The sequence below is a fragment of the Tenacibaculum agarivorans genome (assembly GCF_001936575.1).
Classification (GTDB): Bacteria; Bacteroidota; Bacteroidia; order Flavobacteriales; family Flavobacteriaceae; genus Polaribacter; species Polaribacter agarivorans.
In genome coordinates this window covers 1-57,671 of sequence record NZ_MSMP01000029.1, presented here as the reverse complement: position 1 = coordinate 57,671, position 57,671 = coordinate 1, and the positions used below count along the sequence as shown (strand labels likewise).

The following is a 57,671-nucleotide window of genomic DNA, read 5'->3' as shown; positions in this document are numbered from 1 at the left end:
TTATTTGAAAAATATCCTACTGAATCTCCTGTGATTACTTTTGAAAACTGAGTCCAGTTATTCGTTCCATCATCTTTAAAAATATATACTGCATCTGAGTTTGGTTCACCAGAATCACCTCGAGCTCCAACATACAGATATCCATTCTCTAAAGCGACTGCTGAACCAAAACGTTGATCGGTAAAGCTATCTTTATCCGAATTTTGAATCATGACTCTGTTGGTGTCTAAATAGTCACCGTTACTATCAGCTTTGTAAACAAATACCCTTCCTTGATCAGCTTCAGGAGTAACACTATTTTCATAGTTTAAAGCACCAATAACTAAATAATCGCCTTCTACACTTAAACTACAACCAAAAAACTCAGTTGATTCTGTTCCTCTTAATCGGTGAGTACGTGTCCAAGTTCCATCATTGGCTTGATCCCAAATTTGTACACTACCTGAATGAGCATTACCTACGGAAGAATAATCTCTAGCACCACCCACATAAGCGCGACCGTCTTTAACCAAGGCAGCATATCCAAAGCGGGCTCCTGAATAATTAGATTGAACTTGAGGTTCTAGTTTAGTTTCTGAATACGTAAATGTATTTGTTCCGTCATTTTCATATAAATAGGCACACCCTCCTACACATCCATCTCTAGAACCAATTAAAATTAAATTCCCTTCTATAGAAACTGATTCTCCAAATCGATCACCAGAACTTCCATCACTCGGTTCAAAAACAGCAACTTCTGTCCAGGTATCAACACCGTTATATTCAAATAAATAAGCCGCTCCTGTATCGACTGCCGAAACATTAGTTTGAGAACGAGCTCCAACAATTAAATAATTACCTTCAATAGCAACAGAAGATCCAAAATTATCACCAGCAAAGCCATCGCTAGCTTTTAAAATTGTCTGTTGTGTCCAGTTACCAGATCCATCGTTAATAAAAACATAGACTTTACCTTCAGCAGCTTCATTACTTCTAGAACTTGCTACAGCAATATTTCCATCTATAGCCACACGTTCTCCAAATTCATGTTGGGCAGTTGCATCACTTGCTTTAATTTTTGTACCACCAACTGTGGTTGTGGTAAATGTTCCTGTTAATTTAGTTTCGTCTAGTGTACAAGAGTTTTGACTATACGCTAAAAACGAAAATATGGTAAGTACTAAAAGTATTTTTTTCTTCATCCTTATTAAAGAGATTTACATTAAACACGATGCAATACTATTTCATTTTTGAGTTTTTAAAAAGAAATTGCAGGATGCAGAAAAGGGTGCAAAAACTATAAAAAATTGAAAATCAATATTTTAAATTTAGTTTTTGAGCCCCCTGTCTCTATTTTTAGAATAAAAAAATGTAGTAAAATAGACGTTTATAGAGAACGTATGTATTGATCTAAAGAATCTTCAGTATTAAGATTTAATTTCTTTTTTAATCGATATCGGGTAGATTTAATAGCATATAAACTTGTCTTTCTCATATTAGCAACTTCAGCTCTAGAAAGTCCAATTTTGATAAAAGAACATATTTCAATATCAGTTTTGGTTAATTTAGGATGTTTAGCTTTTAATGTTTTTAAAAACTCATAGTTTAAAGTTTCAATATTTTTTTTAAGAACTAATATTTTTGAATCTTCTAATTTGTCTGCTTTTAAATCGGCTATAATACTTGTAAGTGTAACACCTTCCTCTTCATGAGACAGTTTTGCTAAATTTTCAGCTAATTTTTCTTTAGAGCGGAGATGAGTTATAGTTTCCGTTAACAATTCATTTACTTCTTCTTTTTTAGTCGTAACTTCAGTATTTAGATCTACTATTTCTTTAGTTAAGGCTCTTCTCTTTCGTTTTGCTTTTTTCCAGAATACGTAAAAAATCATGAATGCAATTAAAAGAACAATGAGTAAAACAGCTACGATTACTCTCCTTTTATATTTTTCAATTTGTTTATCTTTTTCTAACAGTTCTATTTCTGTTTTCTTTTTGAAAATTTCTTGATCCTTACGTTCGGTTTCAAATTTAGATTGATAGTATAAAAAGGTATTGTCTTTTATCAGTTTATTATTGGCTTCTTCTAATTGCAAGTAGGTATTTAAATGTTCAAAAGCCTTTTTATATTGGCCTGTAGCTCCATAAACTTTAGCAATTTCTTTTTCTGCTTTTTTTACGGTTTCTTCCTGTCCTTCTTGTCCTTTAAGTGTAAGTACTTTTTTAAATGCGTTTTCTGCCTTAGCATAATCTTTCTTTTGACTATAAACTTTACCTTGATATTCATAGTTCATTCTTTGGAAAAAATCTGGTGCACTTGTTTTTTTAACCCAACCTTTTGCTTCTTCTAGATACTTTTCGGCTAGAGTTACATTATCTAAGTCTAAATTGTAATCAATATTTAAATTAGCGAGAAACAATTTAGATAATACTTTTTGCTGTTTGTTCTGTATACTATCTGCATAAACTGTTGTTGAGTCTATGTATTTTTTTACATCGTCATAGTTTTTAACTTTTTGGCTAATTTTAGCTAAATTTCCATAAGCATAATATAAAGATGCGTAATCTTTAATTTCTTTAGCATTAGCTAAAACTCGTTTACGTTCAGCGATAGCTTTTTCAAGAAAACCATTTTTAGAGTAAATACCAGCTAATTCTGCAAGAGTGAAGTTTTTATAGAAATCATCTTTTAGTTCATCGTATAATTTATAAGCTTCTTCATAATTGGTAACAGCATTTAAAAAATCATTTAGATCATTATAAACTTGTGCAGCAAAGAAACGGGCATCTGCAGCATTAATTAAACCTTTATTTTCTTCAATAAATATATCTCCAGAGCGTTTATAATCTGTTATCGCTTTTTCATATTGATCCGTATTATAATAATAACTAGCTCTTTTTAATAATAAATGAGCTTCTGTAGTTGGATCTTTAAATAGAGGTAAATATTCCAACATTTTATCAGTATAGTATTTTGTGGAATCTAGTTGAGATGTATTCGTATAATATTGAATTAAAAAACGAGATTTATTAGCTAGTAAATCATATTCTTTTAAATCTTTGGCTATGGAAATATATTCTTTTAGAAATTTTACTTTTCTATCAGAGTTTTCATTGACTGTTTTTTTTGTCAGTTCATCTAGAATTTCAAATCGAGCTTTTTTATCTGTAGTATTTTGTAATTTTTGTGATAAGTCTTCTATTGAATTTTGCGAGAAAACTTGAGTGAAAAACACTAAAAAGAAGATTGATAATACAAATTGTTTGCTCGTTTTTAGATTGTTAAAATTCATCTTGAGGGTTATATATGATGTAAATAATATTAATGACTAAATTTAGAATAGTTTTTGATTTTGCTTTTGTAGTAAACTACAATAAGATTCCTAACTTAAAAATAGAAAACCTATTGAGAAAGTCAAAAAATGAATAGATGAACTTTAATTTTAAGTTAGGAAATAGTGAGAATAATATCAAAATAGGAATAAATTTTCAATTTTAATTTAAAGAGATTTAATATATTGATCTAGAGAGTCATTAGAATTAAGGTTTAGTTTCTTTTTTAATCGATATCGAGTAGATTTAATAGCATACAAGCTGGTCTTTCTCAAATTAGCAACTTCAGCTCTAGAAAGTCCAATTTTTATAAAGGAACATATTTCAATATCAGTTTTTGTTAATGTAGGATGTTGAGTTTTTAATGTTTTTAAAAACTCGTAATTTAAAGTCTCGATATTTTTTTTCAGTACTATAATTTTAGAGTCTCCTAATTTTTCAGCTTTTAAGTCTGCTATAATCCCCTTTAGTGTTACACCTTCTTCATTATGAGATAACTTTGCCAAATTGTCTGCTAGTTTTTCTTTAGTACGTAAATGAACCAGAGTTTCAGTTAAGAGATCATTCACTTCTTCCTTTTTTGTGGTAACTTCTGTATTTAAATTAGATATTTTTTCAGATAATTGAGCTTCTCTAATTTTATTTTTTTTCTGAGTTGTTAAATATAAACGGTACCCGTAATATAAAATACCAATACTTACAATAGTAATAATTATAAGTATAGCAATGTACAGTTGCTTTTTTGTTTTTTGGCCTTCAGCTTGCAATTCAATTCTTTTTTTCTCTTCAGTATGAATTATACTATCTTTAATTCGTTCTTTTTCGAAAGAATAAGCCATTTCTAACTCTGTAAATTTCTTCGCATTTTTTACAATATTAATCTCGTTCTGAATTTCATTATGTTTTTGTAAATCATCAAAAGCAAGGTCATATTTGCCCATGCTCTTATAAATATCACTTCTAATTTTATAAGCTATATCAAGTCGATTAGTCATTTTAATTTTAGTTGCTAAATCAATTGCTTCTCTGGTATGAAATAATGCTTTTTTGTGTTCTTTTAATCCAAAATATGTCCTAGCTAGATTAGTATTTGTAACTATGATAGATAAGTTTTTGCGAATACTTTTAGCATATGCTAAATAGTTTAATTGTAATGGAAGGGCTTCTTCATATCTTTTATGTTCAGAAAGCAAATAAGCTTTTTTTCCGTAAATGCCTTGTAAAATTTCTTCAGCCCCATGAAGCTTAGCGTAATAAATACCTTTATCAAAATAATAATAAGCAGAGTCTGTTTGATTAATTTTAGAATAACATCTTGCTATATTACCGTAATTTCTACCTACTAACTTGTAATTTTTATTTAATGTATTAATTGCAATTGCCTTTTTAAAATTCACAATGGATTTTTCACACTCACCCTTATATTTATAGAGCATTGCAATATTTCCATAGTTTATTCCAAGATTCAAAGAATCATTTGTTTCTATGATAATTTTTTGAGCTGCTAAATAGTCTTTTAATGCTCCTGAAAAATCTGAAGCTCTTCTTTTATATACTCCTGATTGAATTAGTAATATTTTTTTTTGGTATTTGTAATTGTACTTCGCATGTTTAAAAATCTCTCGAACTTGTTTGTGGTAAATAGGAAGTTGATTCGGGTCTCTGTTTTTTTGATAAGTTCCTAATTTTAAAAGGTAACTTACTTTTAATGAGTCGTTCTGAGCATTCTTGATATTGTTTTTATAATTAACAATGGTTGAATCTGAATCTTGAGAGAAAGTAACCAAGAAAGAAAAAAAGAGTAAAAAACAGATGATTTTCTGCATGTATTGAGGGAATAATTTAATGCTTCAAAATTAAATGAATTATACTAAAATAAAAAGTCTTGCTTGACAGCCATATTTTAGTAATTTTAATAATCAAGTTTGTAAGATCTATATAGGCGCAGAATTTAAAGAATAGATAGAAAAACTGTAGATAAAAATATGAAATAGTATGAAACAGAGTTTAACGTTCTATATGACACTTTGGGTAATAAAATTTAAGGGTATAAAGAAAAAGTTTAGTCAAGATCCTATAGATTTCATAGCAATTCGAAAAGAAGATGTTTTTCAACCTAAAGGATTGTTTTTTAAAAAACATATAACTCAGCAATTTCAAATAGCAAAGACTTTAATTACTGAAGTTAGTTGCAAAGGTAATCCGAAAAAACTACTTCTGTTTATCCATGGAGGTGCTTTTATTTCTGGACCAGCGCAACATCATTGGGATACGATTAAAACAATTGCAAAAAAGACTGATTACACTATTTGGATGTGTAATTATCCAAAAGCTCCAGAACATAAAATAGAAGAAATATCTAAAAATATAGATGCAGTTTATAGTAAGGCATTAGAGCAATTCACCTCTGATAATGTGATCTTAATTGGTGATTCAGTAGGAGGGACTTTAGCTATATCTCTAATACAACGATTAATTGTAGAAAAGAAACCATTACCTCTAAAAACAATATTGATTTCACCAGTTATGGATGCTTCAATGTCAAACATAGAAATTGATACATTAGATATTATAGATCCAATGTTATCTAAAACAGGCATTTTAAGTGCTAAAAAAATGTGTGCTGGTAGTATCTCATTACAAAATGAAATCATTTCTCCATTGTATGGAAGTTTTGAGGAATTTCCAGAAACGATTTTATTTTTATCAGAAAATGATATTATGTATCCTGATCAAAAATTAGCAGTTGAAAAATTCATACAAGCGGGTGTTCATCCTAAAGTAATTTTAGGAGAAAACATGCCACACATTTGGCCATTATTACCAGTTATGAAAGAAGCCAAAATTGCACTACATCAACTTATAAAACTACTAGTATGAACTTAAATCAAATCACAGTACCTTCATTAGATTTAACAAAGTCAATTCCTTTTTATGAAAAATTAGGATTGCGACTCATAGTTGAAGCATTACCACATTATGCTAGATTTGAATGTCCTGATGGTGATGCTACTTTTTCTATTCACCAAACTAAAGAATTACCTAAAGGAGATGGAGTTTATGTATATTTTGAATGTGAAAACCTTGATGAACAAGTTGAACAACTTAAAAAATCAGGGGTTAAGTTTGAGCAAGAACCCGTAGATCAAAGTTGGTTGTGGAGAGAAGCAAGATTAAAAGATCTAGATGGAAACCAAATTATATTATTCTATGGAGGAAAAAATAGAAAAGATCCACCATGGCGAGTAGATAAGTAAAATTTTTAATATTGAAATTTTCCATTGCTTGTCTTCAATCGACAACTATTCTAAATCTATAATCAAAATAGTTTTTTGAGGTAGGATATAGTTTGTCCTTTAACTAACCAAGAAACAGCAAAAGGAATTATAGCTATCGTTTCGAAGATGAATACATCATATTTTGTGAGTGAAAAAGTAGTATTGAATATAAATTCTATACTGAAGAATAGCAGTAATATCCCTGCTGCAATAAAAGTAATCAATCCAGAAGTACGATACAATTTATGATACGAAGTGTCACTGCCTCTAGTAAATTTATATCGAGACATCCAGCCCATACTGACAATAAATATACCTGCACTTACTAAATGAATAGTATTTGATGTGGGATCATCATGTCCTAATAAAGGAAAATTGTCAATGCCGCATAAACTGTCTATAAAATCACTTTCACTTCCAGCGCATCGTGTAGGTATAAATACAACAAGCAATGCAGCTAATCCACCAATATTAGTAATAAGATCATCACTTAACTTCTCTGTAGCTTTATCAATCTTGTAGCCTTTATAAGAAATTAAAAATAAAGCAAAACAGGAAAGAATAATAATGAATACAATAGAAGGTAGAGGTTTATAATAGTAATGACTAATTGAAGATAAAAGCTCTTTTCCAGTTAGAGGTAAAAGAATTGGGAGTAATAAACCTAAAATACCAATAAGCTTTCTAATTCTATAATCCGAGTGTTGTAATTCTTGTTTTTTCATTTGAAAAAAATGTTTAAGACGAATTCGAGTTAAGTTTTTTTGAAGTACTGTTCTAGTAAGATCAATTCACTACAGTTTTACTTAAAGATAAATCAGGGTTATATACTGTAATGATTTATAAATTTCTTATATCGAAATCACGTTATTAGAGATAATAAATAACAAAGGGATTATGATTACCTTAATTTAATACTTTTTTATGAAAATAAAAAACGAGTTAACTTCCTGTGGGTTTAACATTTTGTGCGTATTAAAAATTGACAGTATTTTATTTTAAATATAAAATATGCATATAAATTTTTACCATAATGTTTTACCCTGTTTTCAGGGGTGTTTTTATGATTTTACCTTTCTAGTTTTGTACCAAGTTTTAAAGCGTAACTAATTCTTAGAATCAACCTACTTGTGAGTGGTTTGATATAAACACGCAGCGAAAATTATAACTATATAAAAAGGTGAAATCTAAAAAGAATTATTACTAAACAGTGTATGAATATGAAAAAGCTATCATTGTTTTTAACCAATGCTAATCATATTAATTTTCGTTCTCAACTTATCAATATTGTTCTTATTATAGGAGTTTTAGCTAGTTTAACATCTGCGATTATAAACGTAATTGCGGATGTAGATATTGAAGTACATATTTTAAACATATTAGTTGGATTGGTATACAGTATTTGTTATTACCATGCTCGTTTTAAAAACAGATACGAGCAAGTTTCAATTGTAATTGTTGTATTTACAATAGGGATTATTGATGTTCTTTGGTTTCAATCTGGTGGACTTAAGGGAGCGATGTTATTATATGTACTTGTTAGTACAGCTAGCTTTATCATTTTTATTGAAAAAAAGTATTTACGGTTTTTTATAGCTTTTGCTTTAATAAATACAATTAGTTTACTTCTTCTAGAACGATTTACAACCTGGGTTACCCCTTATTCTAGTGATTCTATACGATTTTTAGATGTTTCTTTAAGTTTTGTTATTGTATTATGCTTATTTGTACTACTCATTCGTTGGTTAGTAAATCAATATGAATTCCAAAGAAAAAGATCAGAAGAAAAAACAGAACGAATTGAATTTCTTCTAAAAGAATTAAATCACAGAGTAAAAAATAACTTACAGTTGATTTCAAGTTTAATCGGATTACAAGTGAGTAGATTAGAAGATCAAACAGCTATAGATGCTTTGAATACAGGAAAAGACAGGATTATGGCCATGGGGAAAATTCATACATTATTGTACCAAAATAATTCTAATGAAACTATTAATTTTCAAAAATATCTCGAAGATATTGTCTCTGGATTAATCTTTAAATACACTAGCGAAACTGAAATTGATTATGAATTAATTATTGAAGAAAAACAGTTAAGCTCAAATGAAGCGTTATATCTTGGTTTAATTATTAATGAAGCTATAACCAATGCAATGAAGTATGCTTTTGAAGGAATTAAAGACCCTAAAATTTTTATTGATTTTCGATCAAATGCATATCAAATAAAAAAACTTACAATTCGTGATAATGGAGTTGGTATTATTGATTCACAAAAGAATTATAAAGGTTTAGGTTCAAAAATTATAGCACTTTTAACAGAACAAATAAACGGGAAATTAGAAATACAAAGTGAAAACGGAGTGATGTATCAATTAACCTATAGTTATGAAAATTAATTTATATGAATAAGATTCAAAGTATGACTACATTTATTGTTGAAGATCAACTCATAGTATCGGAAGAAATTAAGGAGGTTATGGAAGACCTTGAATACAAAGTTATCGGTTCTTCCAAAAGCTGGAAAATAGCCTTTAAAGAAATCAACCACTTAAGACCAGATATTTTATTGTTAGATATTATGCTTAATGATGAAAAAGATGGTATTGCTTTAGCTAAAGAAATACGTAAAATCTACACCCCATATATTTTCTTTCTTACGGCTTATGCTGATAAAAAGACAATTAAAAGAGCTCAAGAAGTGCAACCCAATGGATATATAGTAAAACCTATACATCAAAAATCATTATTTGCAGCACTAGAAATGGGAATTGATTCAGAAAATCTTAATGCTGATATTAATGAAGCTAAAAATCTTTTTTCAGCAAGAGAAATTGAGGTTATCAATTACATTTCTAAAGGGTTAACAGAAGATCAAATTGGAGAAAAGTTATTCATTTCTAATCATACTGTTAAGAGTCATAAAAAAAATATTTTTAAAAAATCAAATGTGTCGAGTGTAGTTGAATTAACAGTTTTCGCTTTTAAAAACCAATTGATTTAACGTAAATCTCAAGTATACTTTTCTGAAAATTCTATTGATTTTACAGGAGATTGAGTTTATCGAAATCAAAAGTAAAATTGTACTAAGCGATAGTCGAAGCGCAAAATTATTTTTCATTGTATTACAAATAACTTCACTCGTAGTAACAGCTTTAACTTAAAACAAAGTTCACATTAATTCAATTCAATAAAAAAAGCTACATAAAACCCCCTAATCGGGTTATTGACGTAAGAGTTTTCTTTCAATAAAATTGCACCCTAAATTTAATTTTAAAAAAATGAAAAGAAATCTACTAACTCTTATTACACTCACCATCTGTTTTATCGGATTTGCTCAAACCTTTACGGTTAATAATATAGAATATGACGTTCTTTGCTGTAGCAATAATGAAGTAAAAATAACAGCTAATACTAATACAGGAGATATAGTAATACCAACACAGGTTGTGAACAATGGAAGAGCTTATAAAGTTACGATAATTGGAGATGATGCTTTTAAAAATAATCAATTAACCAGTGTAACTATTCCAACTAGTATTATCAGTATTGGAAATAGTGCTTTTAGCAATAACGAATTAACCAACGTAACCATCCCAAATAGTGTTACATATATTGGAGTTAGTGCTTTTGATAACAATAAATTAACCAATGTAATCATCTCAAATAGTCTTACAATTATTAGAGAGTCTGCCTTTAGAGATAATGAATTAACTAACGTGATCATTCCAAATGGTGTCACTGATATTCGACATAATGCATTTAGAAATAATAAATTAACTAGTGTAACTATTCCAAATAGTGTTATTAATATTCGAAAAAGAGTATTTAAAGATAATAAATTAATCAATGTAACTATTCCAAATAGTGTTACAACTATTGGAGAATCTGCTTTTGAAAATAATGCATTAACCAGTGTAATTATAGGTAATGGTGTTACAACTATTGGAAAATCTGCTTTTCAAATAAATGAATTAACTAATGTGATCATTCCAAATGGCGTTACTGATATAGAGGATAGTGTTTTCAAACGAAACCAATTAATTAGTGTGACCATTCCAAATACGATAAAAACTATTGGAAATGAGTCTTTTGCAGATAATCAGTTACAAGTTTTAACTATTCCTAATAGTGTTACAACTATTGGGGAATCTGCTTTTTTTAAAAATCAATTAATTAATGTTAGTATTCCTAATAGTGTTATATCTATTGGAAATCAATCTTTTAGAGATAATAGATTAACTGATATCATTATTCCTAATAGTGTTACAACTATCGGAAATATTGTTTTTTATAATAATCAATTAACTAGTGTCATTATTCCAAATAGTGTTACAAGTATTGGGGGTGCAGCTTTTGAGTTAAATCAGTTAACCGATATAACTATTCCAAATAGCGTTACAACTATTGGGGTATCTGCTTTTGCACGTAATCAATTAGCTAATATCACTATTCCTAATAGTGTTACAACTATTGGGATAGCTGCTTTTAGAGATAATAAATTAACTGATATCACTATTCCTAATAGTATTACAACAATTGGTAATCGTGCTTTTGAGTTAAATCAATTAACTAGTGTAACCATCGGGAATAGTATTACCAATATTGAAGAGGATGTTTTTGCTAATAATAAACTAACTAGTGTCACTATTCCAAATAGTGTTACTGCTATTGGTGAACGTGCTTTTCATAATAATCTATTAGAAAGAGTAACCATCCCTGAAGGTATTACAAGTATTGGAAGAGGAGCTTTTTCTTTTAACCCTATATCCAATTTTACAACAAAAGCTAAAACTCCACCAGTAATAACAAACAACATATTAATAGATGTTTTTTCTAACCGTAGCAGTATTAACTTGGAGATTCCTGCAGGAACAACAACTGCATATATAACTGCTGGTTGGACTGGGTTTAAATCTCTAACTGAATTTACAATTTGGTCTGGTTCTAATGGAACAGGTTGGACAGATACTGGAAACTGGAATGAAAACTTAATCGCCTCAACTTCACAAAATGTTGTTATCCCTAATGTTGTTAATTTTCCAGTTATTAGTTCAGGAGTTACTGCAGAAATGAATGATTTGTCAATTGAAGAATTCTCTTCATTTTCTATAGAAGATAACGGAGCAGCTATTGTTAATGGCGATTTAAATAGTGCGGAAACAATTACTATTAACTCTTCTGCAACTACAAGTGGAACTTTTATAGTAAAAGGAACGGCTAACGGAACAGTTAGTTTTGAAAAATCAGGTTTATTAGCAAACGAATGGAATTTAATCACCGTACCCGTTTCTGGACAAAGCATTAAAGATTTTGTAGAAAATACAGCAAATGAGATTCGAGTAAATACAACAGTTACACCTAATAGATATGCTGTTGCTTATTATGATGACAGCAAAGCTGAAGGATCTAAATGGGTATATTATACAACTGATGATTTAGCTTCCAACATCATTTCTTTTGAGAAAGGAAGAAGTTATATTATTTCTAGAGCTACTGATGGGAGTATTGGTTTTTCAGGAAGTTTAGAAACTAATGATGTTATCGTAAATGTAAATGCAGATCAATGGAATGCAATCGGAAGTCCGTATACTGCTTATTTACCAATAAATGCTAATTCAAACAATAACTTTATTCAAGAAAACTTAAGTAAACTAGATCCCCTTTATCAAAGTGTTTATACCTGGGATGCAAATCAGAACAAATATGTGACTACATCGTTGCTAGATACTGATACTTCATTAAATGTAGGTCAAGGTTTCATGGTTAAAACAAACACAGGTGTTTCATCAATTACATTTAAAGAAAGTCATCGTTTAGCAAATGCTACAGGATCTACAACTTTCTCGAGAAGTCGTAACCATCGTTCTAATATACACGTAATGGCAACTCAAGATGGTGTTCAGGTTACTACGAAAATTAATTATATCAGTAACACTACAAAAGGTTTAGATGCTGGTTATGATATTGGAAATTTTAAAGGAGCTTCTTTTGATGTATTTACCCATTTAGTTGAAGGTACTGAAAATACAGATTTCACCATTCAATCGTTACCAGATTCAGATTACGAAACCATGGTAATTCCTATCGGATTACAATCTGAAGCAGGGCAAGAAATTAGTTTATCTGTACAAACAGATAATATTCCTGCTAATCTTACAGTATATTTAGAAGATTCAGCAACTAGAAAATTTATCAATTTAACTAAAGAAAAGTCATACACATTTACAACAACAAGTACATTAGAAGGAATAGGAAGATTTTATCTACACACTACTTCTAAAGTTTTACATTTTGAAGATAGAAATGCCTTAAGACAAGACGTGAAAATATTAAAATCTGGTAAGCAAGAAATTACTATTCAAGGTTTAGCTAGTGATAAACAAGTTACTGTAAGTTTATATTCTGTCTTAGGAAATGAAGTGTATAAAAAAGTAGCTGTTTCTCAAGGAATGTTAACAATAGAACCGAATCTTTTAGATACTGGAGTTTACATTGTAAAAGTAGAGAGCTTACAAGGAACAAAAACAAAAAAAGTAATATTTAAGTAGTTAATATAGAAGTATGAAAACATCGAAAAATATAAATAGAAAAGAAGCTTTAGAAAAAATAGGAAAATATGGAAAGTACACAGCATTAACAGCATTGGGAACCTATCTTATTTTAAACCCTAAAAAAGCACAAGCTGCTAGTCCAGAACCACCAGGAAGTGGATTTTAATACTATATACAACTAACTAAAAAAGCGAGATAGAAAATATAATCTATCTCGCTTTTTATTTTTCAACTTCATTTTTAATAAAAAAAACTACATAAAACCCCCTAATCGGGTTATTGACGCAAAATGTTTCTTTCAGTAAAATTGTTCTCCAAATCTATTTTAAAAAATGAAAAGAAAACTACTTGTAATCTTTACTTTACTGATAACTTTTGTTGGATTCTCTCAAGTCTTTACAGTTAATAATATAGAATATGAAGTTATTTCAGGTAGTAGTAAGGAAGTCGTAATAACAGCTAACACGAATAAAGGGAACGTAATAATACCAGTACAGGTTGAACATAGTGGAGTAGTGTATACCGTAACAAGTATTGGAAATGGTGCTTTTTATTTTGATGAGCTTACTGGTATAACTATCCCAAATAGTATTGTAAGTATCGGAGATTTTGCTTTTAGTCGTAATAAATTAACTAGTATACTTATTCCTGATAGTGTTACTAGTATAGGAGAAAGCGCTTTTGCAAATAATCAATTAAGTAGTGTAAGTATTCCAAATAATGTTACTACTATTGAAAACAGTACTTTTTTAAACAACCAATTAACTAGTATAAGTATTTTAAATAGTGTTACTAGTATAGGTAATTATGCTTTTACAGGTAATCAGTTAACTAGTTTAATAATTCCGGATAGTGTCACAAGTATAGGTGATGCAGCTTTTGATGATAATAAATTACAAACAGTAACAATACCGGAAAGTGTTACCCATATAGGAAGTTATGCATTTGTACATAATATATTGACAAGTATAACTATTTCTGAAGGAGTCACTAGTATTGGAGAGGGAGCATTTAAAGGTAGTTTGCTAACGGATATAACTATTCCAAGTAGTGTTGTTACTATTGGAGATGCTGCTTTTTCAGGTAATAAATTAACTAATGTAATTATTTCCGAAGGTGTAACTAGTATTGGAGTAGGTGCTTTTTATTTTAATCAATTAACTAGTATAACCATTCCTGATAGTGTTGCACATATTGGAGGTGAAGCTTTTGCAAGTAATCCTCTAACCAAGGTTATAGCACTAGGAGATACTCCAGCGATAACAAATGGGAGTATGTCAGGAGGTCTAGCTGATACTATTTTTTCAAATCGTCCTACTATTGACTTAGTTATTCCTGAAGGTACAAAAGCTGCATATACAGCTGTAGGATGGATAAATTTTAAATCTGTAACTGAAGGGTTTTCTCTAATTTTTGTAGTTAATAATATACAATATGAAGTGATCTCTGGTACTACTAATGTCATAATAAAAGACAACACCAATACAGGAGATCTCGTTATCTCTACTCAAGTTGAAAATAGTGGAATAACGTATACTGTTACTGGTATTGGAGAAAAAGCTTTTGAAAATGATGGGTTAACTAGTGTAAACATTCCAGATAGTGTTATCAGTATTGGAAATGCTGCTTTTAGAGGTAATAAATTAACTAGTATAACCATACCAGACGGTGTTACTAATATTGGAGACGCTGCTTTTAGAAGTAATCAATTAATCAGTGTAAATATACCAGATGGTGTTACAAGTATTAGTAAAAGAACTTTCTTTAATAATAAATTAACTAACATAACAATACCCAGTAATGTAGTCAGTATAGAAAGTTCTGCTTTTGAAGCTAATGAATTGATTAGTGTAATTATTCCAAGTAGTATTACCAACATTGGAATTGCAGCTTTTGCACAAAATGAATTAACAAGTATAAATATTCCGAATAGTATTACCAATATTACAAGTTTTATTTTTAGCCGTAATCAATTAAAAAGTATAACTATTCCTGATAGTGTTACTAGTATTGGGGATGATGCCTTTAGTCATAATCAATTAACTGAAGTTGACATTCCACATGGTGTTATCAGTATTGGAAATGCTGCTTTTGAGGCTAATAAATTGACTAATGTAACTCTTCCAAACAGTATAGTCAGCATTGGTGATGCTGTTTTTGTAGATAATGAATTGAAGAGTGTAGATATTCCTGATAGTGTTGTCAGTATTGGAGATGTAGCTTTTAAAAGTAACCAGTTAACGAATGTTAGCATACCAAATAGTGTAACGAGTATCGGAATAGCAGCATTCAGAGGCAATCAGTTAACGACTATAGTCATTCCTAATAAAATAACGAGTATTGAAGGTTCAACTTTTAGAGATAATCAATTAGTGAATATATCTATTCCTGACAGTGTAACAAGCATTAAACAAAGTGCTTTTGAGGAAAACAAATTAACTAATGTGGAGATTCCAGATAGTGTTAGAGATATTGGTTTTTTTGCTTTTCAAAACAATCTATTAGAAACGATAACCATTCCTAGTAATGTTGAAATCATTGGAAATTTTGCTTTTAGAGATAATCTATTAACTAATGTAATTATTTCCGAAGGTGTAACTAGTATTGGAGTAGGTGCTTTTTATTTTAATCAATTAACTAGTATAACCATTCCTGATAGTGTTGCACATATTGGAAGTGAAGCTTTTGCAAGTAATCCTCTAACTAAGGTTATAGCTCTAGGAGATACTCCAGCAATAACAAATGGGAGTATATCAGGAGGTTTAGCTGATACTGTTTTTTCTGACCGTCTTACCATTGATTTGGTAATTCCTGCTGGAACAACAGCTGTATATACTGCTGCAGATTGGGGAAACTTTAAAACGATTGCTGAAGATGCTACATTAAGTGTTGTAGATTTCAATTTAAACACTTCTGTCTATGTATTTACACAACAAAATAAATTAAAAATAGTATACCCCAGCACACTTCAATTTGAAAACTATAAAATTTATAACATGTCAGGAGCTATTGCGTTGAGTGGAATAAAACAGGATGTGATTATAGATATTTTGTCTAAAGGATTATATATTGTTGAATTGGAATTCGATAAAGGTAAAGTACGTAAAAGATTTATTAAGTAGATATAAAATTAGTGTTAATAGAAGTGTGTTTAGAGATCTATTTTAAGTAGTAAAATTTAACAGTAAAACCCCCTGTTTAGGGGGTTGATGTCAGTGACAACTTTTAGTAAAATTGCGGTGTAAATCTAACTTTGAAAAAAATGAAAAACAAAAGAATTCTAACAGCTTTAATCGTCTCTTTTTTTACTGTATTTTTTAACAGTTGTAGTAATGAGGAAGACACGACGACTTCAAGTACAATTAACTTAGAAGAAGCAAAATTGACTGGATTTCCTTTATTAGGAATTACACCAGTTTCTATAGAAATCGTTCAACCGACAATTGAAAATAATACGGAAACTGAATATGGTAAAATAAACATTGTTATATCTGATCCTAGCTTTTTATCGAATATAAAAGCAGATATTACTTCAAATGAATTAAATCTAAGTAAGTTTGATGTTATTCCTGGTGGTAATACAGCTCTTTCTTACGAATCACAAAGTCATACACATGCCATTGTAAATGTATTGGATAAAAGCGAAGAGTTATTACATTATATAGTAACTATTGAAGCAGAAGCGCCTCCAACTCCATCAACATTAACGATCACAGATTTTAAGTTTGAGGCAAGCAAAAATTCACAATTATCAGAAGATGTAATTGTTGAAAAAACATTTACAGATCCTAATAACCCGAATAAACAAACCATATATTTATTTGTGCCAGAAGGTACAGATTTTTCTGACTTAACTCCAACGGCTACATTTGATGCAGAAAAAGTGTATTACACACAAGATACTTCTACTCCTATAGTAGATGTAGATACACCTTTTCCGTCTACTGAAACTAGTTTTGATTTTGCATATCCAAAAAGTTTCATCATTGTTTTAAAAGACGATATAAATAATAGAATAAAATGGGTAGACGTTTTTGTAGACATAAAAAACCCCGTTCAATTAGAAAATACTGATGTTAGTCCTCCAGATGTTGGTCAAAGCACTACTACCAAGACTCTTCTTGGCGTTACCAAATGGAAAAATGTTGGAAATCATCCAGTAGAATATCAAGCACCAAATACATATGAAAATAAAATACCTGATACATCAACGAATTTCATTACGGCTCAGAGAATGTTTCCTGCATTTGGTTTGAAACCAGGTGAAAATGCTGATATACATTTGCAGATAGCTGCCAATTTACCTGATATGGAATATAAAACGACAGCTGTTTTTTATTCAAAATTTGTAGACGAGGCAATAATAATTGATGATATTCAAGAGCCTGCGAAATTGAATATAACAGTTAAGATTATAGATTAAATTGAAAGTTAATTAGTAGAGGAGCAGAGGAGTTATAATTAAGAGTGAGTATACTTTATGCTATATCTAACAAAAATAATATACCTCTGCTCATTTTTTAAAAACATATTAAGTACCCATGCTATGAAGAGTAGAAAATTATAGTAGGTGATTAATAATTAAAAAAATAAAAAACGTATTATGAAAAAGATATCAATCAATAGCCCATGGCTAGTGTTATTACCTGTTATAGGTGTGTTTTTCTTTGTAGTATTTCCAGAATTACAAAAGATTGCGATAAACTTTGATAAACAAATCGCTGAACATGAAGCAAACGTTCAAAAATTAGAATCGTTAAAAGAAATTGTTTCTCCCAGTGTAACTATCAAAAATGAAATTAAAAATTTAGAATTTTTGGTTAGTGCACACGGATCAGCAATAGCAAGAAGGAAATACAGTTATTATAAGCATGGAGGTACTGTGATTATAGTGTTATGCATTTTAGTAGTTCTTTTTGGCTCTAGTTATATCATAAAACGAAAAAAAACATCTCCAAATAACAAACAAGTAAACTTTACTTTTTCAAATCCTAATACAGATAATATTGGACAACAAATTTCTTGGGGAGCTGTAAAAAATTCAGGAAGTAACTTTGCGACCCGATTCCTTAAAAAAGTCAGTTTTGGATATAAAATAGTGTCAAGTAATTATATGAAATATATTGCTTGGGGATTTATCATTGTAGGAATAAATCCAGTAATATGGTCGTTTGCTGAAGCTATTCAGCTTAACCAAGAAACTATTGGTTTTAGTAAAGCAGGGAACTTATTTTTTACGTCAGGAGGAGCTATAATGCTACCAGGCTTATTTCTATTATTCAAATCTACATCCACTAAAGTTAGTATTTATAAAAATGAACAAACAATTCATGTAGAAGGAAAGGTGTTGAAATTTAAAGATTTACATGCATTACAACTCATACAGAAATTTGTACAAGGAAACAGAGGAGGCGGCTACACTTGTTATGAACTTATTTTGGTTACAAAACAAGCCAAGCGTTATAGTTTATTAAACCATGGCGATAAAACTTTCATCTTAAGTGATATGGTAAAAATTAGCCAAATATTAAATCTTCCTGTTTGGAATAGCGGTGTAGTTTAATTACGTCGCTTCTGATTTTAGAAGAAATAGTTTATTATATCCTACTGATGAATTTAGTTACAATTAAAAAGAAATACGAAATAAAAAGTTAGGAGTAATGCCTAATCCCACTATAGTCTGTTGTGTAATTTCATTTTGAGAAGCATTGTCCTCTATATCAAAAAAACGATCAAGTTCATTCCTACGATTGTAAATGTTTAAAAGAGAAACACCAACACGAGAGTCTATTGATTTAGAGCGTCCAATTTTAAAATCATAGGTAATACTTGTGTCTAATTTATGATATGTTGGTAATCTATTGTTATTTAAACTTTCAAATTCTAACAAATTTTCAATTTCGTTGTCATCATTTGTAAAAGAGTTTATATCGTCAGGTTTAGAAAAAGGCTTACCTGTAGCTAAGTACCACCCTAAAGAGAACTGTAATTTTCGAAGTTTATAAGAGCCAGCAAAAGTAATTACATGACGTTGATCAAAATTGCCGGGAAATGTAGCTGACTGTAGGTTTTCAAAACTAAAATCGGTTTTACTTAAAGAATAGCTTACCCAACTTCTAAATCGGTTGATTCTTTTCTTAATTAATACATCTAATCCATACGTTTCACTATTTCCAGACGTATAATTATCTTGAACAGATGAAGAACTAAATCCTCTAGTAAATGATGTCAATCCTTTATTTTGTTTGTAATAACTTTCAATATCAATTTTCCATCCATTTTTATTGAAATTATATCCAGCATTCAATTGATAATTCCTTAAGATTGGAATATCATCATTGTCAGTCAACGTCCAAATATTATTGTCTAAACCAAGCTCATTAAATTCAAAAGTAACCAACTGACTTAAGGTTTGATTTTTTACTTCTACAGAAAAATTAATCTTATTGAAATCATTGAGTTGGTATCCAACATATAATCGAGGTTCTAAATAGGGCTTGTTTATTATGGAATAGAAGTTAGCTCTTACTCCCGCTCTTAAGTTCCATAGTTTTGATTCTAATGCATACTCTGAAAAAATACTCGTAGTTTTTAGTGTGTTGTTTTCTGATTCATTTTCTGAAGAATCTTGAGGGAAATTAATATTGAAGTTGACTTTATGATCAGAAAAATCAGCGCCCAATGTTACATTAGATTTTTGATTGATGTGATACTGAGTTTGTACTAAAGCACCAAAATCGTGTATTGTGTTGATTTTATTATAACTATCATCTCCATTATTAAAAATAGTTAAGTTATAATCCGAGTTATAATCAGAATATTGAAGAGTACTAGCGATTTTCCACTGCTCATTCAATGTATTTTCATAAGTTAAACTAAAACCGTTGTTTTTAAGATTTAACTTGTCATTTGAACCTTCATTTTCAAGATCAACACTGGTGTAGTCTAAAGTATTATTCACAAACAAACTACTAAAACTTATTTTTTGACGATCAGAAATTTTCCACAATAGTTTCGCATTAATATCAGTAAAATAAAAGAGATCTTTCAAAACTCTTAGATCTTCTTCTTGTACTAAGACATTGTTCTGTTCAATTTTTGTGTTTTGAAACACTTTGTCTTTTAATTTTGAATAGGTAGGCGAATCAAAAACATCAGTTAAAGCACGTCTAGCAGAAAATAATACACCTAACTTATCATTAATCAAAGGCACTTTAAGAAAAGCGTCTGCTGTGGTTAAATTAGCGCCAATTCCTACATTGGTCGTTTGCAAAATATTGTCTGCTGAATACATGTCAATTACACCAGATATATGTTCACTATATTTAACACTAGTTCCGCTTTTGTATACCTGTACACGATCTGTTATATTAGGATTAAAAGCAGAGATCATACCAAATAAATGACCTTGATGATACATTTTAATACCATCCCAAAGCACTAGATTTTGATCTGGTGTATTTCCTCTAATATGAATATTTGTTGCAGACTCGGTAGGACTAGAAATTCCAGGAACTAATTGTAAGCTTTGTAATACATCTGCTTCCGTTAAACCTGGTAAAACGCCTTGCTTTTTAGGGTTCAAGGTAATGGAGCCATCATTTTGATTTTGATCAAACCCAAAAGTTAAGTACTCCGATGTTACCGTAACTTCATCTAAATCTTCATAATAAAGTACATCTTTTTCGAGAGTTACTATGATATTTTTAGGATCTATAAATTCAAAATTAATGAGACATTGTTGTTGTATTTCTTCTAAGATACGACTCAAGTCACTGGTACCTGTGTAGCTGAAGTTTTTTTCTCGTAATACACTATTATTATACGAGAAGCGGACATCAAACTGGTTTTCTAATTGTTGTAAAACAGTTTGTATGGATTGATTTTCAAACCTAACTTTTTGCTGCCCTTTTACTTGAAGTGATATTGATACTATAAAAATGATAAAAAGAAATCTCATTAATAGTTTTGTATTACTACATTTTTATTTTTGTCTAAGTTATAAGGAATCCCCATAGCTGTGAATACTGTTTTTAATGCAGTATCTAAATTAGTATGTGAAAATCGTCCTGTAAAATAAGCTTGCTTTAAGTTTTGTTTCCCAGAAATTGTAATGTTGTATTGACGTTCAATTTCTTGTACAACTTCAAAAATTGAAACGTTATAAAATGAACTTTGGTCAGATAGCCACTCAGGAGTAGTATGCTGAATAGTATAATTTTCTGTCTGATCTTTCTGTAAACTAAAAGCTTTTCCTTTTGTTAAAATAATAGGTTCATTATTAGTTGTTATTACTTTAACTTTACCATGATAACACATCACATTAAAATAATTGTCACGAGCATTTACGGTAAATGATGTACCCAATACAGTAACTTTACCATAAGTTGTATTTACAGTAAAGGTTTGTCCTTTTTTTACGTTAAAATACGCTTCTCCTTGTAAAGATAATTCTCGGTTTTTCTTCCAGTTTAACGCTGCAAATTCAATATTTGAAGCGGAGTTAAGCGTTACTTCTGATCCGTCTGGTAATTCAAATTGTAATTGTTCAGCTAGTTGTGTGCTATAGTTTTTAGTATTGAAAAAAGTATAGATACCTAAGCAAAGTACCAGACTAGCGGCAATACCAATAGCCCAATATGGGATTAATCTTTTTACTTTTTTTTGCTCTTGTGAATCAATCTTGTGAAAAGTAGCATTTAAATTTGCTTCAACATCATAATCAGGAAGTTCAGCATGTTCAAGAGCTTTGGTTATTTCAAGGTACTCCTGATATTCTGAAGACGACTCAAATTCTTTTAACTCACTATCAGATAATTCACCTGAGAGCCATTTAGCGAGAAAAGTAGTATCGTTATTTTGTTTCATATAATCAGTTGTGTTACAAAAGTATAACCTGTTACAGGTAAAAAACCCTGTTAAATTTTATAATTTTTAATTTCTTTTCGCATCGTAACTAAGGCGGAATGCATTCTCATTTCTACAGTTTTAACAGCTATTCCTAGTAATTCTGCGATTTCTCTATACTTCTTTTTTTCAATTCTGTTCAATAAAAAAACTTCACGTTCTTTAGGTTTAAGTCGATTTATGGCGTTATCTAACTTTTGTTGAAATTCTTTTTGTTGCAATTGAAATTCAGGATCTTCAATATTTACCTTATCCCTTTGTATGTCTCTATATTTTAGAACCACTTTTTGATGTTCATATTCGTTAAAAAAAGCATTTTTAGTAATGGTAAATAAATACGATTTCACTTTTTGGACAGGTACTTTAGCACAATTTTTCCAAAGTTTTATAAATGCGTCTTGAGTAAGGTCTTCAGCCTGAGATAAATTACCACATTTCATATAAATGAAATTTCGAATAGTTTTAGAATGTTCTCTAAAAATAGTTTCAAAAACAGCTTTTTCGCAAACAGAATTCTTGATAGGGTTCATTAGAAACAAATATAAAAAATACAGGGTATTTTTTTGGCTTCCTGTTATGAATAGGAAAACCATAAATGTGAGTCATATGAATAAGAGTTTTAAAATTGTAGTATTAGCCGTATTGGTAGTAGCTATAGTATCAATGTCTTTTAAGATAATCCCTTTTAGTAAATCGCTCGATCGCTTTATGCCAAGTAAAGTTTACGAAGTAGATTATAATTTTTTTATGAAAGGAGGTGATAAAGAAATGTTTATTAAAACATATGTACCCCAAGATAATGAACGACAGAAAATTCTAAGGAAGCATACGGTAGCAGACAAAGTAAACTTTAAAATAGAAAATGAAAAAGAAAACAAAAGAGCAATTTGGAAACTGACAAAGGGAAGTAATATTAACAATATTAATTATAGTTTTACCTTTAAAGGTAAAGCAATACAGTATAATATTGCAGATAATTTACCGATAACAAAAAGCTTTTCAAGTCAATTTTTAAACGAAGAGAAGTATATAGAAGTTCATCATTCAAAAATAGATTCTTTGGCAAAATCTCTTGCTTTAGGTAAAACGAATTTAAAAAGTGTATTAACCAGTCTTTATAATTTTGTGTATCATATACCTTCTGCACCAATACGAGATGTAACTAGCGCCGTAACTGCTTTTGAGCAAAATCAAGCTTCCTGTAATGGAAAAGCTCGTTTGTTTGTGGCATTATGTAGGAATAGAGGAATACCAGCTAAATTAAAAGGTGGATTAATATTAGAGAACACAAAAAAGAGAATTTCTCATTTATGGGCAGAAGTATTAGTGAATGATAAATGGATTCCTTTTGACGTACTTAACGGACATTTTGCATATTTACCTTCTAACTACTTAGAAATTTACTCAGGAGATCATTTTTTAATTACACATACTCCTAATGTTTTATTTGATTATAGTTATGAAATCAAAAACATAAGCTTTGTTCCTTTTATTAATGTAACAGCTAAAAAAAGTATCATTAATCACCCTGTATCGTTAGTGAAGCTTTTACAAAGTAAAATAATGCCCAAAAGTGTATTAAATTTTTTAGTTCTTTTGCCTTTAGGAGGCTTACTTATAGCATTAATAAAAAATGTAATTGGCTTAAAAACCTATGGTGTTTTTTTACCAATTTTAATTGCTTTTGCATTAACATATACAGGGTACTTTACTGGAGTTTTTCTCTTCATGTTAATTACACTTTTAGTGACAATAATTTCAATTCCTCTCAATAATTGGGGATTGTTGTATGCACCAAAAATGGTGGTTATACTTTCATGTACCGTAGTTTCAATGTTGATAGCAATTTTAGTAGGTATACAATACAAAATTACTTGGTTAACATCTTTCTCTTTTTTTCCTGTGATTATAGTTTCCATTATGGCTGAGCGTTTTGCAAGAGCTATAGAGGAAGATGGATATCAAAAAGCAATCAATACAATAGTACAAACACTGTTAACCACAACATTGTGTTATGTTGTGTTTTCTTCAGTAGTAATCCATAGCATGTTGTTAATTTTTCCAGAGCTCTTGTTGATTATGATAGTTATGTCTCTAATGCTAGGAAAATGGATTGGTTTAAGAGTTTTTGAATACTCAAGATTTAGTACAATACTATAAAAGAAATTTACATATGATAGTTATAAAGTTTAAAGACTGGTTGAGAAGAAGTTTTACCAATGATTTTGACGTATTGGGAATTAACGAACGTAATGTCTCTTTGATATATACCAACAACAAACGAAAATACTACAAGTTTGCAGATGATAAAGTTCTCGCAAAAAAAAAACTGGATACTCATAATATTCCTAATGCTACAACTTATGCGGTTGTTGAATTAATGGGAGATATTCAAAAAACATGGAAGAAAATAAAACATCATCAAGCAATGGCAATAAAACCAGCCAATGGAAGTGGAGGAGGAGGTATAAAAATTTTAAAAAAGAATGCTTTAGGAGCATGGATGAGTAGTGGAAAACAAATTTCTGAAAAGGAAATTTTTTTACACATGGGATCGATAATTATGGGAAGATATTCGTTAGGGTCAAATGATCGAGTTTTAATTGAAGAATGCATAACCCCGCATCGTTTCTTTGCTGAAATTTATCCTGCTGGAGTTCCAGATTTTAGAGTGATTTTACTTAAAGGAAAACCCATAATGTCAATGTTAAGGGTACCAACAGATCGTTCAGATGGTAAAGCGAACTTACATCAAGGAGGGTTAGGAATTGGTGTTGATATGGAGCAAGGAAAATTAACTCATGCTTATGATGGGAAAGCGTATTATGATGTACATCCTGATAATTCCAAGCCTATTAAAGGGAAAGATATTCCTTATTGGAAAGAGATTTTAGAGATATCGATAAAAGTAGCCGAGTGTTTCCCTTTACATTATATAGGGGTAGATATAGTAATAGATAAGGTTCAAGGTCCTTTAATAATGGAAGTAAATGTTAGGCCAGGATTAGGAATTCAAATGGCTAATAAAAATGGAATGAAAAAAATACTAAAAAAAGTACAGGGTTTTATGGAGTGATCCTGTTATCCTAGTAAAACAATTATATATGAAGTACCAAAAATCTCCATTTCCGTATCTAGCAATTTTATTTGTTATCATGGCAGTATCAGTATGTTTAAAATTAACGGTTGATCAAAAAATGAAACAGCCTATTGTTCACGAAATAAAGTTTGAAGAAAAGAAAAATAGTAGAGAAAATTTTCCAAGAACAGAAGTTACTTTTTTAATAACCTCATCAAATTACTACTGCGAAGAGTAGCACAATCCTAAACTTTAAAATATTAAATTATTATGAATAAAAATGCCTGTGTCTTATTGGTATTTAGTACCTTTTTTTGCCTTATTGTAAATGGACAATTCGATGTGTCAGTATCTTCTTTAAGTGGTTATGAGAAAAATATAAATCGAATAACTGATCGATTTTTGAATGATGAGAACGAATTATTAACTTCTGAAAGTTTACATCAGAATAGTTTTTATCAAGATGTTGGAATCGAAGTTAAGTACACTAAAAGATTTAGAAGAAGTAAATTCAAAGTAGTGTTTAGCCCTGAAAATAGGTTTTATGTTATGGAGTCTTCTTCAAATAGACTATTGATAAATTCTAAACTGTTTTATACGTATGATTTTTCAAGAAAAACCCAATGGAAAAATAATATACAATATAAAATCAGAGATCAAAAAGGATTGGATGCGGATGCTAATGAATTAAGCGCAACTTTTGGTTACAATCTACTAAATATAAATTCTGGATTACACTTTAGATTGTACAAGAGTAACAGATCATTTATAACTATAAATTATGCAAGAAAAAAATTCGATCCCACAGAAACTAGAAGGTTAAGCTATAATAAGTACAGGATAAATGTTGGATTTAAAGAAATAAAGAGGAAGAGACGCTTATTACGTTCATATGGATTTACATTAGGCTTCTCAAACCGAGAGTATAGTATAGAAAATCATGTTGATGAGGAAAATACAACTAGAACTTGGAATTATGTAGATCTTTCTGCTTTCTATAAAATCCAGTTCCATGAAAAATTAATGCTTAATTCGAGACTTTTATATGAAAGCAGAATCGATAAAACAAATGCACAGTTTGGGTATCAACAAATAAAACCGGCGTTAACTTTACAGTACACAAGTACTAAATTTATGGCTAAACTAGTTAATAGTTATACCTATAGACAATTTAAATCTTTAAGAGTAAATACTAATGAATTACTTAGATATGATTATTTCAGATCAAGAGTAGAAGTGAACTATATGTTATCTAAAAAGTTGTCCCTTTTAGGCGAGTTTAGTTTGATTGATAGAAGATCAAATAATTTAGATATAAGCGCTACAGCATTTAGGTCTTATCATACAAATTATGTAGGAGTAGGTTTGAAGTATAGTTTTTAATTGTGTAAATAGACAGAATACTTAGTGATGAAAGGTCTGAAAAGTCGTCATTACGAGAGTACCAACAAAAATTTTGTGAAACGACTTTAATGATATGTTGTTTAAAAAACGACCTATTGATCAGAATTTTAGATAACTGAGTATGTTATAAAGCGATAAAAAAGCAGCGCTTTTGAATCTTCTTCGCAGAATAAAATTTCATTTCGTTAAAAAATCTCGAAGCCTTGGAGAGATTTTAGGAATGAAATTTGGTTTTTAGCATTTGCTAAAAAATTCATTGAAGAAGTGTCCTTTTTTTGGCTTGGTTTATCCTGAGCGAAGTCAAAGGGTTTTTTGGACAAGCAAAAAAATGAACAGCAAACCTACTAAAAGTATGAATCTCTATAATTTAGTAATATGATAGATAAAGGAGAGGAAATATAGATTATTTGCGTTGTATTGTAAATGTTTGTTATTCATTGATTTCGAATAAAAACGTCATTCCGAATGAAATGAAGGAATCTTTAAGATTTAAGTCACTAATATAATAATAAGATTACTTCATTTCATTATCATTGACGTTTGAAAATACTTTTTTTAGACAGCTTCGTTACTCTTTCCAAGATTGTATTCAATAGCAGAATTTTTTGGTAATATTTATGTTTTTTGGTGAAAACTTAATTACATTAAAACGAGATTTTTAACGATTTTTGATGATCTTTTGCGGTTAAATTTTCAAAATAATTGACTAAAAATTAAAAATAATTTCTATATTCGTAATGTTGAAAAAGAAAAAAAATGATTGAAAATTTGCTATTGATTTTTCATTTTACAACAATTTAGAAAATACAACATTAGGCGTTAAAAACGGCATTTTTTGCTGAATTTATAGTTGTGCCTTTTTGTTAAAAATTAAGAAGTGTTTGTGCCTAATTCACGGATAAACATTTTGTTAAAAAGCTAGATCAACTTTATATGGAAAACTTTTTTTTCTTTACGGATAAACAATCATGGTTGAATATAACCCAAGAAAAACCATTTGGAATAATAAATACAGATGAATTCAGAGTTTGTAATCAATTTAAGTTTGACTCTTCTACAAACAATGTAGCCTTTGCTGTTACTAGATCCATACTATTGGTTCAAAATGCAGTGGATTCTTTTGGTAATAAAATAGATGGGATTATTAACATAGCTTTAAAACCGCTTGAACCTGTAATATGGGAATATGAATATATCAATTATTTTATTTATAGAGGAATTAAGAAGTCTTCATTAATTAATAATAATGGAAAAATCGCAGTTGCTCAGTCCCAAGATGTCTCAGATTTAAGAAATTTGTTATATAAACAGCAAGCTAGAATTAATGAAGAGTTAGAGATTAATGAAAGCCCAAAACAATCTCATATAGGATATGACTTTGCTAGTAATTTAGAGGAAACCGATCCTTTCTATGCTAATGATGATATGTATTTAGAAGATATAATTGAATTAGATGGTGAAGAGTTGGATATTCAATTGCCTATTGTAGAAGCTGGTATGTTGATAGGTTCGTTTAAAGATGGGATAGATGCTGGTTTTGAAATAATAGGTGAAAGAATAGGTTATGAAACTAAAATGGGAGACCTAAGGAAAGAAAATCATATTATAGATGTATCTGGATACACTGGTTTTGAAAGAAAACATAAGAAAGAAGAGATATTACACTTTTTTGACCCAGTAGCATTCTATGGTTCTTTAACAGTAAAGGAGACTCCACTTAATTATGAAGTTTTAGTTAAGAAGTCTTCTGGTGATCAATATATAGATGTTTTGATACGTGAGAATAATTATGAATTGCTAAATAAGTATCTAAATAAGCAAAAAGTCTATTTAGATATTAGGCATGAAACAGGATATTCATACAATTACTTTAATGAATTTAACCTGTTTCCTATTGAGAATCCTTTTTCACTAGGTCAAAATATACAATTTGGTTTTTTTAACACATCATTTAATAATATACTGGGATATAAAGATGAATGGCCTTTGTTTATTGTTGACTTTTCATCAGAATTATTATCAATAGTTGATGATATTGAACCTGAAGAACATAGTTTGTTGTCATATGAATTTTTAGGAGTAAAGCTACAGTTTGGGAACTTAATAGAAAATTTAACTACTTTATATTCTACATCAGATGTAAGTAGTTTATTTTATGATAATTTACTATATACTTTTTTAAATGTATTTGGCAAAGGAATAACCAATCCAACTTCTGAATCGGGAAATCTTGATGATTTGAAAATAAAAGCTATAGAAGTAGTCAAGAATATTGCGCCAGAGAAATCTGAAATTCATCTAGATATTTTTCTCAGTGATACATCTGAAAAGAATAGACAACGTATTATTCCGGGCTACATTAACATTAGACTATCAGTAGACTACAAAACTAAAATAATAAATTCGGGAATAATTCCCAGGAGATTGAATTTTAATCTAACGACAGGTAAAATTGATCCTCCAGAGAATTCATTAATCAGGTATGATAGCCATCCTTTGGATATGATGTTCCCCATTTTTGAAATGAAACCCATATTTAAACCAAAACTGAATAGGGTTTCAGTAAGACTCTATTCTCAATCTAATGCTTTTCCAATAGCTGGTAGTTATGGTGGTTATTATGATGAGTTATATGTTCCAAGATTAGGGATGGCCGTGGATAATAGTAATTATACTTTTTTTACATACATAGATAATAAAAATATAATTCATAGTGCTAAAGATAGTAGTGATATTAAGTCTCATTTAAATTCAAGTTTTACAATTGGAGAAGCAGATTTCTTATTCAGTTTAACGAAACAAGATTTAAATATAACTTTAAATAAAAAAAATATAAATTACACAAAAACAGTAGGGGAAATAAAGAGTACAGTCAATGTTAAACCTCTTTACTTCACACTTAATAATGCAATAGACGGTTTAAATAATGAATTAGATTATGAACACTTCGATTGTGTTACAATCACAAAAGAACAATTTGAAACTTTGGAAATTCTTAAAACTCAAGAAGGATTTTCTGATAAATATAGGGTTTTCTTAGGACTTTCGATATATGGAAAACGATCAATTAACAACGGAGGTGAGTATAGAAGGGCTAAAATTCTATTAAAAGGATTAAGAGAAGATGATATGGGTAATGTAACTGAGAAGCATATCGATACAGGAATTTCTACTTACGCTTATCATAGAATACCAAGGAAACTGGAATATTAATAAAAAAGAGATCATGTCTATTTATATATCTAAAGATGCAGCTGATGCTTCATTATTACAAGAATCTACATTTTATTCAGATAATTTACCTCCATTAAAAAGTAAATTATTTGAATCGAATCAAACACTACAATTAATTAATTTAGGACAGGCAACAACATTATCTATAGATAGAGATAATAATGCTTTTGTGGTAGAACTTATTAGAAAATCGCTTAAAATTATTATTCCCGAGCTCATTAACGTAAGCGCTTCCAAAAAAGCGTTGGCTTTAAGTTTGCCTATAGAAGGGAGTTTTGATGGTGATGTAGAAGTTTTGGTTAAGTATTTCCAGCAAAAAACTATAGCATTGAGTGCTAATATTGATGGGAAAGTTGGAAGAAAAACATTGCATGAATTAGATAAAGCTTTAAATAGAATATTTGATTATGATGAAGAAACAGCAAGAACTATTTTTAATCATGGAGAATCTACAATTGTAGAGGAAGTAACAGTCGTTATTCATAATTCATCAAATAATGAAGAGGATTATATTATATTATATGATGAGCCTACTAATACAGCTACAGGTATCTTTAGATTACAAGAAAACGATGTCGTATATGTAATGAAAGAAGGGGGAGAGACATCAGAAGATTGGTACTATGTGAAAGTATTATCAGGGAGTAAGGAAAAACAGATAGATAGTGGTAAAGAAATTTATGATAATATTTTTAGAAAAGGTTATGAATTAAATGGATACATACAAGGGTTTAATTTACATAAGAGTTGGAATACGTATCCTTCAAAAATGCCTGATATATATTCACAGTTACATCGTTTAAAAGATGACGTAACTGATAACATTGATGATAGTGAGTATCTTTTAAATCTCATCAAAAAAACATATTTTGATGCTGTTACTATCAAATCTGTAAATGAAAAAGGGGTTTTTGATGATAATGAAAGTATTAAATTCCCTGCTATAGAATTTCCTAATTCTGTGAATCATGAAAATATATTATTACTTAAATTTATTTTAAACGTATTAATATATTCTAATAATCAAGAATCTAATCTAGATACTTCTATAACAGATAATGAAAGAAGTATATATCTTAAGTCTCCAGCTCAATGGTTAACAATAGAGGATATTAATAATGCACGTTATAGTACAGAATCATATTTTTCTACTGATCATACTAATGATGCTAATTATTACGATAAATTTATTACAGAACTTATAGCAGCTTCAACAGGTTATGATTATACAGAAGGTTTATCTGGAGGAGGTATTAAATTACGTATTGGACTAAATAAAGGCTTTTTAATGTGGTTGCCTTCTAGGCAATTTATGGTAACTATGTGGAATACATATAAATATTTAATGCCCGTAAATAATATTAATACAGATGATGTTTTAATAGAATATGCTAAAAAATCAGTAAAGAAAATTTTTCCTTTTAGATCACTTGGGTTAAGACAGCGTATAGAATTAGGAGCGACTTTTCTTTTGCCAATAGGTATTGATTTTGTAGGGGATGTCTCTATTTGGAGAGAAGATACAAATAGCTTCAATGATTATACACTTAAAATAAGTGCATATGGAGAAATACGAGGAGGTACAGACACTGGAGGTGGTTATGATTTTGGATTCTGGAATGGTAAGAGGGGGAGTAAACAAAAAGAAGCCGGAATAGGCGTGTCAGCTGGAGCTGATCTTCAAGCAGGTGAAAAAATGGGAGCTTTAATAGAATATGAAATACCAATTTCTGGAGTAGACCCTATTACAACTAATTTAGCTGTAGCTGCTTATGGAGCCATAAACTTAATAGGTTCTGCTGTATTTCCCTATGGTGGTTTTTTTGCTTTTCAAAAAGCATCAAAAGGTATCAATTTTAATATGTGGAATTATGTTACTAAGTTAAAATTGTATAAAGCAAATTATACAGATGCAGGAGCAGGAGTAAGTGCTAAATTTAAATACGGGGTGCCAGATAAAGAATATAATTGGCAACATCCTGAGACAAGTAGTCCAGAAGAAGGAAGAAAACTCGATAATAAGAATTTTATAGCTCCATTTTTAATGTCTTTATTTTCTGGTTCTGCCATTTCTGTTGGTTTAGGGGCTGGAGTTGAATATGGTTATGGAATTGAAGTTTCAATTGATTATCCTTTTGCTTTGAGTAATTGTTATGATCCTGTTAGAGATGTAAGAGTTCCTTCAAGAATTATAGTAACAGGATTTGGAGAGATTAGTGTACATTTTGAGTTTTTTAACTCATTATCATTAGGACTTATAGGGTTACCAATACCTGACTTATTTATGCACCAAGGAATAGGGATAAAATTTACAATAGACTACAACATAGCAAAAGAAATAGGTAGTAATCAAACAAAAGATTATGTTTTGACATTATCTAATTTTTTGAAAAATACAGGCAAATATATTGGGTTCTATAATTTCTCAGGAAATTTAGATGTATATGAAGGTAGTGCTTATGAATCTTGTTTTTATTTTGATTTAGGAAGAATAGTTAATACGATATTGCCAAATGATAATTTGGAGCTAGGGAAAGTGAAACAAACTTTAGAGAACGAAGGGTTTGTTAATAAATTTACTAGTAATTTTTTAGAGCTTAAAGATACTCTCAGTCATGTGCAGTTTCAAAAAAGAATAGGTTTGGCACTACTGAATAGAAAATATCGTAGACGCATTAAAAAACAACAAATTTCAAAACGCTGGTTGGGATCAGAAATGTATCAAAAAGCTTTTAAGTCTAAACCAAGACAAACTTTCTTTAGTTTAAACCCCTATTTAGATTTTAACTATGTAGTTGCGGGGAAAGATTATATCAACTTTATAAAAGGAATGATCACTTTTATTAGGGTCTTAACTGCTTATAATAATGTAATTAATGATGCTACCGTTTCGCAAGATACACAAGTTTATATTTCAAATAAATATAAAGATATTATAGACCCGCAGAATAACATAGATGTTATAACAGAAAAACTGAACGCTGTATATTCAGATCCACAAATGGTGACTTACATGGATGTTTATGGGGGAAGTATTATAAATAATTTCAAAACTTTATTAGACATAACTGTTTTTGAAATATCTGAAAGAGCTGGTTTTTACAAAGGAAATGATACTGTAACGGAAAATGATTCGTCAATGTATACAATGATGTGGAAGTTGGCTTTCCGCTACTTTAAGTCTATGTACGATGTAAATATGTCATTACATGCAGAAGCAGGTGGAGGTTTTGGATTTTCTGGACAAGTGTCTAAAGGGTTAAAAGTGAGAATCAGAACACATATAGAAAGCAAAATAATTGTACATAGTGATCTTATTAAAGATGATGGTTGTTTTCCTTTTAGTTTTTGGTTTAAAGTAATTTCTGATTTAATAGGAGCTGATCCATTGAAACTTTATGAAAATGGACCTTCTAATCAATATAGCCCTGCTGAAGAAATTAAAGAAAGAGTTCCTTTATTTGAAAATGGATACTATGAATCGGTTTTAGGTTTAAACCCATCTGATGAAAATATAGAATCATATGACCCGAGTAATAATACTAAATCTAATTTTTTAGATGTATATGTAGAACCATATCTAAAAATACTATTTGATAAACAATTTTAATATAAAGTGAAAATATTTCAAAAAGCATATTATTTAATCTGGCTCAGTTTATTTTTTTTAATAGTAATTGGGTGTGGGGATAAAGCTAATATTGTTAATAAAACTAAAGAGAACTTTAATATTGAAGAACAAATTGAGTTAATACCTAAATCAAAATCTTTCAATGCATCTAGTGAGATAATTTTCACTAAACACTCTGATTCTATATTACAATTAAAGGCAAGTAGTAATAGTAAAGAAATAAAACGTATTATTAAAGCTAGTTCTAGTTTTCCTAATTTGATACATTTAGAGTTTAATTTAAGCTTACTAACCCAAGAGAAATTAGCCAGAGGATTGTTGAAAGATTTTCAAGAATTGGATTTTACAAAGTTTAAAAACTTAAAAGCGATAACTATATCAGGAGATTACAATAAAAGTATTATAGATGTTTTAGTCAAAAAGATCAGTTTTCTTGCTAAAATAGATTTATTAACTCTTAACTTGAAACCAGATTCTCATCTAATTAGAAATAAAAAAATAAAACTTTCTGATGTCTATAAATTATCAGATGATTTTTGTTTGTTAAACATAAATACACTAATAATACAAGGGAAAAGACTTTCTTTTTATTCTGAAAAATCTATTCCTTATTATACAAGTATAACACTACCTAGTTGCTTTACAAATAAACTGCAAGTATCACGAATTATTTATGATCATAAATTAAGAGAAACAACTAAGAGAAGAGATTTTGAACAATTTAGGTTTCATAAAAAAAGTAAACTGACTTCAAATACTTCAATCAAAATAGATGATACAGGTGCCTTTTATGAGGTACGTTCTGCAAAGAATAAATATTCAAATAAAGACCAAGAATTCTACATTTCTAAAACAACGGAGTTTATAGAAGACTACACAAACTTTATTCAACAATTACTACAAGTTAAATCAGCAGAAGAGATAATTTTAAATAATGCTTTTATAGATAGTATTCCTGAAGCTATAGGTCAACTTAAAAAACTTAAAAAGCTATCTATTTTGAATGGGGATGTTAGTTATTTCCCAAGTAGTTTGGATTCGTTATCTGATTTAGAGGTGTTTAAGGTTTTTAACAATAACTCAAATATTTATTTTAACAAACAAATAAAAGGTTTAAAAAAACTAAAAAATATTCTTTTAGTAAATACCGGTTTATCAAATGGGTTTCCAAATTTTGTAGATATAAATAAATTGGAACAGCTAATTTTTTTAGATAGAAATACAGTAGATACAATGCCTAGATTTTTAAATAAACAGCAAAATTTAAAAGTGCTGATTTGGCGTTATAGCAATATAAATTTAGTTCCAGATGGATTAAATAATAGTAATAAGCTAGATATAGTAAATTTAGATGACAATAAACTTACAGGTATAGAAAACATCATAGAAGTGGGTGAGAAAGCATTCTACTTTTCTTATGACATTAATAATATCCCTTATGAAAAAAGAGAAATATACAATAAACGTATATATCCTAAAGGACAGTTATTGGAAGACAGTTTAACTCAAAAAAAAATGGATGATTTATATGAAACCAGAGAAATCCCTTTTATAACTAGAGAAAATATTAATGAAATAAATTATGCAGCAGACCAGAATACTGTGATTAATAAATTTAATCGTATTAGAGAGTATATACCAATAAGACGCAATGATTTAAGGAAAGATAAATTATTTAAAGCTATTAAAGAAGGCAAGCTATATAGAGGAGTTTCATTTGAAAAGAGTAAAAACGATCTAGGTGTATTTTCAGACGAAGAAATAGAACTCCTTGAATCTTTTTTTGATTTAATAGAAGCTTATAAAATAGAGCCTTTGCATGTCTTTAAATTTTATAATGATCTTGGTCGACATGATATTGAAGAAAAAATACCATCTGAAGAGTTTTCTACAAAAAGTATTAAAAATCTAGGTGTTTATGAACCAATATATAAAGGGTATGAGTTTTTAGATTATAAGAAAGGAGATATAAAAGGAAGTTTTGATTATGGAAAATTGAAACATTTAAGAAAGGCTTATGTTTCTGATCAAGAAGGAATAAATAACATCACTAAAATAAAAGGACTTCGTTATCTTCAAATTAATAATATTGAAAATATTAAAAGTATACCAGAATGCTTTTGTGAGTTAAAAGAGCTTGATACTTTATATGTAAGAGATTTAGAAAGAACTAAGTTTAGTGATCAATATGTTGATATAAGAGATGAAATTTCAGGAGATTTAAGAAATCTACCTTTAGATACTCTTTTAAAAGATTTGAAAGAGATAGGGTGTGGCAAAGAAAATTTAAAAGAAACAATAGAAAGATATAGAAAGAGACAAATATTAAGAAATGAAATGAAAACATTTCAAGACAGGGTTTTATTTGAATATGATCATATAAAAACTCCCGATTGTATGAAAAAAATGAAGTTTAAACAAGTAAGATACCCTGGTATGGTACGCAAATAATAAAAAAATGGCAGTAAATAACACCTTATATCCTAGTTTAAGTGACATTATCACAATAGAAAACATACCAGTAGAGGTAAGCTTCCTTAATGATGTCCTTGATTCGTTATTAGAAAAAGTGTTTTTTAAAAATTATTCAGTTCATAAGACTTATTATAAAGATGCAGGTTTTTATAAGTTGACAATCATATTGTTGGAAGACGTAGGAATAGATCTTTTAGGTGAAGATAGCCTTAAATTATTACTTAACCCTGGTAGTAGTTCTGATAATGTAGAAATTCCTATTTCATTTAATTATAATTGGAAAGTTATTCGGTATAGAAATCAATTCAATTTTAATTCTTTTGATAATTCAATTAAGTCAATTTTAGAAATTTTTTTAGATATATCAGGAGTATCGAAAGAAATATTGTTATACGAGTTTATAATTGAATTTCAGAAAGAAGCTGATGCTATAGAAGGTTTTGTAGATAACTATAACTCATTGTACAATGATGGTATTGTATTAGATGATATTGAGAAAGAGAATGATATTACTGCAATAACAAATATTGTAGAGCGTATAAGTCTTTCTAAACGCATTTTAGATGTTATATATGATTTGTTTTTAAAAGAAGATAGTTTTAATGAAGCCTTTGATAAATTAAAAACAATTTTTGAGCAAAAATTTGGAGACCTCAAATTTGAAGATTTTTTAAATATCTTAATACCTCAATTTAGCTTATCAATAGATAATATAGATCTAGCTATAGAATTTCCAAGGAAGTGGTTAGTCCCCGTGGATAATATCACTCTGGAACCTTTATCTGAAGAATTTAAATCTAGATTAACCTACAATGTAGGTAAATTAGAGTACTCTACAAGTCAAGGTTTAAGTTTTTATGAAGAAGATAGTTTTGATTTTACTAGATCAATGATAGGGAATACTGGTTTAATACTAGAGTTTTTTGGATTAAAATTAGATCTAAGAAAAGACAAAAACATCCCCGAAGCTACAGTAGATGGTAGACCAGATAATTTCAAAGGAGTATATGCAGAATATGCGGCTATAACTTTACCATCACAGTGGTTTAATGAAGATGAAGTAGTTGGAGGTACAACTGCTAAAGTAGCTGGTTATAACATTTTAATAGGTACTGGAGGACTTTCTGGTAAAATAGCACTAGAAACACAAACTTTTAAAAATAGTGATGGTACTATATTAAATTATTACACTGATTATTTTCAGTTTGTATACCCAATACAAACACAATATAGAAATGAAAATAAAGATGTAGTAATAACCACTATAGAAGATCATGATAGTTTAAAGAATCAATTAAGAGACTTTGAAAATACTCAATTTGTATTTCCGTTAAGTCTAACCAAAAATGGAGAGACTACATCAACCATATTTACAGATATATCAGATTACTACAGTTACTTAAATACTCTACATGATGAAAATAATGAAGTCAGTAAGCCAATACTTAGCAGACGTGTAGGAGAAAAAGGCTTCGAAATTTGGTTTACAAGTTTTGATATTAGCTTTAAACAAGGTAAAGTAACAGAATCAAATATTGTTGGAGGCTTAAAAATCCCCAAACTTAAAGATGCAAATGGAAATATAGCCAATATTGAAATATCAGGACATATAGATGATGATGGAGGTTTTAATGTAACTGCATCTGAGCAAGATGGTTTTGCTCCTTTAAATGTATTTAACATATTTAATTTACATATCAAATCTTTAGAGGTCGGAAGAGATAGTGGAGATGAACCTTTTTATATAGGTACTTCTTGTGATGTGGTATTTACCAATCCTTTAATAAAATCGTTCTTAAGAGATGCTACAATTAGCCTTGATCGTTTACGAATTTATAGTGATGGTAGTTTAGAAATTGAAGGAGGAGCTATTGCTATTCCAGAACCGTTCCCAATACCTTTAGGCCCGATAGATTTACTAGTAACTGGTGTGCATTTTGGTTCTTTCCAAGGAGAGCATAATGGAGTAATGCGTAAATATAATTTCTTTGGATTTGATGGAGGAATAAGCATGGGACTTATTGGGGTTGAAGGTCGTGGAGAAGGATTAAAATATTTTTATACAGTGGATGATGGACCAGGAAAAGAACCACATTCATATGTAAGTATACAAACAGTTGAAGTGGATTTAACTATACCTGGAAACGCTTCACCAAGTGAGGCAACTGCTATCATAAAAGGTTGGTTATCTGTTAATGATATAGAATATGCAGGAGGTGTATCATTGAAGCTTCCAAAATTAAAGATGGCAGGAGGTGCAGATATGCGTTTACAACCTAAAGAGCCCGCATTTTTAATTGATGCATATTTAGACATTCCAACACCAATTCCACTTGCAGCTACTGGTTTAGGAATCACAGGTTTTAGAGGAATTCTAGGGTTTAGATATGTGGCTGAAAAAGAGGCAGTAGGATTGCATTCACATAATGATAAATGGTATGACTATTATACCTATCCACCAAGAGGAATTCATGTCTCTAAATTTAATGGTCCTGATAAAACAGAAAGTTATGCTAATCCTGTAACCTTAGGAGCAGGAGTAACTGTAGGAATGATAGGAGCTAGTGATGCAATTTCATTACGGGTTATGGTCCTGTTATCAATCCCTAATTTTTTAATGATTGATGGTAGAGCTAGTATTCTAAGTAAAGAATGGGGATTAGACGACTCAGGTGAACCACCATTTTTTGCTTTTATGATCTTGGCTGATAATGGAATTGAGATAGGTGCTGGTGTAGATTTTAAATTACCTCAAAGAAGCGGAAGTATTCTTGATTTGAAAGTACACATGCAAGCAGGTTTCTTCTGGGATAATCTTTCAGCTTGGTACTTAAACTTAGGAACAAGAGAAGATCCTATTCGAGCAAAAGTATTATCACTAGTAGAAATGCAAACCTTCTTGATGATATCAGGAAGAGGAATTGCGGCAGGTGCTAAAGTAACTTTTGATATTGAGGAACGTTTTGGGCCAATTGGTATTAAAGCATGGTTAATTGCAGAAGTAGGCGGATTTATAAGTTTTGAGCGTCCTCAAATTGGAGGATACATGACCGTTGATGCCGGTGCTAGAGTAGATTTATTTGGAATCATTTCTGTTGGAGTTTCATTCTATGTGCATTTCGCTGTAGAGGCAGCAAGGCCATTTTTAATTTATGCAGAAATAAGAGTATGCGGTAGAATTAAGATCTGGTTTATTAGAATAACCATTTGTGCTAATGTTAAAATTAAATGGGAAAAGAATCGTCGTGTAGATAGAACGCCTATACCTCCGATTACACCAATTGTAAAACCTTTACCAGCGTTAACGGATGAAGTAAATGATCAAGCAGTGAAGGGAATCCACATGCTTACTGGTGAAACTTTTGAACTGATAAACTTTGGGAAAAATATACCAAACGCAAATAGTAGTCTATTCGATAAGGCAATTATTCCTTTAGATACTTATGTAGATATTAAGTTTAATAAATCACTAATAGCAAGTAGCGAAGTAAGAGGTGTGATTGGAAGTTATAACAATCCGCCTGAAAATTATGAAGATTTAATTCCTCCACAAAGAGTCATAAAAGGAAATACTTTACGTCAAGTTAAGCATCGTTATAAAATTACAGAAATAAATATTAAAGCGGCTAAAGAAGGATCTTCCACTTGGGTAGATTATCATCCTTTTGAAGCAGTAGTGAATAGAGATAATTTAACGGCTAATGACTACAATAGAATGGGACAACTGCGTATTGGACATTGGCAAAAGTCTAGTAAAGAATATAATGCCATTCGTCTTTTAGCAACCTCACCATTTTCATATGCAGAACAAGGAGAACCAGGTTGGTTTATTCCGGAACAGATTGGATTAACAGAAGGTTCTTTTTTCTGTGAAGGAGAGCAAAGAAAGGGAGGCGTTGCCAATTGGTTACATATACCATTAGACACAGATTATATAACCAAAACGAATTTCCCATATTATTACGGACATCAAGATGTGTTTTTCAACATTTCTCAAGGGCAACAATCTAATGTGAATGGTATTGTAATGAATTCGGTTGCTACAGTTGTAAATGATTTGAATAGTTTCGGGTTTTCAAAATCGTTACAGTTTCCAAACACAAGCGCATTAGAATTTAAGTTGCCAAAACCATCTAAAAGAGTTGGAATTAAGTTAAGTACAGAAGCTGAGATTGTAAAAGTTATTTATTACAGATCGTTTATCCCAACTGGAGGATATAGGGTAGAAGATGTACCTGTAACTAGTGTTAATTATACACAAACTGATTTGGTAAATCCATTGGGTTTAGTATATGAAAGTGAAGAACATGCTATTAGTAAAGTTGAAATTATTCCTTTTAGTACAAGTCAAGGTGAAATAGATAAAGTTTACGAACAAATTGAAGCATTGTATGCTGAAACCTACGAGCAATTAGGAAGTGAAATACCTGAGGGAGCAACTGTAGATTTACCTTTAAATACTGCCGAGTATTTTAGGTTGATAGATGAACTGGAAAAACTTCAGAGTAGAGGGTGTAATACAAATCCTCTTCAGCAGGTGAATGGAGGTATTGGTTACATGCAAATTCAGGAGGATAACTTTTCTACTAGAAGGTTTGAAGTAGGAAAAGTAGTTAATGATATTCCATTATTAGAAAGTACTTGTGATCCATGTGATCTATACGATAATCTATTAAATCATTATAATGAATGTTTTACAGATGGTGTAGAAGAGGACAATAATTATGATGTTGAGTGTTTTGAAGAGTTCTTAAATATATTAATAGGATGCGGTGAAAATAAAGCACCAGTTGTGGTTGATATTATTTTCCCTGATGGTAATTGTTGTGAAGAGAAGACAAAATCACCACCAGTAATTACAGCAATAACATTTCCAAATGGCAATTGTTGTGAACATGAAACAGCTACTGTGAGTGAAGGAAAGGCATCAGTTTCACCTATAGCAACTATGAGTACTGGAGATTGTTTTAGAACAGTTGCATTCCATATAAATGGAGCTCCTAACGAAGTTATAAATTATGGTTTAGCATTCACTCCTAACGTGGGTAGAAACCGATCAAATCTCTCAATAACTTTAGATGAAAATGGTATAGGTACAGTAACAACATCTATAGGATCTGTACATTCTGCTCAAACAACAGGAACAGATATTGTTGAATTCCAAATACTAAATACAACGTCTAGAAATAAAGGTTCAAGAGCTTTTATGAGTTTTTCAAATTGCCCAGTTTAAATTAAAAAAATTATGTGTAAAATAAATTTTAAAATACAATATACGGATGCTGATGGAGACAACCTTCAAGCTGCTCAAGGAAGATATAAATTAAAAAGTGCAACTACATTTATAAATTTCAATATTAATGTTTCAAATCCTCAAACGCCAGATATAACTACACATGGGGAGTACGATTTAGAGGTTAGAGTACAAGATACTGGTGGTTTATGGAGTGAGTGGTTTGCCTCGTCATTCAAAGTTTCTGAAAATTGTGGAGGATCAACAGCAGAATTTCAACATGTAATTGGAGTAGGAGATTGTAAAACTATTCCGAAAGCTTCAAATACTACAGATATTTGGGTTGATATGAGTAATGGTCAACCAAACGTAATAGATCGCTTAGATAGAGTGTATACAGATGAAGCAATGACAATTCTATTTAATGAGGGATCAGGTGGACTTATAACAACGTTCAGAGTTGGTGTAAGATCAAGTGTATCGACGGAGATCTTGTGGATAAATACAGTGTTTTCAATAGAGAATGGAGTTATTACTGAGGTAATAGATTGTGATGGTGGAAATCCAGGAGGAGGAAGTTCAGGTGGTCAAGTTACTACAGGCACAATTAATACAGGATGTGATTCGGGTATGGTAGTTACCATAAATGTTCCCCCTGGAGAAACAAAAACAATTAGTGTTACAAAATCAGGTCAAGCAAATTACATTGGAGGAAATCAAAGTGGTATTACAGCAGATGTAATGATAGGTAGAGATGTAACAAATAAAGTAATTACTGAAACTACTTCTTTTGGATTGGTTTTAGATGCAGAAACTGGAAATGAACAGGCACAATCTACAATAACCTTGAGTGTACAAGGAGGAAGGTCATATACATTAACAAGAAAACATCAAAGTAATCCTAATTTCTGTTAGTACAAATGGGAAGTTTGAATAACATCATACAAGGTCATTTTAATGAGTTTAAATCATTATTTGTCAAAGACGAAAATCTAGTATTTCTTTCTCGTGAAAGAATATGCAATAATTGTCCTCTAAAGACAGGGAATAGTTGTAATTCAAGTAAATATATCCACCCATTAACAAAGGAATTTTCAAATTATAGAAAACAAGGATTTGTAAGAGGATGTGGATGTAGATTAAGTGCAAAACAAAGAGCTAAGGGGAGTAGTTGTCCAGCTGGTTTTTGGGGAGGAGAATTTAAAAATGAATCAATTAAAGGGTAAAGTTTACTTCAAAGTAAAAGTTAATAATAAAGATAGTTATGACAATAAAGGATAAGAAATTAGCTTTAGCAATACAATCAGAATTTGCAGAATATACTTCTGTATTAACGCAATTAAGAGGATGTAGTGATTCTAGTTTGTGTAGAGGGTATTATGCAAGATTGAAAACATTAGCTAAAGAGATTTTGGAAATTGTTAAAGGTTTGTGTAATGATGATAATACAAAACAATGTAATACACTACTACATGAGTTATCTTGGCTATCTGTGGAAGATTATACTTACAATTTAAATATACCTTCTCAAAGTGCTATTCAAGAAGATTACAATGCAACAGTTGAAGCAATAAATAAAGTAGCGGCTCCTATTTGGCGTCCAAACACTAAATATCATGTTGCATTTACAGTACAAGATATAGTAGACGATACAGATAACCCTAAAGAATTTAAGTATCATTACGGGTTTAAAACAGCAGGTACCGTAGGGCATTATCATAATGCACCTGATGTAAACTATGGAGGGGAACGAGACGGAGATGGTAAGCTATTAAATCCAGAGCAATACCCTTTAACATCTTTAGAACAATATATAGATTATAAACGATCGTACCCAAATGCAGATGGGAATTTATTACGTTCCAAACCTTTGTTTTTTGGACATGAACACGCTAAATTACAATTGTTTTACATAAAACCATATGTAACTCATATGTTCAAAGACTCTTGGGACGCTTATGGAGGAAGTGGTAACAATACTTTACCTGTAATAGAAACTAAAAATGGTGATGATAGACTACAGTCTTTTAAAGTTTTTGTGCAAGATCCAGTATCAAATGTTGTGGTAGAGTACCCAATGCCACCAGATGTTGATACTACCAATATTCCTGAAACGATTGAAGAATGGAGTATTGATGATAATGTACCAATGCCTTTAATGCTACAGTATATAAAAAACTTTGTAGAAGCGCAGGGAGGAAATTGTGATTTTATCCCAGGAGATATTATTTCACCTGCAAGTGAGTATACTACGATTGCTTTTAAAAATTTGAAGCCTAATAAAATGTATACGGCAATTATTACGAATGCATTTAACGGGGTTAGAAAGCAGGTGCACAATTATGTATTCCAAACTTCTCGTTATGTATCTTTTGAGGAGCAAGTAAACAGTTATATACTAGATGAGGAAAATAATACCAAAGCAATATTCACGATTGATTTAGATATATCAGCTAGTGCTATTGATAAAGCATATGATACACTTATAGCTACATCATCTACAAACGATATTCAAGAAACAGAATTTTTAGATTATTTGGATAGAATTTTAGAAGGTACCTTTAAGATGAAACCTTTAGATCCACCAGAAACCACAGAGTTCAATATCATTAGAAATAAGAATACTAATGATGCTATTGCATTATTAATTAGAAACCCAGAACCTTTTAATGACCCTAAAACTCCATTAGAAGAAATGGAAAATACAATTGCAGTAGTATCAGAAGGTTCAGAACAACCAGATGATGCATACACTGTTTTATATGCAAAAGACTATTCTCAGGCGTTTATAATGCACAACAGTAAAAAAATAGAAGCGGACACATTAAATATTCGTTTTCAGTATAAGCTATGGAATGGGAATACTTATGAAATTGTAGACCAAGGAGGTATAGTATTGGTAAACGATATTGAGATAAAATAAATTGACAACATTAAAAAGAACAAAAGCTATGGCGTTTTTAGAAACGGACTATTTTATAACTACTTGGAAAACAACTACACCTAACGAATCGATTACAATACCAGTAAATACAAGCCAGTATACCTATGATTATGATGTAGATTGGGGAGATAATAACGGGGTTTTTGAATTAGGTTTTTCAACCTCAGCAACACATACTTATACAGAGCCAGGGGAATATACAGTAAAAATTCGTGGAGTTTTTCCGCATTTGTTTTTTTACAATAGAGGTGATAAAACAAAAATATTAAGTGTACAACAATGGGGAGGTATAGTTTGGAAATCAATGGAGTACGCCTTTTTTGGATGTGCCAACTTAGATGTTAAAGCATTTGATGTTCCAAATTTATCAGATGTTAAATCTGTAAAAGGGATGTTTAAACATTGTTCTTCTTTAATTAGTAATATAAGTATCAATGACTGGGATGTTGGTTCTATAACTGATATGGCGGAGTTATTTTTAGGTTGTGCTAATTTTAATCAAGATATAGGAAAATGGAATGTTAGTGAAGTTATTAATATGACGAATCTCTTTGTTGCCTGTGTAAGTTTTAATAAAGATCTATCTAAATGGAATGTTAGCAAGGTCAAACTAATGGGAGGCATGTTTCAAATCTGTACCAATTTCAATGAAAACATAGGTAATTGGGATGTAAGTAATGTTACAACTATGGCAAACATGTTTTACAGATGTGAAAACTTTAACCAAGATATAGGAGCATGGAATGTAGGCAAAGTAATAGATATGACAGGAATGTTTAGAGACTGTACAGTTTTTAATCAAGATATTAGTAAGTGGAATACAGGTCAAGTTAATAGTATGTCATACATGTTCTCTGAATGTGAAAATTTTAACCAAGATATTAGTAGTTGGGATGTTAGTCGAGTGACTAGTATGAGTTCTCTATTCAGAAACTGTAAAAACTTTAATCAAGATATAGGTAGATGGGATGTTAGTCAGGTAACTAATATGAGTGGCCTATTTTATCATTGTACAGATTTTAATCAAGATATAGGTAGTTGGATTACAAGCCAAGTAACTAGTATAACAAGTATGTTCAATGGCTGTGTTAATTTCAATCAAGATATAGGTAGATGGGATGTTAGTCAAGTAACAGATATGAGTTCCCTATTTAATTATTGCACAAATTTTAATCAAGATATAGGTAGTTGGAATGTTAGCCAAGTTACTAGGATGAATAATATGTTCTTTCGATGTGAAGCTTTTAATCAAAATATAGGTAGATGGGATGTTGGTCAAGTCACAAGTATGGAAAGTACGTTTCAATCTTGTACCAGTTTTAATCAAGATATTGGTAATTGGGATGTTAGTCAAGTTACTAATATGAAAAGAGTCTTTTCACAATGTGCTAATTTTGATCAAGATATAGGAGGTTGGAATACTAGTAAACTTACCAATGCACATCAAATGTTTTCAAGTTGTGTTAATTTTAATCAAGATATTGGTAATTGGAATGTTAGCCAGGTTACAGATATGGAAAGCATGTTTTCTAGCTGTAGAAACTTTAATCAAGATATTGGAGATTGGAATGTAGGGAATGTTTTGATGATGAAAAGAATGTTTTCTAGTTGTATTAATTTCAATCAAGACATTGGTAGTTGGGATACAAGTCAAGTTACTAACATGGAAGGGATGTTTTCAAATTGTGAAAACTTTAATCAAGACTTAAGTGGGTGGAATGTAGGAAGTGTTTTAACAATGAGACACTTGTTTTTACTTTGTAGAGACTTTAATCAAGACTTAAGTGGATGGAATGTTAGTAAGGTTACTAATATGGATAAAATATTTGATTTAACTAAATTATCTACCGAAAACTATGATGCATTATTAATAGAATGGAGCAAACTTCCACTACAACAAAGAGTTCCTTTTGGAGGAGATCGTAATATAACTTTTTGTAGAGGAGAGATAGCTAGATTAAAAATTATCCAAGAGTTTAAGTGGGGGGTTAAAGATGGAGGAAAAGATAAAGATTGTGGGGTTTTTGATATCACTAAATCAGAAATCACAGCTAGTCCAAACACAATCACAGCAGATGGTGTAGAACAGTCTGTAATAACAGTTCAGTTAAAGGATCAATTTGGTGGAGACATAACCACAGGGGGAGAAGTCGTAACTATTTCAACAACCTCAGGGATATTAACGGGCGTTACAGATAATGGAGATGGTAGCTATACTGCCTTTTTAACTACTAATACAGTAGGTATAGGACATACAATAGTATCTTTCACTGTTAATGGAGAAGAAGCTATAGATACTGCTGCAGTAAAATTTAGAAAAATTACAGTTGATGTATCAGAAAGTAGTATTACTGCAATTCCAAATACAATTATGGCTGACGGTATAGAACAATCTGTTATTACAGTACAATTAAGAAATGAATTTGGAGTAAATATTAATACAGGAGGTGAGGTAGTTCTTATTGAAACCTCTTCAGGGATAGTAACAGAGGTTACAGATAATGGAGATGGTACGTATACTGCAATTCTAACGAGTACAACTGGAGGGGTTGCTACGGTATCATTCAAAGTAAATGGGGAATTATCTTTAAATACTGCTGAAGTAATCCTAAAACCTGTACTATTTGAATTAACAGATACGACAAAACTCCAATCTACAGATTTATATGTGCAAGCAGTAGGTTCTACTGGAGAGGATGGAAGTATAAGTGGAATACATTTAAGATGGCTATTAAAAGGAAATTTAGGAGAAACACATTTGCCTAAAGGAAATAATGCAACAAATAGCAACAATTACAATAAGTTAGATGATTTTGTTCGCATTTATAGAGCTCCTTATATTCCTCATGTATTAACGTTAGACTTTGAAACGCTTTCACCGAGTGTGGTAGATCACAGTAATTACTTGTGGATTTATCGTATAAATGAAGTGCAGTTTTATGTGTACTTTAAAAATATAGGACAATACAATTCAATAAGAGGTAGTATTGATCCTTTAACTGATAGTTATGATTTTATTCAAAGTTATGGTGATCAGTTAATAGAAATAGATCATAAAAAATCATTGTCGTTTGCAGTAACGTTAAAAGGAGTTTCTACTTCAGCGAATATTAAAGCTGAGGTATTGTCTGTGGAAGATAAAGCGTTAACAGCAGCTCAATATGTAACAGCGCGTAAAGAATTTAGTGGTGAAGGTAGAATAGAAGAAGAAAACATAAGAACGGTTAGGTATAAAGCAAATCATATAAAACAAGTTCAATTTGAATTATATTCAGATATACTTACTTCGAATACTGAAGAAAAAAAATGGGAATTTGTAGGGAAATATGCATTAACATTAGATGATAATGAGGTAGAAAATAGATTAAACTCAACATCAATTCATGGAGCGTGGCCAAGATTTAATGATGGGGAAACAGTAAATACAGAAAACTATTTAGATCGATGGAATGGTCAAGAAACACAGCCCTACAATACGAATAGTACAACTCCAGATTATTATGAGTATTACGATAGACGTTTAAAGACAACCGTAAAACGTTATCTAGAACTTTCGGATCATATAAATAATCCTACAGCTATGGAAGCTATTCCATTTAGTCCTAATCTTCCTGAAGGTGTAGACTCACAAGCAGAGGATATGCAAGATGTTTCTAATTTAACTATGATTCAATTTGCATCGATGGATTATCATTTGGCTAGAATATTAGGATTAGGACATATAGATACTAATATAGATACCAATGAAAGAAATAAAAAATATATTTATTTAGCGGAATACCACACCATTAATAAAAATAATTTTTTACCTAAAGAAGCAAAAGCTTTTGAAAGAGATACGAAAACACAACATATCTTTTTATCATTACCAACTGCAATGGTAGATGAAAGATTACCTACTCCTGTTGATTTATTAGAACCAGTTTTTGGAATACAAAATTCAGAGAATGAGAATATCAATAAATTAATAGATGAAGAAGGGTATTTATTTGATGGTAAGCAACGTTTCATATCTTTATTTAATAAAGAATTACCCGAAGGCAAAACAAATACAGGTTTCTTTGAAGAAAGAACATTGTTTAGTACATCTCAATTTACTTCACCTGTCTATGTAGGAATAGAATATAAACTTTTCGATCCATCAAATCCAGATGCATCCGCTTGGCGAAAACCAGAGTTATCAAATACAGATAAATACCAAAACTTTGGAGGGATTAATGAAACGGTACCAATTTTATTACCAGAACCTAATGAAGCTTTATTCTTGCATCGTGAGAGAGAAGAAGGTTGGCATAGATATGGTTCTTATGGAATAAACTGGTTTAGTCGTTCTCAAAGAAGTACTGTTTTTTGGGATATTGAAACTCGTTTTAGTCCTGAAAATAGATTACTACCTCCGTCTAATATAAAAGCTTGTCTAATTGTAGAGGAGAGTCCTTTAATGTTAACCTCTTCTGTAGAACAAGATTTATTAAAAGAGATCACAAATGATGATAAAACGTTAGTGAGATTAACATTCGATCATGATATTAATCAGGATGGAATCACATATCAAATTAATGAAGAATCGATGGGTACCTATACAGACCCATTAGATGAGAATGCTATTTTTAGAGATGATAAAGAAGTTTTTACAGATCAGGTAAACATTTTCTTTAGAAATAGAACGCCAAAAACAGTAGAAGGAAAAATAAAAAGCATTGACTCGCATGTGAATAATGCATTAGCTGTAATAAGGACTGAAGGATATGAACGAGCGAGTACAGGTGATGTGATTTTTCCAGAGATACTACCTAGTGAATTCTCTCACTTTTCAGGAAGTGTTTTCATGTTTAAGGATAAGCAATATATTATCCATGAAATCAATTCGTCAACAGTTACAGGTGAAGGGCCAATTTTTACAGTATACAAAGAGTTAGTGTCAGAAGCAATGATGAATGGAACAGATCCTGATCCAACAAAACCTTTACACCAGCCAGAATTTGAAAATGATACAATTGTTAGGTTTAATACTGTTGAAAATATGCTTACTGAAGCCAACTGGAAGGTAGGTAATTCATCTGCAATTAATAAATTAGATTTTCAAATAACAATAGGAGATAATTGGCCGATACATAGAGAGATCATTGACGAAGTAAGTATCAGTGGTATTCCGGAGCAAATTGTTGAAAAATCTAGAGGAATATGGGAAACGGTAATAATAGAAGAAGTTTACAGACCTCAAGAAAATATATATGATACAAATGGGAGGTTGATAGCAGAACCCAAACATGTAGGAATGTATAAAATGACGTTTCCAAATACATTAGATCATCATCCTCAGTTCAATTCTCATAACGTAGATTGGTACCAAGGTATCATTAGAGTTCATACCCAAAATAATCCAACTAAAAAACGCAAAATACTTGAGGTAGTCAGAATCGAAAACATAGGGACATCTGATCCTTTAGTTGTTTATGCGATTGATCCTCAATACCCAGTAAATATTGAAGATGTAAATACAGTAGAAGGTTTTGATCCAATTTTAACAGGAAGCCAAGAAATAAACTTTTACCCTGGGTATAGAGTGTATTTATATCATGACCAGCAATACCATTTAACTGAAGATGCCATATTACCTGATGTTGGTGAAGGTTTGAAATATTCTATTTTTGGATTGCAATCTGTAGATTCAGACTTCCCAGAAAATGAAACAAATCCTAATAATTGGTATACATCTAAAATAAGTCAACCAGCACTATTTTTTGCCCAAGAAATTATTCGTCCTCAAGTACCGTTATTAACAAATGGAGAAGAATTTGTATATGCAACTCGTCCAGATACTTTTGGAAAATCAACATTCACATTAACTCCTGGATTTAAGCATAAGCCACATGGTGTACAATTTTACAGAAGTAATGATGATGCAATTTTAAATGCGTTATATAAGCCATCTACAGTATTAGAAATAAAAGAAAAGTTAAAAGAGGATTTAGATTCAAAACTTCATTTGGTAAAACGTTGGCAAAATTTATTAGGTTTTGAATTTGAATATTCAGAAACATTTCAAACTAATAATGAATTCTTTTTATATCCAGAAGATGAAACTGGGTATCGTTTCCCATATCCAGATAAATTTCAATTATATAAATCGATCAATAACATATTAGAATATAGAAATCAAAATTATAATACGAATTACAGTTTATTAGATTTAGGAAACCCTGATGATGAAACAGACAATGGGGTAATAGGAAAGATAAGTTTAACCGAGGTAGTTATTCCTAAATTAGTATCAGAAGGTATAGAAGACGAGGTAACATTTAAAGATTTTATTAAATCTGAAATTCATAATGCATTTATACCCCTTACAGAAATTCCTCTTATGTATGAATATATTAGGTCATCTGATTATCAACCAATCCCTAAAAAGCAAGTAATACGAGATAGAAGTGGTAATTTATTACCACCAACAAGTCCTGAGTTTGATATGGCTCCTATGGCTAAAAGAATGTCTCAAGAATTTATTAAGGATATTTCAGGAGCTAAAACGAGAATACTATTCACAGATTTTAACTTAGATGGTACTTCAGAAAACTTATATTTCTATGCAATAAGAGAAATGGGAAGTACAATGCAATTAGGCGATTTTAGTCCTATTCTTGGTCCTATAAAACTAGTCAATACAAGGCCGCTAAAAAGTCCAGATGTAAGAAGAATACTGCCCGTATTACAGAATAGAATTTTAAATATAAAATCAGGTATTTCTGTTGAAATCAATGCATATCCTAGAAATCAGAATGTAAAGCAGATAAAGCTATATAGAACTCTCAATCCTAAAGAAGCATTATCTGTAAGAACAATGGATTTGGTTCAAACTATAGATTTAGAAGAAAGTAATCAACTTGATAATAATATATGGAAGTGTAAAGATGAATTCCAAGATTTAGGTTATATACCTTATGGAGATCCATTATATTATAGAGTTGTAGCTTTAAGAGAAATTGAATATGCTGAAGGAAGCAATACTGTAAAAGAAAATCATCCTAAAGTAATCGAATATGTACCCTCTGAACAATCTAAATTATTGATAAGTAGTATTGTTGAGAATATCAATCCTGAATCACCAACAGTAAAATATAATTTTGATATAGACTCAACCAACGACTCTGAAATTCATTATGTTATTCTAAAATGGAGTAAGACAGTACATAATGGTAAATACCATGTATATAAGATGAATGCCCAAGGTAATTGGTATAAAATCCATACTCTTATCTCTAACTTAGAAGGAATACAGTTGTTGTTAGAAGACACTTCTCAAGAAGGAAGTCTTTCTATTAAAAATGAGACGGGGGATTTAAAATATCATCACTTCAAAGTAATTTCTGAAAATTCAGCGGGCATGATGAGTACAGAAGAAAAAATACTCACTATTCCGAGTACAAATAATATTGCTGAGGATGAGGGAATAGGTGATATGGTTATTGAAAACACAAACATTGTTAGATAAGATAAAAAAAGATTATGGCAGAACAGAATAGAAATACATTAAAGGAATATTTTAAAGCAGGAGAAAAACCAACAGCACAAGAGTATGGTGACCTTATAGATAGTTTTGTAAGTAGAACGGATGATGATTTTGTGGAAACGTTACCTCCGTTACCCGATGCAACTACTACAAAAAAAGGAATTGTAGAACAGGCTACATTAACTGAGGTACAAACAGGTACTGACGATACAAGATTTGTGACGCCTAAAGGAGCAAAAAGAGCTGTAGAGACTTTTGCACCAGTAGCCCCAGTGCAAAGTGTGAATGGACAAACAGGAGATGTTATTATTGAAATAGAAAATGAAGACACAGGTTGGCAAACTCCATTATTACAAAACGGTATTGAAAATTACAGTAGCAGTTATCAAGCTCCTAGATTCCGTAAGAAAAATGGCGTAGTATATATTGAAGGAACAGTAAGAGGAGGAATTCCAGGTCCTAGTACAACTACAATCTTTACACTTCCTAGCGGTTTTAGGCCTAGTAAAAGACTTATTTTAAAAGGTATTAAATCAGGCGATGTAGTTGTTAGAATTGATATATCTACTAGTGGAGTTATGTATTGTTATGATTATGACACTACAATGGTAAGTATTTCAGGAATCTCTTTTTTGGTAGATTAATAAGTATTGAAAAATTTAAAAGAATAAAAGAATGAGTACAACTAAAGATACATTAAAAACATACTTCCAGACAGGAGACTTTCCTACAGAAGCGAATTTTAGAGAATTAATAGATAGTTTTAGACACATAAACGATGGGGAAGTAATTAAAAATTTCTCTGTCAATAGTAATGGTGACTTAATCATAAACTTAAGTTCTGGTGAAATTATACAGATTAATCAATTTGTATTACCATCTACAATGCCAGTTAGTTTTATTGCAGGGTTACAAAATATTATAGATAATAGCGTTACCATAGGTCAATTAAATGCTGCTATTGCTACATCTGCTTATGGTATAAGGTACTCATGGGAAAATGAACAAGAAAGAAATGCTCAAACAGGAATGAAAGAGCATGAACAAGGGGTACAAAAAGATACTAGAGAAGTTTATCAATATACATCAGGTAATTGGGAATTATTTTACACACTGGATGCTGTACACAATCATGACGATCGATATTACACAGAAATAGAAAGTAACACATTATTTTTAGGAAAGACAGCAAAAGCTGCTGATAGTGATAAATTAGATGGATTGGATAGCTCAGCATTTGCAAAAGCATCTCATACACATACATGGGCACAAATAACGGGTGTACCATTAACTTTTCCTCCGTCAGAACACAATCATGATGATCGATATTACACAGAAACAGAGAGTAATGCATTGTTTTTAGGAAAGACAACAAAAGCTGTTGATAGTGATAAACTAGATGGAAAAGATAGTTCGTATTTTGTTGCGCTAAGTAATATCGTTAATAATTTAACCTCTACTGCAGTTGATAAGCCTTTATCAGCAAAACAAGGGAAAGAATTAAAAGGGCTTATTGATAATATTAACACATTATTATCTAGTAACGATACTACTCTTGATGAAATTCAAGAGATAGTAAACTTTATAAAACAAAACAAAGAAGATTTAGAGAATTTAGGTGTTTCTAATATTTCAGGATTAGAGGCTGCACTTTCAAGCAAGGAAAATACATTTTCTAAAAATACAGCCTTTAATAAGAATTTTGGTACAACAGCAGGAACTGTAGCTCAAGGTAATCATGAACATTCATGGTCAGAAATAAAAGGTAAACCAGCAACATTTCCAGCGACTACTCATAACCATGATGATAGATATAAAAGACAATACTCGCAAGATATTACTGTAGAAGGAGATGCAGATAAGTACTATCAAGTTGTTATAAAGAGAGGTAATCAGAATAGAATTAGAGAGTTAAATATATATAGGTCTTATGGTGAGAAAGCCCCGGCTACATGGCATACAGCAACACATAAAGGAGGTTTAACTGCAGAGTTTAGATTAAATTCTGGAGGTTGGGGAGGTGCCCAATATGATTGGAAACTTCTTGATTTTCGAGAGTCATATAGCTCTATGTTAGCAGATGCAGGAAATACAAGTCATAACACAGCATTTTATGTGATGTTACGGGGAGGAGGTGCTATTTATCACATTGATTCCGATGATAATTTAGATATACAAATCGTGTACAATAGTACAGATATTATATTTCCACATTCTAATCCCTCTTATGTTGTATATGGTAGGGCTCCTATCACTAGTATAAATTCTGAGAGACTTTTCAGTCATAAAGTACCTGTAATGAGAGATGTGTTAGCTAAAACAGGTAAAGCAGCAGATAGCGATAAATTAGATGGAATAGATTCTTCTGGGTTTGTAAGAAAAGGAATAGATGCTCCAGGAGCATTAAATGGACAATATTTGATATTTAATTTTAATGATACAAATAATGTTGATGCAATAAGCTTTAATGATGGTACCAATGCATTTTATTTTAATGCAGATAGAACTAAAAGTAATACAACGGCCAATGCTAACGTACATGCAAGTAATTTCTATGAAAATGGAACTATTTTAAGTTCAAAATATTTAGGTAAAACAGCTAAGGCAACAGATAGTGATAAATTAGATGGTTTTGATAGTTCTTCCTTTTTTAGAAACGGTGCCAATAATATGGGACAATGGCAGTTAGCGTCTAAAACAAAAAATTCTGGATATGCGCATGCAGCTCTTGAAGTTAGAGAACTGAATTTTGGAGGAAAACAAACAGGTGTAAATACAGAAGCACCAAGAGTATCTTTCCATTGGGGCGGTAGAGTTGCTTCTCAAATTATGCTGCGTACTGATGCAAGTATTGCAATTATGAACAATCCAGGTACCGGTTATGAAAAATTCAGAGCGGCAGATATATATTCAAATGATGCACTGGTTGCTACCCAAACGTGGGCAAATGGAGCCTTTTTAGGAAAAACAGCTAAGGCAACAGATAGTGATAAATTAGATGGCTACAACTCAGCTGCTGGAATAGCAGCGAATACAATACCTGTAAGAGATGGTGCAGCAGATATACAAGCAAGATTATTTAGAAGTAATTATCAAACACAGTCAAGTATACCTTCAGGTGCTACAGTGACTATGCGAACTAGTACATCTGATAACTATTTAAGACATATTACTAAGGCTGGTTTTTTAGCATGGTTAGGTAAAGTAAATGATTCAAACTTACTAGATGGTTTAGATAGTACTGTTTTTTTACGAAGTAATGTTGATGATTCTTTTTCAGGGAAATTAACTTCAACTTCAAGACAAGGTGGGATTTATGGTACCTATAACTCAAAGTTAACAGACCATATTTGGTCTATGGGTACAGCTTATAAAGTAGCTGCTGATGGTACTACTTTTGGAAATTTATATGGTTTAGCATATAAACATACAAATAATCCTACTGGAGGTACCATGGCAGGAGGCCATCAAGCAGTATGGTGTGAAAATGGTGTTCCAAAAGCAGCTATGGGTGGAGATGGTTTATGGTCTGCAGAAAAAATAATAGCTGTAGGTAATATCACAGGGAATGATATTTATGCTAATGGAGGTTATTATTTTGGAGATAATAAAGCCATTATTAAATTCACAGATTCTTGGTTGCGTTTAAATCCATCCAATCAATTTACAAGTGGTATTTACTGTGCAACATCAATTTTGAGAACAGATAAAAGACTTGAAGTTGGAAGTGGAGGATCTGCGTTTTATGCCGATAGTGCAGGTAACGGTAAGTTTAATAATAACTTAACGGTAAATGGTAATATCTATGGGAAGTCAGTAAATGCTGCATATTCTCATTTATATCGTTTTGGAGGACTATATTTTACATGGGATTCTGATACATATGGTACAAAAGTAGAACATTCTATAAGAAGTGCTTATGGAACGGCTATGAGTGATAGTATTACTATAAATTCATATAATAATATTCGTTTGAATATTGATTCAAATAATAATAATGGCAATTCAAAATTTGAGATTGGAAATAACACAACTGGAACTACAAACGTTCTTTTCTCTGTGGATGAAACAGGGACAGTTAGAGCTAAAGGTGATGTTGTAGCTTATTCTACCTCTGATGCTGGATTTAAAAATGAAATTAAGCCGATTGCAGATCCTTTGATGAAAATCAACCAATTGTCAGGAAATGAATTTAAATGGAATGAAAAGCAAACTACTTATAAAGAAGGAAGTAAAGATTATGGGATTATTGCACAAGAGGTAGCAAATGTATTGCCTGAAGCTGTTCGTAAAAATGAAGATACAGGGCATTTATCTGTTCGATATGAAAAGTTAATTCCTCTACTTATAGAAGGAATGAAAGAGCAACAAGAACAAATAGAGCAACTTAAAACAAAGTTATATGGCGTTACCAATTAGTGGGAAAATAAGCATTAAAGACATTCTCATTGAAATGGGACAGCCAACTAGAACTAATGTAAGTTTAGATACATTAGCTGCGGAATGGGCCTTAACTACAGGAGATCTTACTTTTGCAAGTCAAGAACATAAATTAAGTGATTGGCTAGGCAAGTCTTGGAGAGTATCTATAGATATTGGTTTTTTAACAAAGTTTCGTCTTTCAGTGCAGGGTAATCCTTCAGATGGTCTTGGAATGAATAGGGCTTGTGATCTCAGTGCAAATAGAACAATGTATCATAATGGAATAACGGCAGACTACAGAGCACCAAATATAGGGGCTAAAGTATATAATGTTCTAGGACTTCCTTTTAATGGGCAAGGGTACAGCTACAAAACTGAACAAAATAAAGTTATTAAAATAAGTAGTAACGGTATTGTTGAAAGTATTCATAACTGTATAACTGTAACGGAACAATTATCGATAAGTCCTACACAAATAGATGATGTTCCTTCTAGAGGATCTAGATATACGATATCAGTAACATGTAACGGTGCTTGGACGGCAAGAGTAACTAGGGGAGCTACAGATTCATCAATAACTCGTGCTTCTGGAACTGGAAATGGTTCTTTTACTTTGATAGTGAATGGAGTGTCAGGAGGTATTCAGCAATTACAATATCTTTCTGGTGATGTAACAGTTACTTCAGGAAGTAAATCTGTAACTTTGAGGTGGTTTAGAACTCACTTATTATTAGATGATGATATAGAAGATCTAGGTGGAGGCATAGATCGATTAAGATAAATATAAAACATATGGAAATACAACAATTAGAATTATTAGCTTCTTCATTAAGAGTTTTGGGATTAAATTTAGATATACCCACATTAGATTTAATATTTACTTTGAACAAGGAGTTGGTAGAAAAAGAAGCAAGTATATCTTTAGCAGAAATACATAAAATAAGTATGGAAATGACACAGAAGTATAATTTAGATAAGCAATAACAAAATGTCTTTTATAGCTTAAAAATAAATAATTGGATTATAAAATTAAGGCTCTTCACTAAGAAGAGTCTTTTTTGTGTTTCTTGAGCTAATATCTTGATCATTTTTTTAAATAGGCTAATTGCAATTCAAAATTTCTAGTTTACAAAAGACCAAAGTCTTTTAAAATAGCAATAAGATGAGAGTTGTTTTTGGCTTCGAAATTTAATTTTAATTTTTCTAACCTTTTTTCAATACTACTAATACTGTATGGGGCAATTTTATGTTCTGAAAAGTGTTTTTGTATTTCCTTAATAGAATACCCTTTAGATAATTTTTCAGAAAGCATTTTACTATAATCATCTAAGATGATTGTATTTTTTTGATATAGTTTTTTCTCTAATTCTTTAGAAATGTATGTTTTACCGTTGTGGATTTCATCAATAGCATTTAAAATTTCCTTAGCATCAAAACCATCTTTAGCAACATATCCGTCAATTTTTTGTTTAGAAAAAAGAGATTTAACCTTTGCTGCTCTATCTTCAACAGAATAAACTATAATCTTAATGGATTGTTGAGTTTTTTTAATTGCATTAATAAGCTCTTCTCCTGATTTTATTTGATCATTTCCGTAGTTTTTATCAAAAGAAAGATCAGTAATTATTAGCTCAAAAGGATTATTATCTAGTTCAGCTTTTTTAATAAGAGATAATGCTTTATCACAATAAT

Annotated in this window: 33 protein-coding genes (1 of these 33 running past the window's edge); 25 read left to right on the top strand and 8 right to left on the bottom strand. The window is 30.6% G+C overall.

Going from position 1 to position 57,671, the window contains the following annotated elements; all coding sequences use genetic code 11:
• From BVC87_RS18090 to BVC87_RS18080, 3 genes are all read right to left on the bottom strand, one after another.
• A protein-coding gene (locus BVC87_RS18090) for a hypothetical protein (protein WP_075343817.1) crosses the window boundary here: on the bottom strand, positions 1-1,181 show its beginning. It extends 9,268 nt beyond the left edge of the window; 1,181 of the gene's 10,449 nt are visible here — the first part of the coding sequence; the start codon lies at positions 1,179-1,181; the stop codon falls past the left edge of the window.
• Between the two features lie 185 nt (positions 1,182-1,366).
• Complete coding sequence (locus BVC87_RS18085; protein WP_075343816.1) at positions 1,367-3,271, bottom strand: tetratricopeptide repeat protein; 1,905 nt, start codon at positions 3,269-3,271, stop codon at positions 1,367-1,369.
• A 207-nt stretch (positions 3,272-3,478) separates the two neighbouring features.
• On the bottom strand, positions 3,479-5,137 hold the full coding sequence (locus tag BVC87_RS18080) for a tetratricopeptide repeat protein (RefSeq protein ID WP_075343815.1): 1,659 nt from the start codon (positions 5,135-5,137) through the stop codon (positions 3,479-3,481).
• Between the two features lie 169 nt (positions 5,138-5,306).
• Between BVC87_RS18080 and BVC87_RS18075 the strand changes: the two genes are divergently transcribed.
• Positions 5,307-6,191: an alpha/beta hydrolase gene (locus BVC87_RS18075; RefSeq protein WP_075343814.1), complete on the top strand. Its 885-nt coding sequence runs from the start codon at positions 5,307-5,309 to the stop codon at positions 6,189-6,191.
• Positions 6,188-6,568 carry a VOC family protein gene (locus tag BVC87_RS18070; protein ID WP_075343813.1) on the top strand — a complete coding sequence of 127 codons (381 nt, stop codon included), beginning with the start codon at positions 6,188-6,190 and terminating at the stop codon, positions 6,566-6,568. Before BVC87_RS18075 ends, BVC87_RS18070 begins: the two co-directional genes overlap by 4 nt.
• A gap of 62 nt (positions 6,569-6,630) precedes the next feature.
• Here BVC87_RS18070 and BVC87_RS18065 read toward each other — a convergent pair whose 3' ends face one another.
• Entirely contained in the window at positions 6,631-7,314 is a 684-nt protein-coding gene (locus tag BVC87_RS18065; RefSeq protein WP_075343812.1) for a hypothetical protein, read from the bottom strand.
• Between the two features lie 495 nt (positions 7,315-7,809).
• On the opposite strand from BVC87_RS18065, the gene BVC87_RS18060 reads away from it, so the two are divergent.
• The 7 genes from BVC87_RS18060 to BVC87_RS18035 all read left to right on the top strand — a co-directional run bounded on the left by BVC87_RS18060 (position 7,810) and on the right by BVC87_RS18035 (position 18,703).
• Positions 7,810-8,985 (top strand): sensor histidine kinase, encoded by a 1,176-nt coding sequence (locus tag BVC87_RS18060; RefSeq protein WP_075343811.1) that lies wholly within the window; start codon positions 7,810-7,812, stop codon positions 8,983-8,985.
• A 5-nt stretch (positions 8,986-8,990) separates the two neighbouring features.
• Positions 8,991-9,590, top strand: a complete 600-nt coding sequence (locus tag BVC87_RS18055) for a response regulator transcription factor (protein WP_083629595.1) — start codon at positions 8,991-8,993, stop codon at positions 9,588-9,590.
• 277 nt (positions 9,591-9,867) lie between these two features.
• Positions 9,868-13,137: a leucine-rich repeat domain-containing protein gene (locus BVC87_RS18050; protein ID WP_075343809.1), complete on the top strand. Its 3,270-nt coding sequence runs from the start codon at positions 9,868-9,870 to the stop codon at positions 13,135-13,137.
• A gap of 13 nt (positions 13,138-13,150) precedes the next feature.
• A complete protein-coding gene (locus tag BVC87_RS23710) occupies positions 13,151-13,306 on the top strand; it encodes a hypothetical protein (RefSeq protein WP_200799211.1) in 156 nt (51 codons plus the stop codon).
• Positions 13,307-13,472: 166 nt separating this feature from the next.
• Complete coding sequence (locus tag BVC87_RS18045) at positions 13,473-16,262, top strand: leucine-rich repeat domain-containing protein (RefSeq protein WP_075343808.1); 2,790 nt, start codon at positions 13,473-13,475, stop codon at positions 16,260-16,262.
• A gap of 140 nt (positions 16,263-16,402) precedes the next feature.
• Positions 16,403-17,563 carry a hypothetical protein gene (locus tag BVC87_RS18040; protein WP_075343807.1) on the top strand — a complete coding sequence of 387 codons (1,161 nt, stop codon included), beginning with the start codon at positions 16,403-16,405 and terminating at the stop codon, positions 17,561-17,563.
• Between the two features lie 180 nt (positions 17,564-17,743).
• Positions 17,744-18,703, top strand: coding sequence for a hypothetical protein (locus BVC87_RS18035; RefSeq protein ID WP_075343806.1), 960 nt, complete (start codon positions 17,744-17,746; stop codon positions 18,701-18,703).
• A 63-nt stretch (positions 18,704-18,766) separates the two neighbouring features.
• Here BVC87_RS18035 and BVC87_RS18030 read toward each other — a convergent pair whose 3' ends face one another.
• Genes BVC87_RS18030 through BVC87_RS18020 form a run of 3 tightly spaced genes read right to left on the bottom strand, consistent with a single transcriptional unit; the run spans position 18,767 to position 22,577 of the window.
• Entirely contained in the window at positions 18,767-21,100 is a 2,334-nt protein-coding gene (locus BVC87_RS18030; RefSeq protein ID WP_075343805.1) for a TonB-dependent receptor plug domain-containing protein, read from the bottom strand.
• Positions 21,100-22,008 carry a FecR family protein gene (locus tag BVC87_RS18025; protein WP_075343804.1) on the bottom strand — a complete coding sequence of 303 codons (909 nt, stop codon included), beginning with the start codon at positions 22,006-22,008 and terminating at the stop codon, positions 21,100-21,102. Before BVC87_RS18025 ends, BVC87_RS18030 begins: the two co-directional genes overlap by 1 nt.
• 50 nt (positions 22,009-22,058) lie before the next feature.
• Positions 22,059-22,577, bottom strand: coding sequence for an RNA polymerase sigma factor (locus BVC87_RS18020; RefSeq protein WP_075343803.1), 519 nt, complete (start codon positions 22,575-22,577; stop codon positions 22,059-22,061).
• Between the two features lie 76 nt (positions 22,578-22,653).
• Between BVC87_RS18020 and BVC87_RS18015 the strand changes: the two genes are divergently transcribed.
• The 16 genes from BVC87_RS18015 (at position 22,654) to BVC87_RS17940 (ending at position 56,963) form a co-directional block, all read left to right on the top strand.
• A complete protein-coding gene (locus BVC87_RS18015; protein WP_159439383.1) occupies positions 22,654-24,207 on the top strand; it encodes a 7TM domain-containing protein in 1,554 nt (517 codons plus the stop codon).
• A gap of 13 nt (positions 24,208-24,220) precedes the next feature.
• A complete protein-coding gene (locus BVC87_RS18010) occupies positions 24,221-25,123 on the top strand; it encodes a sugar-transfer associated ATP-grasp domain-containing protein (RefSeq protein WP_143569832.1) in 903 nt (300 codons plus the stop codon).
• Between the two features lie 28 nt (positions 25,124-25,151).
• Positions 25,152-25,364: a hypothetical protein gene (locus BVC87_RS18005; RefSeq protein WP_075343800.1), complete on the top strand. Its 213-nt coding sequence runs from the start codon at positions 25,152-25,154 to the stop codon at positions 25,362-25,364.
• A gap of 32 nt (positions 25,365-25,396) precedes the next feature.
• Positions 25,397-26,509, top strand: coding sequence for a hypothetical protein (locus BVC87_RS18000; protein WP_143569831.1), 1,113 nt, complete (start codon positions 25,397-25,399; stop codon positions 26,507-26,509).
• Positions 26,510-27,463: 954 nt separating this feature from the next.
• A complete protein-coding gene (locus BVC87_RS17995; RefSeq protein ID WP_075343798.1) occupies positions 27,464-29,743 on the top strand; it encodes a hypothetical protein in 2,280 nt (759 codons plus the stop codon).
• Positions 29,744-29,756: 13 nt separating this feature from the next.
• Entirely contained in the window at positions 29,757-33,374 is a 3,618-nt protein-coding gene (locus tag BVC87_RS17990) for a hypothetical protein (protein WP_075343797.1), read from the top strand.
• Positions 33,375-33,380: 6 nt separating this feature from the next.
• A complete protein-coding gene (locus tag BVC87_RS17985; protein WP_075343796.1) occupies positions 33,381-35,846 on the top strand; it encodes a leucine-rich repeat domain-containing protein in 2,466 nt (821 codons plus the stop codon).
• Positions 35,847-35,853: 7 nt separating this feature from the next.
• Positions 35,854-41,103, top strand: coding sequence for a hypothetical protein (locus BVC87_RS17980; protein WP_075343795.1), 5,250 nt, complete (start codon positions 35,854-35,856; stop codon positions 41,101-41,103).
• 12 nt (positions 41,104-41,115) lie between these two features.
• Entirely contained in the window at positions 41,116-42,018 is a 903-nt protein-coding gene (locus BVC87_RS17975) for a hypothetical protein (RefSeq protein ID WP_075343794.1), read from the top strand.
• Positions 42,019-42,032: 14 nt separating this feature from the next.
• A complete protein-coding gene (locus tag BVC87_RS17970) occupies positions 42,033-42,329 on the top strand; it encodes a hypothetical protein (protein ID WP_143569830.1) in 297 nt (98 codons plus the stop codon).
• A gap of 38 nt (positions 42,330-42,367) precedes the next feature.
• Positions 42,368-44,026 (top strand): hypothetical protein, encoded by a 1,659-nt coding sequence (locus BVC87_RS17965; protein WP_075343792.1) that lies wholly within the window; start codon positions 42,368-42,370, stop codon positions 44,024-44,026.
• Between the two features lie 28 nt (positions 44,027-44,054).
• A complete protein-coding gene (locus BVC87_RS17960) occupies positions 44,055-51,539 on the top strand; it encodes a BspA family leucine-rich repeat surface protein (RefSeq protein WP_143569829.1) in 7,485 nt (2,494 codons plus the stop codon).
• A gap of 14 nt (positions 51,540-51,553) precedes the next feature.
• Positions 51,554-52,201, top strand: coding sequence for a hypothetical protein (locus tag BVC87_RS17955; RefSeq protein WP_075343790.1), 648 nt, complete (start codon positions 51,554-51,556; stop codon positions 52,199-52,201).
• Between the two features lie 31 nt (positions 52,202-52,232).
• A complete protein-coding gene (locus BVC87_RS17950) occupies positions 52,233-55,976 on the top strand; it encodes a tail fiber domain-containing protein (protein ID WP_075343789.1) in 3,744 nt (1,247 codons plus the stop codon).
• Positions 55,960-56,760, top strand: a complete 801-nt coding sequence (locus BVC87_RS17945) for a BACON domain-containing protein (RefSeq protein WP_143569828.1) — start codon at positions 55,960-55,962, stop codon at positions 56,758-56,760. Before BVC87_RS17950 ends, BVC87_RS17945 begins: the two co-directional genes overlap by 17 nt.
• 11 nt (positions 56,761-56,771) lie before the next feature.
• Positions 56,772-56,963: a hypothetical protein gene (locus tag BVC87_RS17940; RefSeq protein WP_075343787.1), complete on the top strand. Its 192-nt coding sequence runs from the start codon at positions 56,772-56,774 to the stop codon at positions 56,961-56,963.
• Between the two features lie 142 nt (positions 56,964-57,105).
• Here the strand turns inward: BVC87_RS17940 and BVC87_RS17935 are convergent.
• A partial coding sequence (locus BVC87_RS17935; RefSeq protein ID WP_075343786.1) for a response regulator transcription factor occupies positions 57,106-57,671 on the bottom strand: 566 nt, incomplete at its 5' end.

Coding starts and splice junctions, on each gene's coding strand:
- BVC87_RS18085 (WP_075343816.1), bottom strand. CDS start 3,271: ATGAATTTTAACAATCTAAAAACGAGCAAACAATTTGTATTATCAATC.
- BVC87_RS18080 (WP_075343815.1), bottom strand. CDS start 5,137: ATGCAGAAAATCATCTGTTTTTTACTCTTTTTTTCTTTCTTGGTTACT.
- BVC87_RS18075 (WP_075343814.1), top strand. CDS start 5,307: ATGAAACAGAGTTTAACGTTCTATATGACACTTTGGGTAATAAAATTT.
- BVC87_RS18070 (WP_075343813.1), top strand. CDS start 6,188: ATGAACTTAAATCAAATCACAGTACCTTCATTAGATTTAACAAAGTCA.
- BVC87_RS18065 (WP_075343812.1), bottom strand. CDS start 7,314: ATGAAAAAACAAGAATTACAACACTCGGATTATAGAATTAGAAAGCTT.
- BVC87_RS18060 (WP_075343811.1), top strand. CDS start 7,810: ATGAAAAAGCTATCATTGTTTTTAACCAATGCTAATCATATTAATTTT.
- BVC87_RS18055 (WP_083629595.1), top strand. CDS start 8,991: ATGAATAAGATTCAAAGTATGACTACATTTATTGTTGAAGATCAACTC.
- BVC87_RS18050 (WP_075343809.1), top strand. CDS start 9,868: ATGAAAAGAAATCTACTAACTCTTATTACACTCACCATCTGTTTTATC.
- BVC87_RS23710 (WP_200799211.1), top strand. CDS start 13,151: ATGAAAACATCGAAAAATATAAATAGAAAAGAAGCTTTAGAAAAAATA.
- BVC87_RS18045 (WP_075343808.1), top strand. CDS start 13,473: ATGAAAAGAAAACTACTTGTAATCTTTACTTTACTGATAACTTTTGTT.
- BVC87_RS18040 (WP_075343807.1), top strand. CDS start 16,403: ATGAAAAACAAAAGAATTCTAACAGCTTTAATCGTCTCTTTTTTTACT.
- BVC87_RS18035 (WP_075343806.1), top strand. CDS start 17,744: ATGAAAAAGATATCAATCAATAGCCCATGGCTAGTGTTATTACCTGTT.
- BVC87_RS18030 (WP_075343805.1), bottom strand. CDS start 21,100: ATGAGATTTCTTTTTATCATTTTTATAGTATCAATATCACTTCAAGTA.
- BVC87_RS18025 (WP_075343804.1), bottom strand. CDS start 22,008: ATGAAACAAAATAACGATACTACTTTTCTCGCTAAATGGCTCTCAGGT.
- BVC87_RS18020 (WP_075343803.1), bottom strand. CDS start 22,577: ATGAACCCTATCAAGAATTCTGTTTGCGAAAAAGCTGTTTTTGAAACT.
- BVC87_RS18015 (WP_159439383.1), top strand. CDS start 22,654: ATGAATAAGAGTTTTAAAATTGTAGTATTAGCCGTATTGGTAGTAGCT.
- BVC87_RS18010 (WP_143569832.1), top strand. CDS start 24,221: ATGATAGTTATAAAGTTTAAAGACTGGTTGAGAAGAAGTTTTACCAAT.
- BVC87_RS18005 (WP_075343800.1), top strand. CDS start 25,152: ATGAAGTACCAAAAATCTCCATTTCCGTATCTAGCAATTTTATTTGTT.
- BVC87_RS18000 (WP_143569831.1), top strand. CDS start 25,397: ATGAATAAAAATGCCTGTGTCTTATTGGTATTTAGTACCTTTTTTTGC.
- BVC87_RS17995 (WP_075343798.1), top strand. CDS start 27,464: ATGGAAAACTTTTTTTTCTTTACGGATAAACAATCATGGTTGAATATA.
- BVC87_RS17990 (WP_075343797.1), top strand. CDS start 29,757: ATGTCTATTTATATATCTAAAGATGCAGCTGATGCTTCATTATTACAA.
- BVC87_RS17980 (WP_075343795.1), top strand. CDS start 35,854: ATGGCAGTAAATAACACCTTATATCCTAGTTTAAGTGACATTATCACA.
- BVC87_RS17975 (WP_075343794.1), top strand. CDS start 41,116: ATGTGTAAAATAAATTTTAAAATACAATATACGGATGCTGATGGAGAC.
- BVC87_RS17965 (WP_075343792.1), top strand. CDS start 42,368: ATGACAATAAAGGATAAGAAATTAGCTTTAGCAATACAATCAGAATTT.
- BVC87_RS17960 (WP_143569829.1), top strand. CDS start 44,055: ATGGCGTTTTTAGAAACGGACTATTTTATAACTACTTGGAAAACAACT.
- BVC87_RS17955 (WP_075343790.1), top strand. CDS start 51,554: ATGGCAGAACAGAATAGAAATACATTAAAGGAATATTTTAAAGCAGGA.
- BVC87_RS17950 (WP_075343789.1), top strand. CDS start 52,233: ATGAGTACAACTAAAGATACATTAAAAACATACTTCCAGACAGGAGAC.
- BVC87_RS17945 (WP_143569828.1), top strand. CDS start 55,960: ATGGCGTTACCAATTAGTGGGAAAATAAGCATTAAAGACATTCTCATT.
- BVC87_RS17940 (WP_075343787.1), top strand. CDS start 56,772: ATGGAAATACAACAATTAGAATTATTAGCTTCTTCATTAAGAGTTTTG.